Genomic DNA, 54,170 nt, shown 5'->3' on the forward strand with positions numbered 1-54,170 from the left:
GGGGCGTGGACCGCTGCGGGGTGGGAACAGGCGGGGTTCAAGGCCCGACGGGAGGGGATGCGGGCCGGAGGCTGATGTGCGGGCTCACGGACGGTGGAGCGATCGGCTGGCCGTGACGAAAAGGCGCAGTGCAAGGGGACGAGGAGCCGCCTGGGGGCGGGGCGATGTGTGCGGCTGATTGTCAGACCATCCCGTGTGGCGCTCCGTTCGAACCGTCTCGTGTCGCGCTGCCGCTCGAACCGACTCGTGTGCGGCTGACGGCCGCACCATCTCGTGCGCGGCTGCCGCTCGAACCGTCTCGTGCGCGGCTGGTGGCTGGACCACCTCGTGCGCGGCTGTCGCCTCCGTCTTCGGCGTCCGCGAGCCGTGCGAAGCACGGCAGAAGCCTCGCCTGGAGGTGTGTTTCCGTCGGTCGGCCGGTGATTGGATCTTCCTGGGGGTTCTGTCGGGGTCAAGGGCGGGTTTTCCCTTGACCCCGGCAGGTTCGCCAGGTGCCCTTGAACAGGCCGTGAGACGGAAACACCCCAAGCACACAACCCCCAGCCTTCTGCGGGGTGAAGCGCCAGTGGGGCGCCAGCCAGGAGGGAGAGGCACCCCACCGTTTCCGGAGTGAGGCCCGGGGTCTGGGGCAGCGCCCCAGGAACTTACGCAAGGAACCCCAGCAGCCGCACGAGATGGAAGCGAACGACGGGAAGAAGGGCGCGTGCGCAGACGCGATGCGCGCGATGAATGCACGAGCTGGAAGCGCGATGAATGCGCGAGCTGGATGCAGGCCGTGGTGATGTGTGGCGGCGGCGAAGGGGCGGTGTCGAGATAGCGCCGAGCTTGCGGTGCCAAGGCGCCAAGGCGCCAAGGCGCCAAGACGCCAAGGCGCCGAAGACCCAGTGACTCCGAAAGCCCGGGATCCACGAGAGCGGACCGCAAACTTCCTGCAACTCACCGCTATTGACCCCCTCCACCTCACCTCCTACGTTCGGGACAGCCCCCACCACCGTCCCCACAGGAGCCCTCCCATGCGCCCCAAACCGGCGACCGCAGCCGCCCTCTGCCTCCCCCTCCTGGCCCTCACCCTCTTAGCCACCCCCGCCCACGCCACCCACGCCACCCCCACCCCCACCCCCGCCCCCGCCTCCCACGCCACCCCCGTCCCCGCCGCACACGTCCCCCACCCCCACCCCACCCTCCCCGCCAACGACGGCTGGGCCGCCGCCGGCCCCGGCACCACCGGCGGCTCCGCCGCCGCCCCCGCCAACGTCCACGTCGTGTCCACCCGCGCCGAACTCGTCGCCGCCCTCGGCGGCGACAACGCCACCAACAAGTCCAACGCCACCCCGAAGGTCATCCACGTCCGCGGCACCGTCGACGGCTTCGAGTCCCCCGACGGCACCCTCCTCACCTGCGGTGACCTCGCCGACCCCGAGTACTCCCTCGACGCCTACCTCGCCGCCTACGACCCCGCGGTGTGGGGCCGCGTGACGCCATCCGGTCCCCTGGAGCAGGCGCGGGTGCGGTCGGTGGCCAACCAGACCCGCCAGACCCAGATCAACCTCGGCCCCAACACGACGATCGTCGGCCTCGGCGGCGCGGTCCTGACCGGCTTGACGCTCATGGCCGACGGCGCGAGCAACGTCATCATCCGCAACATCACCTTCGACGACGCCCGCGACTGCTTCCCCGCCTGGTCGCCGACCGACGGCACCGACGGCAACTGGAACTCCCAGTACGACGGCATCTCGGTCCGCCGGGCCGAGAACGTCTGGGTCGACCACAACACCTTCACCGACGGCGACAACCCCGACAGCGCCCAGCCGATCCACTTCGGACGGCCCTACCAGGTCCACGACGGCGGCCTCGACATCACGCACACCGCCAGCCTGGTGACGGTCTCCTTCAACCGCTTCACCGATCACGACAAGGGCATGCTCATCGGCTCGTCCAACACCGTGGGGCCCGACGTCGGCAGGCTCAAGGTCACCGTCCACCACAACGTCTTCGACGGCGCCCTCCAGCGACTGCCGCGCGTCCGCTTCGGCCAGGTCGACGTCTACAACAACTTCTACCGCCTCACCGGGGACTACGCCTACGCGATCGGCGTGGGCGTGCAGTCGGCGGTGTACGCCGAGAACAACGCCTTCGTGCTCGCCGACGGCGCCGCGCCCGAGGATCTGCTCTACGACTGGGGCGGCACCGCCATCACCGAGAAGGGAAACCGCGTCGGCGACAGTGTCTGGTCCCTGCGGTCGGTGAGCCTGCTCGACGTCTACAACGCCGCCCACGAGCCCGATCTGGGAGCCGACGCCGGCTGGGTCCCGGCCCTGCGGCGCGGCCCGGTGCTCCCGGCCGCCGTCGTCCCGCTGGTTACCGCGCTGACCGCCGGCGCCGACCGCCTGATGATCTGAGATGCGCGTGCGCCCCGCCGGGAGGGCGGGGCGCACGCCGTCAGCTTCGCACCGGCTCAGCCGCGGCCACCGGGACCGCCGCCCGCTTGCCCGGCATCCCCAGCGCGGCCAGCGTCCCGGCGAACCCGAACGCGGCGACCACGCCCATCGCGGCCGTGAAGCCCGCAGCGAACTCCTCTCGCGACTCGTAGCCCCCGACCGTGGCGAAGACCGCGACGGCCACCGCGACACCGAGCACCCCGCCGAGGATCCGCAGCATCATGAACGCCCCCGACGCCTGCCCGATCTCCTGCGGCCGCACCGCGCCCACGACCGCCTTCTGCGCGGCCGGCATCGCCATCGTCAGACCGACTCCGCCCACGAGCAGCCCGGGCAGCAGCTCCGGATAGCTCGCGCCGGTGTCGGCGGCCAGCGCGATCCAGCCCATCCCGGCGGTCTGCATGATCAGACCGCCGACGACGAAGGCGCGCTCGCCGTAGCGGTCGGCGAGCCGGCCGGCGATCGGCGCGCAGATCATCAGCGTCGCCGTCCACGGCATCAGCCGCAGGCCTGCGCCGAGCGGCCCGGTGCCCTGCACGGTCTGGAAGTACTGGGCCAGGAAGAAGAGCGTGCCGTAGAGCGAGGCGAAGACGCAGAAGTTCGCCGGGTTGGCGGTGGCGAAGGCGCGCACACCGAAGAACCGCATCGGCAGCATCGGCGCGGCGGCCCGCCGCTCCCACAGCACGAAGCCGAGCAGCAGCGCGACACCGGCGGCCAGCGCACCGGTCACCTCGACGCTGTCCCAGCCCGCCGCGTTCCCGCAGACCAGCCCCCACACGACGCCGAAGGACGAACATCCGCCGGCGCCCGAAGCGGTCGCCGAGGGCCGCGCCGGTCAGCAGCAGTACCGCGAAGGTCAGGCTGTAGGCGTTGACGGTCCATTCGAGGGCCTCGACCGAGGCCGCGAGCTCCACCCGGATCGTGCCGAGCGTCGTCGTCACGACCTGGCTGTCGAGGGCCATCATGAAGGACGCCGGCGAGGCGAGTCCCAGGACCCAGGCCTGCCGGGGCGTCATGCGTTCTCTCTCGGTGTTCACGGTTCTCCTTTTGGGCAGGGGGAAGCGCGCGCGGAGCCGTCGGGCGTTCTGCGCATGGCGGATCGCGCCCCTCAGGGCGCCTGATGGGCGGGGCTCAGCCGCGCAGCGAGTGCGGGAGGCCGAAGCGGGTCAGCAGCGAGTTGTCGAGGAAACGCGTGATCGCCGCGATCCGCTCGCCGGACAGCGTCAGGAGGAGGACGCCGTGGGCGTGCAGGATCGGCGTGCGGGGGTCGCGCAGGTAGCAGCCGAAGGCGGGCTGGCCGTTGGCCGAGGTCGGGATGAGGACGTGCCGCGGGCAGTGCCGCAGTGCGACGGTCGCCAGGAAGTGCCGGACGTCCTCGTGTCCCTCGTAGACGAGGGGGAGCGGGGGCATGGTGAGGCGGGCGTCCTCGGTGAGCATGGCCACGACCGCGTCGACGTCGCCGGTCTGGAAGGCGCGGGTGAAGTCGTCGACTATCCGGCGCTCCTGGGGCGAGTCCGGCCGCGGCGGGGCCTCGGCGTTGAGTCTCGGCGCTCCGGCGAGCGCGGCCCGCGCCCTTCGCAGTGCGCTGGTCACCGCGTTCTCGGTGGTGTCGAGCATGGCGGCGACCTCGGCGGCGCGGAAGCCGAGGACGTCGCGCAGCACCAGGACGGCGCGCTGCCTCGGCGGCAGTTCCTGCAGGACGGCCAGGAAGGCCAGCGACACCGACTCGCGGGCCTCGTAGCGGGCCTCGGGTCCTGGGGCGCGGTCGACGATCCCTTCGAGGAGGGCGTCGGGGTAGGGCTGGAGCCAGCTCGGTTCGGCATGGCGGTGCGAGGGCTCGGGCAAGGGGACCTCCGGTCGGTAGGCCGGATGGTTCTGGGGCCGGCGGTTCTGCGACCGCAGCGCGTTGAGGCAGCGGTTCGTCGCGATCCGGTAGAGCCAGGTGCGCACCGACGCGCGTTCCTCGTAGCCGCCGATGCCGCGCCAGGCCGCCAGGAGCGTCTCCTGCAGAAGGTCCTCGGCGTCCTGTACCGAGCCGAGGATGCGGTAGCAGTGCACCTGGAGTTCACGCCGGTACGGCTCGACGAGTGCACGGAAGGCCTCGCCGCTGCCCGCCCGCGCCAGCGCCAGGCTGTCGTCGGGGGAGGGGGTGGCTCGCATGTCGGCTCCTTGCGGTCCGGTGGGCTTGTCGAATGGACCGACACCGCCGGGGCCGGAAAGTGGTCGCCGGAGGAACTTTAGAGCGCGGACGGGCGAGCGCGCCGCACGCTGTTGGCGTGCGACGCGCTCGGGTGCGGTCGTTCCCTGCGAGGGATTGGGGGTGGGGCCCCGTGTCAGGTGCGGTGCCAGCGGGCCTCGGCGACGCAGTAGCCCGCGAAGAGGATCAGGCCGAGGGCGACGACCGCCAGGAGCCAGCGTCCGGCGGGGGCTTCGGTGAGGGCGCGCAGGGCGCCGTCGATGCCCACGGCTTCCTTGGGGTCGTAGTCGATGGCGGCTTTGCCGATGAAGACTCCGGCGACGATCGCGATGACGCCGCGGGCGATGTAGCCGGCCTTGCCGAGGTTGGTCACCGGTCGCACCGCGCGGGGCGAGGTGACGTGCATGTCCTTCATGAACTTCTCGGTCCAGCCTTCGACGATCCACACGACACCGACGACGGCAAGGATGAGGGCGACCGCGAAGACCAGGATCTGCCCGGCGGGCAGTTCGAGAAGTTTCGCGGTCACGTCCTTCGACTGCGAGTCGGTGGAGGCGGCGTCCTTGCCCGCCAGCAGGAGACCGAGGATCGAGATCACCAGCAGGGTGTAGACGACCGAGCGCGCGACGGCCTCGACGCGGTCCTTGGTGTCGGTGCCGACGATGGCGTCGGCGACCTGCCAGATGACCAGCGCGGTGAGGCCGATGGCCATCACCCACAGGAGCACCGATCCGAACGGGGTCTCGGCGACGGTGTGGATGGCGCCGGACTTGTCGGCCTTCTTCGAGCTCGACTGGAAGGCGATGCCGAGCGCGAACACGCCCATGAGGACGTAGATGACTCCGCGGGAGGCGAAGCCGATCTTCGCGAGCTTCGCGATCGCCGGGTGGCGGGCCACGCGATGGGCGGTGCCTGAGGGGTTGGCAGTCATGGGGTTTCTCTCCTTCGGCGGCGAGGGGGCTACGGCCGCACGCCCGTTCGATACCCAGAACCGCCGGAGGGCATGCTGCGGGGCGCGGTGAGACCTGGCCGACAGGGGGAGAGTCCCCGGCGATCCGGTCGAGCCGGACAGTGAGCGGCGAGCGTGAGCCGTCAGTCCCGCCACAGCCATCGCAGCGCGTCCGGCAGGAGCACGCCGCCGTGGTTCGCGCTGTGCCCCCCGTCGCCGAGTACGAGCCGGAAGTCGTACCCGGCCTCGGCGAGCGCGGCTCCCACACGCAGGTTGTCGGCCAGCCAGTTCCGCTTCGGCTCGTTCCAGTTCAGGTCGCGGTGACCGGCCTGGAGAAAGATGCGAAGGGGTTTGCGCGGGACCTCGGCGACGAGGCGCGGATAAGGGTTGCCGTCCGGCATCTGCGCGAAGCTCGACAGGTAGCCGATGACCTTGCGGAACTTGTCGGGCCGCAGCCACGCGACGGTCAAGGAGCCGTTGCCGCCGCTGCTGCCGCCGCACAGCCCCCAGCGTTCGGGGTCGTCGGCGATCGCGTGGCGTTCGGTGACCCGCGGGATGATCTCGGTCAGCAGGAACTCGGCGTAGCGCTCGTCGAAGGCGTCGTACTCCTCGTTGCGGTTCTTCGGGTTCTCCGCGCCCTCGAAGACGCCCGGGTCGACGAACACGCCGACGGTGTAGGGGATGTCGCCGCGGTGGACGAGGTTGTCCAGCACGATCGCGCCGCGGACCTCGCCTTCGGGGTCGAGGTACCACCAGCCGTCCTGGAAGACCATCAGGGAGGCCGGTTTCGAGGGGTCGTATCCGGCGGGCAGGTGGATCCAGAACTTGCGGGACGTGCCCGGATAGATCACGCTGTCGCCCAAGGCGAACTCGGTGGTCTCGCCGGCCGGGACGTCCGGCCGCGCGAAGGAGTCCGGACCGTGTGCGTAGGTGACCTCGGACTGGTCGAGGGGGAGCGGCCGGTACGGGACCTGGGTGTTCACGGACGGAACCTATCGATCTCGGCACAATGATCGCCAAGGTTTTTCATGTCCACTATGGACGCCCACGCGTGAACGCGAACAACCTTCGGCCATCGACCTCGGCCGGTCGCCCAGTTCCTCTCAACCCTTTGGTCAGGTATACGACAAGTCCGATTATCTTCACAGTTTGTAGACATATTCTGACCCGCGTTGGACCGGACGTACGCGGACGAACCGCATGCTGGGTGGGGGTCGGGAACGGTGACCTTGACGACGGGGTCGACGCGCCGAAGGCGTCGCGGGGTGAGCGGATGATGGGGTACGCCAGGCATCGGCAGGCGAGTTCGGGGGAGCTCGTGATGAAGCTGCTCAGTCAGCTCGACGACGAGTCGCCGCAGGCGGGCGAGGAGTGGTGGATCGTCTGCTCGACGTGTCTCGGCCGTTTCGGGCGAGCCTGCTGTAGTCGGCCGGTGGCCGGGGACGTGATCTCACCCGCGGGCTGAGCGGTGCATAATCCGTGGCCAGCGGGGTATACCGAGTTCGACTCCACCTTCGAGGTCAAGCAGCGGCCTCCCGGGGGAGGGACCATCCGGATGGGGCCCGTGCCGAGTCGGCGAACGCTCTGAGAAGCGTTCGCGAACAATCTCAGCGAGGTCGGCGGTCGCCGCGCGGCGGCCGCCGACCCGCGTGACCCGAAATGTACCTATGATCATGGAATGGGACCCTTCGGTGACCTGAAGAGCAGGGGGCGCTGGCGCCTGCTGCTGGGACGCTCGGTTCCCTTCCTCCTGATGGTCGCCATCATCCTCGCCGACACGTCCACACCGGACGCCGAACGCTACGACCGCTTCCTCGTGGCCGCGCCCGCCCTGGCCGCGGCCACCTGGAACGTCGCGGGCACCCTGGCCACCGGCTTCCTCGCCGCCGGGGTCTCCCTCGCGCTCAGCGTGGCCGCGAGCGACCCCGTCGACGAGTCCTTCGCCGCGGGCCTGAGCGCGCTGCTGGCCGTGACCGCCGCGGCCGCCTGGTCCAGTTCGGTCCGCCGCCGGCGCGAGGACGACCTCTCCAACGCCCGCGCGGTCGCCGACGTGGCACAGCGCACGGTCCTGCGGCCGCTGCCGTCGCGCCTGGGCAGCACCGCCTTCCACCTGCTCTACGAGGCATCCGCAGAAGAGGCCCGCATCGGCGGGGACTTCTACAAGGCCCTGCGCACCCCTTTCGGCGTGCGCGTGATCCTCGGCGACGTCCAGGGCAAGGGCCTGGCGGCCGTCGACATCGCTGCCCTGCTCGCCAGCGCCTTCCGCGAGGCCGCCTACACCGCCGGCGACCTCGCCGAACTCGCCGACGCACTCGAACGCAGCATGCAGAACTACACCGAGCGCGCCCCCGAGGACGCCGACCGCTACGCCACCGTGCTCCTCGCGGAGATCCCCGAGGACCGCCCGGTCGTCCGCCTCCTCAGCTGTGGGCACCCCCCACCGCTGCTGCTGTCGGGAGACGACGTCGCCGAGGTCGAGTTCGCGATGCACTCGCCCGCGATCAACTTCGGCTGGCTGGCCAAGGCGCCGCACCACGTCGAGGAACTCCCCTTCGCGCCCGGAGACCGGCTGCTCATGTACACCGACGGCATCACCGAGGCGCGATCGGCACGCGGCGCCTTCTACCCGATGCGCGTTCGCATCGAACGGTGGCGCCGCGAGTCCGGGGACCGCATGCTCGCCCTCCTCCACGACGACCTCATCCACTTCGTCGGCCGCCGCCTCGACGACGACGTCGCGGCCCTCCTGGTCACCCGCCTCCCGGACGACTGACCGGGCCCACTATTCCCGGCGCGGCGGCCACGGCACGAAACCACTGGTCCGCCGCACGTAGGCGGCATAGCCTGGACGCTTCGACAGGTGCTCCTCCAGCAGCGGTTTCCCGGTCTTGCCCGCCAGGAAGTAGGTCATCGCCAAAGGCGCGACCACCGTCGCCGCCCCGAGCCAGCTCGAACACGCGGCCAGCAGGTACAGGCCCCACCAGACGCACGCGTCACCGAAGTAGTTCGGATGGCGGGTATAGCGCCACAGACCGGTGTCGAGGACCTTGCCCTTGTTGGACGGATCGCGGCGGAAGCGCGCGAGCTGCGCGTCGCCGACGGACTCGAACACCATCCCCAGCGACCACACCGCGACGCCCGCCAGCAGCCACGGCGTCGCCGCCGAACGATCGTATGAGGCGACCTGCACCGGCAGCGAGACGAACCAGACCAGCGCGCCCTGCAGCAAATAGACCATCCGCAGCGCGTAGAGATCCTTGTTCCCCGGCGCCTTCGCCAGCAGCCGTTCGTAGCGGGGATCCTCCGGCTCGCCGCGCCCGCGCCGGCCGATGTGGACGGCCAGACGCAGACCCCACACGACCGTCAGCCCGGCCGCCAGCGCCCGGCGCCACGGATCACCGTACCCGTCGGACAATACGAAGGTGACCGCCGCGACGCACGCGAACGCCACACCCCAGGCGACGTCCACGACCCGGTGCTTCCCGCCCGCCACACCCACCGCGAACGTCACCAGCAGGACCGCGAGGGCCACCGCCGCCGACACTCCCAGGTTCACCGCGAGCGCGGAGAGGTCAAACATCGCGCACCTCCCCGAGATCGGCCGTCATCCACCGCCGCGTCGGCGGCACCGACACCGCGCCCACCGCGTCGGGCCGCACCGCCAGGATCTGGTCGACGCCCATTCTCCCCTGCTCGAAGGCCAGCCGCCCGCCGACCAGGTACAGGCGCCACACCCGAGCCGTCTCCTCCCCGGCCAGCGCCGCGAAGTCGCCCCACCGGTCTTCCAGCGTGTTGATCCACACGTCCACCGTCCGCACATAGTGCTCCCGCATCGCCTCCACGTCGCGAACCTCCAGACCCGCCGACTCGATCAGGTCGACCGTCCGCCCGACCGGCCGCATGTGCATGTCCGGCGCGATATAGGTCTCGATGAACGGCCCACCGCCCGGTGCCGTCCCGGCCGCCCGCGACATCTGCTGCACCAGCAGCCGCCCTCCCGGCCGCAACCGCGAGCGCAGGAACTCCGCGAAGGCCGGATAGTTGCGCTCGCCGACGTGCTCGCCCATCTCGATCGTGGCGACGGCGTCGTACTCGCCCTCGGGGGATAGCCGCCAGTCGAGGTGGCGCACGTCGACCAGGCCACCGAGACCGAGTTCGGCGACGCGCCCGCTCACGTGCGCGTGCTGCTGTGCCGACAAGGTGATGGCGGTGACCTTCGCGCGGTACTTCGACGCCGCGTGCAGAGTGAGCGAGCCCCATCCGCAGCCGATGTCGAGCAGCCGCGAACCCGGCCGCAGGCCCAGCTTTCGGCATACGAGGTCCAGCTTGTCCCGCTGGGCCTCCTCCAGCCCGTACCCCGGCCCGTCCTCGGTCCAGTACGCACAGGAGTAGGCCATGCGCGGGTCGAGGAGCAGCCCGTAGAAGCGGTTGGAGAGGTCATAGTGGTGCCCGATGGCGGCACGGTCGCGCTCGGGACTGTTGACCTCGCCCTCCAGGTCCGCCGTCGCCGACGGAGCCTGCGGCTTCGGCCCGACCACGCCCAGGCGCACGGCGAGCCGGACGGCGGCCAGCCAGCCCCGCCCGCGCTGGGCCGCCGGCCGCCTGCCCCCGTTCGCGCCGACGGCCTTCCACACCCGCCGCAGGCCCTCCCCGAGGTCGCCGATCACGTCGAGATCCCCCGAGACGTAGGCGTGGGCCAACGCCAGCTCGGCCGGATACCACATCAGCCACCGCAGGGCCCGGGAGTTGTTGAGGACGACGACCGGCCCGTCCTGCGGGCCCGCGGCACTGCCGTCCCAGGCCTTGACGCCGACCGGCAGATCGATGCCCGCGAAGCGCCGCACGGCCTCGGCCAGCTCCTGTGCGTGGCTCACGGTTTCCTCCTGAGGGTGAACTGGTGGACGTCGAGGTATCCGCTGGTGAAACCCGCCTGCGAGTAGGCGAGGTAGAAGTCCCAGGTGCGGGCGAACAGATCGTCGAAACCGCGACGGGCGAGCCCGCCGGTCGCCTCGGCGAACCGGTGCCGCCACAGATCGAGGGTCCGCGCGTAGTCGGGACCGAAGGCGAGGTCGGAGTCGATCGCCAGCCCCGTGTGCCGTTCGAGGACCCGCTGGATCGCCGGTATCGAGGGGATGAGCCCGCCGGGGAAGATGTACTTGTGCATCCACGTGTAGGTGCGGCGGGTCGCGGCGAGGCGCTCGTCGGCCATCGTGATCGACTGGACGCCCGCGGTGCCGCCCGGCGCCAGGATCCGGTCGATCAGCCGGAAGTAGCCGGGCCAGTAGCGCTCGCCGACGGCCTCGACCATCTCGACGCTGACGATCGCGTCGTAGCGCCGTGAGGCGTCGAGGTCGCGGTAGTCGCGCAGTTCGATCGTCACACGGTCGGTGAGGCCGGCCCGCGCGACGCGCTCCTCCGCGCCGCGCAGCTGCTGCTCGGAGAGCGTGATGGTGTGCACGGTCGCGCCGCGCTCGGCCGCGCGAACGGCGAGCGCCCCCCAGCCGGTACCGATCTCGAGGAGCCGGGTCGAGGGCCCGACGCCGGTGGCGTCGAGGAGCCGGTCCATCTTCCGCAGCTGGGCGGCGGGGAGGTCCTGGCCGCCGTCGAACAGGGCCGAGGAGTAGGTCATGGACTCGTCGAGGAAGGCCCCGAAGAGGTCGTTGGACAGGTCGTAGTGGTGGCCGATGTTGCGGGCGGCGTTGGCGCGGGTGTTGTCCTGGCTTCCGGGCATCGCGGCGACGTAGAAGCGCCGCAGCCATTGCAGCCAGGCGGGAACGATCCCGGCGGCGTTCTCGGCGAGCCGCACCAGCAGCCCGTGGAGGTCGTCGCTGTCCCAGTCCCCGGCCTGGTAGGCCTCGCCGAAGCCGATGAGGCCGCCGGCTCCGACGCGTGCGAGGAAGCTCTCGGGGCGGTGGAGCGTCAGTGTCGGGGAGGGGCGAGGGGCGCCCGCGCGGTGCCCGTCGGGGTATTCGACGCCGAAGCCGAGCCGGTCGGCGGTGCGGCGCAGGAGTGCGGCGGCCACGGTGGCGCGAAACCGTGCGCGCGGTACGGAGCGCAGGTCGGGCCAGCGGTCAAGAGCGGTGGCCGGGTCGGCTGTTCGTGACACGGGTCGCCTTTCGGGAGTGCGGTCTTGGTCGCGGGATGATGGACAGGCCTTTGAGCAGGAGCCGGATGCCGTGCCACCGGATCGCCAGTGACACCGCGAGGGTGCTCAGGGGTCTGCGCGCCGCCTCGCGCAGGAGGGTCGAGGTTCCGGCCGGGATGCGCCGCCCTTTGACGGTGGCGGTCAGAGCGCGCCGGCCGTCGAGTTCGAGGTGGACGGTGAGGTCGAGGAGCCGTCCCGGCGCGGGCAGCCGGAGCGTGTAGCGGCCGTCGACGGGCAGGAACGGCGACACGTAGAAGGTCTTGTCGGCCCGCAGGCGGCCGTCGGTGTCGGGGCGGAGCAGGTAGCGGTGCCGGCCGCCGTAGGTGTTGTGGACCTCGGCGACGACGCAGACGAGCCGCCCGGCCGGATCGTGGCACCAGTAGACGCTCAGTGGGTTGAACACGTACCCGGCGACGCGCGCGTGGGTGAGCAGCAGGATCCGCCCGCCGTCGAGGTCGATGTCCTCGCCCGCCAGGTACTCGTCGACGCCGGATCGCAGGCCCGCGGTGCCCGCCGCGTCGGCGGCGAGCTGGTCGCTCGACCCGAAACCGGCGAGCAGGCGGAGGGGGCGGGGGACCTCGGGGACGGCGTCGAGGTCGAAGAGCCACATGTAGGTGCTGTGGCGCAGGGCGTGGCGTTCGACGTGCGTGCGTACGTGCCTCACCTCGCAGCGGTACAGCGACGCGCTCTTCGCCCAGCCGTTCATGACAGCTCCAGCAGCGCTTCGGCGGCCGCGAGTCCCGAGCGGCAGCCGTCCTCGTGGAAGCCCCAGCCGTGGTAGGCGCCGGCGAAGGCGGTGACACCGGTGTTGAGTCCGGGGAGGCGCCGCTGGGCGGCGACCGAGCGGTGTGTGTAGACCGGGTGCTCGTAGGACATGGACGCAACGACGCTGTCGGGCCTCACGCGCCGGGAGCCGCCGAGGGTGACGACCATCGGCGTCGGGGAATCCAGCCCTTGCAGGCGGTCCAGGTCGTAGCTGACCTGCGCGCCGCCGCTTCTCGCGTCGCAGGAGGGCAGGAGATAGTTCCAGGACCCGCGGACCCGCGGAGGCGGCAGGACGGAGTCGTCGGTGTGGAGGAGGGTGTCGTTGCGGGCGTACTCGAAGGCGCCGAGCACCGCCCGCTCGTTGTCGTCGGCGTCGGGCAGCATGGTCAGGGCCTGGTCGGCGTGGGTCGCGATGACCACGGAGTCGAAGCGCTCGACGCCGTCGGCGTCGTCGTGGACCTCGACTCGACGGCCCGGCGGACGGCACACCGCGCGAACGGGGGTCATCGTGCGCACGGCCGGGATCTGCTTGGCGATGCGCTCGACGTAGGTCCGTGAACCCCCGACCACGGTTCGCCAGCGCGGGGAGCCGCCGATGGAGAGCATCCCGTGGTTGGCGAGGAAGCGGAACAGGTAGGACGCCGGATAGTCGGTCGCCGAACCCGGCCCGCACGACCAGACCGCCGAGACCAGCGGGACGACGAAGTGCCGCGTGAAGTAGCGCGTGTGGCCCCCGGCGCGCACGAAGTCGCCGAGACTCGGCCCCTCCTCGCCGGACGCGAGGAGCGCGCGTGCCCGGCGGTGGAACAGTGGGATCTGGGCCAGCATCGCGAGGTAGCGCGCGCTGACGGCGTTGCGCCGCCGTCCGAACAGGCCCGCCGCGCCCCTCGCCCCGCAGTACTCGAGACCGCATCCACGGCAGGAGACCGACATGCTCATCTCGGTGGGCCGGGTGGCCACCCCGAGCTCGGCGAACATCGCGATGAGGTTCGGGTACGTCGACTCGTTGTGGACGATGAAGCCCGAGTCGACCGCCAGCGTGCGTCCACCGGCGACGACGTCGTGGGTGTGGGCGTGCCCGCCCAGGCGTGAGTCCTGCTCGTAGAGGGTGACCTCGGCATGCTCGCGTAGAGCGTAGGCCGCGGTCAGACCGGCGACGCCGGATCCGATGACGGCGATCCGCCGCGGGGTTTCCTTCGCGGACAACACGTGGCTCCCTTCACAGTTTCCTGGGAGGGATTCGATGCCGCCGTACGCCCGGATGGGTCAGTTGCCACGATTCCTGAACGGATTTTCTCGCCGTCGGCCCCGGCGGCTCAGTACGTCTCGCTAAAGGCCACGCTAGCGGCTGCCGACGGAAACGAAGGCCGCGTCGGGAGAAGAAGTCCGAGAACCCGCGGCATTGCGGACAGAAGCTGACCGCAACCGCCGTTACGGTGAGCAAGTCAGCAAGAAAAGGGGCCCCGGCCCCGCGAACCGAAGGCGGACACCATGGTCACCCACGTTCCCGCAGAGGCACCCGGCGACGAGCGCGGAGCCCTCCTCGGCTTCCTCGACGAGGCCCGCGGCGGCCTGCGCCGCGCCCTGCTCGGGCTCACCGACGAGCAGGCCGCGCAGAAGCCCAGTACCAGCGAACTGTCCCTCTCCGGCCTCGTCAAGCACGTCGCCGAGGTCGAGGAGAGCTGGATCGCCCGCGCCAAGGGGGTGGCGCCCGCCGTCGAGCGCACCGAGGCGAACTGGGACGAGTGCTTCCGTCTCGTCGGTGAGGAGACCGTCGCCTCACAACTCGCCTACTGGGACGAGGTCGCCGGGCGCACCGAGGAGTTCATCCGCTCCGCCGAGACCCTCGACCAGACCTTCCCCCTGCCCGACCAGCCCTGGTTCCCGAAGGAGGACGTCTCCCTGCGCTGGGTGCTGCTGCGCCTGATCAGCGAGGTCGACCGCCACGCCGGGCACGCCGACATCATCCGCGAGTCCCTCGACGGCAAGACGGCCTTCGAGCTCGTCGCCGAGGCGAGCGGCCAGAGCTGGAGCTGAGCGGCGGGCAGCCCCGGGCCGCCCGCCCGGGGCTCGCCGCCGAACCGGCGGTCACACGCGGTCGTAGACCAGGTCGAAGTCCTTGCGCCAGGTCGCGCCGGCGTCCTCGGAGGCCTCCCAGCGGCCGCTGATGCGGTCGGGCTCCACGGTGGCGACGAAACGCTGGTGGAAGTCGGGGTCGGCGCGGCTGAGCACCCAGTTCCCGCCGTCGAAGGTCATCTCGAAGACCCGGGAGACACCGCGGTCGTCGTGGTAGAGCGCGGTGTAGGCGTCCCGCGCGTCAGAGCGGCCCAGAACCATGTCGAGCTCGCCCTGGAGGGTCGTGCGCATGGCGATGAAGGCCTCGCCGATCCATTCGACGGTCGCCGAGCCGGTCACCTCGGTCCCCGCGGGTTCCAGGAACCAGGCGTCGGACAGGGTGATCCGCCACTGCCCGACCAGGCCTTCGAGCTCGGCCATCTTCGCGTTGCGCACCCGCCGCCCCCTTCGCGTCGCCGTGCGGCGGACCGGTGCGGACCGCCCGGCCCTCATGCTGTCAGAGGAGGCCGCGGCGGGCCAGGGTACGCGCCGATCGGGCCCGCGGGTGCGTGCGGTCGATACCCTGTGCCGCTCGATCCCTTAGCCCGCAAAGGATGTCAGCATGAGCGAGTTGGACGACGCGGTTCGCGCGTTCCGGGAGATCGACCTCGACGGCGACGGGTACATCACCGTCGCCGAGATGAAGAAGTACCACGAGGGGATCCTGGCGGGGGAGCAGATCGACCTGATCTTCAAGCTCACCGACGCCGACCACGACCGCCGCATCGACTTCCAGGAGTTCGCACCGGCCATCGCCGGCCGCTGACCCTTGCGCCCGCCCGGGTTTCGCTCCCACCCCGCTCGGGTAGGGGCGCAGTGACAACCCCTACGGAGGTGGGCAGGATGGCGCATTACAGTCGCCTCGCCAAGGTCGTCGTGGACGTTCCACCCGACGCGCATGCCGACGAACTCGACTTCTGGCAGGGTGCGGTCGGCCTGCCGATGACCCGATCGGAGGAGTCGCCGGAGTTCCACGGCGCGAAGCTGCGCGCGGAGCACTTCGGGATCCTGGTGCAGCGTCTCGACTTCGGCGAGCCGCGCGTCCATCTCGACATCCACACCGACGACGTGGAGGCCGAGGTCGAGCGCCTGGTCGCACTCGGCGCCAAGCGCGCCCGGCAGGTCAACGGGCTGTGGATCCTCCTCGACCCGGCGGGGATCCCGTTCTGTGTCATCCCGATGCCGCCGGAGACCTTCGACGAGGGCAACGCCACGCGCTGGGAGTAGCGCGCCGCGGCTCCTTGGAGACGGCGTTTCCCGGGCGCCGCCCACCAGTTCCCCATTCGCGGCGGAAGGCCCCGCGACCTTGCGGTCGCGGGGCCTTCGCGGGTGGCTTCGGGCAGGGTCAGCGGCGTCGTCGTCCACCGCGCATCGCCGAGACGGCGGCGACTCCGATCGCGGCGAGGCCGACCTGGAAGACGATCTCGATCCAGTCGATGCCGTCGGTGTTCTCGACGCCGACCGCCTGTGCGATGGCCGTACCGACCAGTGCGGCGATGATGCCGACCACGATCGTCAGCCAGATGGGGATGTTCTGCTTACCGGGCACGACCAGACGGCCGAGGACTCCGACGACCAGTCCGATGAGTATTGCGGAGATGATTCCCACTGGGGTCATGACGATCCTCCTGTCTCATGCGGATGAGGGGTTTTCCGCACAGTGGGATTGCCCGCTCCGCTCACCGCCGAAACCACTTCCGGCCGCGAACCGCGTGTTATTTCACGCGCGGCAGGATGTCGCGGCGCTAGAAGTGGTTCCTCCGATCGGGGGCGCTGGTGCGGTGCCGTCCGCTCTCACACCTCGTCGAACACCGAGTGGGTCCCGGCGAGAACTCGCCGGGACCCACTCGGTGCGCTCACGGCCCCACTGGGCCGAAACGATTCACATCACATGGTCGGCGGCGGGGTCTGGCTGGGGAAGGCACCGGTCTCGGTGCCGCGGGACTCGATGAAGGCCTTGAAGCGCTCCAGGTCGCCCTCGATGCGCATGCCGACCAGGCCGGTCGCGGCGCCCGCGGTCTCCGCGGCGCCCTCGGGCTCGAAGACCATCTGCAGGATGACGCGGGTCTCCTGGTCGCCGACGCGCTGGAAGTCGACCGCACCGGCCTGCTTCGGCCCGTCCAGGCTCTGCCAGGCGATGCGCTCGTCGGGGCGCTGCTCGACGATCTCGGCGTCGAACTCACGCTCGACACCGGCGATGCTGGTCTTCCAGTGGGTCCGCTCGGGTCCGAGCTGACGCACCTCGTCCACGCCGTCCATGAACTGGGGGAACGACTCGAACTGCGTCCATTGGTCGTAGGCGGTGCGCAGATCGACGTCGACGTTAACCGACTTCTCGTATGTCTTCTGCATCGCTTCCGTTCCGCTGCCGCGTGGGCAGCTATCGCGTTCGTTCGGACACCTGTGACCTACCCGGGGCGGCGCGCGCCAAACACTCCCCGCGACGGCGTCACCGCATGAATCGGCGCCGAGCGGGTAACCCGATCATGACGCCGCCGGTTCCGGCGGCTTCGTTCGTTATCCCCGAAGATCAAGGGAGCAAACCTGATGCACCACGGCCACCCCCGTACTGAACAGGCAAGACGCCGACGAGAAGGCACCGCCACGGCTGCCGGCGAGAGGCGGTGACGGCGATGAAGAAGAACATCTTCGTCCTCGGCATGACCGCCGTCCAGCTCGACGAGCTGCGCACCGTCGACGGCAGCGAGAACTACGAGTTCCACGACCTCCTCGGCTACGAGCGCCTGGTCAAGACCACCGGGGTCGACTTCGGCGAACTGCTCGCCGAGGCCCGCGCCGAACTGGACCGCTTCGACGGCACCGTCGACGCGATCGTGACCCACTGGGACTTCCCGGCGAGCATCATCGGCCCTCTCCTCGCGCGCGAGCACGACCTACCCTCGCCGTCGCTGGAGAGCCTCCTCAAGTGCGAGCACAAGTACTGGAGCCGCCTCGAACAGAAGGTCTCCATCCCCGAGTGCGTCCCGCGCTTCGCCTCCTTCGACCCCTTCGACGACGACCCGCTCGCCGCAGTCGACCTCGACTTCCCCTTCTGGGTCAAGCCGGTCAAGTCGCACTCCTCCGACCTGGGCTTCGAGGTCCGCGACGCCGAGCAGTTCAACGCCGCCGTCGCCGAGATCCGGGCCGGCATCGGCGAGATCGGCGACGCGTTCAACGAGGTGCTCGACATGGTGGACCTGCCGCCCGAGCTGGCCGGGGCCGACGGCAACACCTGCCTCGCCGAACAGTTCGTCACCGGCGTGCAGGCTGCCCCCGAGGGCACCGTGTTCGCCGGGAGCTACTCCGTCCACGGAGTCCTCGACATGCACAAGGACGCCGCCGGGACGAGCTTCGAGCGCCTCGACTACCCCGCCGACAGCGTCCCCGCCGAAGTCCAGCGGCGGATGATCGACGCCACCGAGCGCTTCCTGCGCCACATCGGCTTCGACAACGGTGCCTTCAACGCCGAGTACATGTGGGACGAGGAGGCCGACAAGATCTGGCTGATCGAGGTCAACACCCGCATCTCCCAGTCCCACAGCGAACTCTTCGCCCACGTCGACGGCGTGTCCAACCACACCGTCGCCATCGACATCGCCCTGGGTCGCGAGCCCCGCATGCCGCACCGAAAGGGCGAGTACGCCGTCGCCTCGCAGTGCATGATCTTCCACGACGAGGACGCCCTCGTCACCAAGATCCCCGGCCGGCGCGACAAGGAGAGCATCGCCGAGCGCTATCCCGGGACCCGCCTGACCCTCCAGGTCACCGAGGGAGACCGGCTGTCGGAACTGCCGCACCAGGACAGCTACCGCTACATCATCGGCAAGCTCTACATCGGAGCCCGCGACCGCGCCGAACTCCAGAAGCACTACGACGAGATCGTCGCCGGCCTGCCCTTCGAATTCGCGCCCGTACCGGGCGGGGAGGACGCCTCATGAGGATCGTCACCGACCTGCCGCACCAGGTCCGCGACATCGAGAACACCTTCATCACCATGCGCGACGGCAAACGCCTCGCCGCTCGGATCTGGCTGCCCGTCGACGCCGAGGAGAACCCCGTCCCCGCCGTCCTGGAGCACATCCCCTACCGCAAGCGCGACGGGACGCGGGCGCGCGACGCCGCCAACCATCCCTACATCGCCGGCCACGGCTACGCCTGCGTCCGTGTCGACATGCGCGGCAGCGGCGACTCCGACGGCGTACTCGTCGACGAGTACCGCCCGCAGGAGCACGAGGACGCCGAGGACGTCATCGCCTGGCTGGCCGAGCAGCCGTGGTGCGACGGCGGCGTCGGCATGATGGGCATCTCCTGGGGCGGCTTCAACAGCCTCCAGATCGCCGCCCGCCGGCCGCCCGCCCTCAAGGCGATCATCAGCGCCTCGGCGACCGACGACCTCTACGTCGACAACATGCACTACATGGGCGGCTGCCTGCTCGCCGACAACCTGTCGGAGGCCACGGTGATGTTCGCGGCGAACTCCCAGCCGCCGGACCCCGCCGTCGTCGGCGACCGCTGGCGGGAGATGTGGCGCGAGCGGCTGGAGGACAGCGGCCTGTGGCTGGAGACGTGGCTGTCGCACCAGCGGCGTGACGGCTACTGGAAACCAGCCTCGGTCTGCGAGGACTACGGCGATGTTCGGGTGCCGGTCATGGCCGTCGGCGGGTGGGCCGACGGCTACACCAACGCGATCTTTCGGCTGCTGGAGCACCTCGACGTGCCGCGCAAGGGCCTCATCGGGCCGTGGGGGCACAAGTACCCGCACTTCGGCGTTCCCGGACCGGCGATCGGCTTCCTCCAGGAGGTCGTGCGCTGGTGGGATCACTGGCTCAAGGGGATCGACACCGGGCTCATGGACGAGCCGATGCTGCGCGCCTGGATGCAGGACAGCGTCACGCCCGCGCCGAGTTACGCCGATCGGCCCGGCCGCTGGGTCGCCGAGGAGTCCTGGCCCTCCCCGAGCATCGAGCGGCGCGAGTACCGGCTGCGGCGGCACGGCATCGAGCACGGCGACGTCCGGGCCGAGGCGGGCACCGACGTGACCCTCCAATCGCCGCTGAGCGTCGGCATGTTCGCGGGCAAGTGGGCCTCCTACGCGGCCACCCCGGACCTGCCCTTCGACCAGCGCGAGGAGGACGGCGGCGCCCTGGTCTTCGAGATGGAGCCGCTGCAGGAGCCGATGGAGCTCTTCGGGCTGCCGACGGCGTCCTTCGAGGTCTCGGCCGACAAGCCTGTCGCGCAGCTGGCGGTGCGGCTGTCCGACGTCGCGCCCAACGGGGAGGCGACGCGCTTCACCTACGGGCTGCTGAACCTCACCCACCGCGACGGCAGTGAGAACCCGCAGCCGCTGGAGCCCGGCCGCCGCTACCGCGTCGACGTCCCCCTCAACGGCACCGCGCAGACCATCCCCGCCGGTCACCGGCTCAGGCTTTCGGTGTCGACCTCCTACTGGCCGCTGGCGTGGCCGGCGCCGGAGGGTGCGACAGTGCGGTTCACGGCGGGCGCGAGCACGCTCACCCTGCCGGTGCGCACCCCGCGTGACGAGGACGAGAAGCTGCGCGAGTTCGCCGAACCCGAGATCACCGAGCCGCTGGCCGTCTCCCAACTGGAGGCGGGCGAGCACCACTGGCGGGTCTCCCGCGACCTGGCGACCGGTGTGTCCACGCTCGAAGTCGTCAACGACCAGGGCAGGCAGCGCATCGAGGAGACCGGGACGGTCCTCAGTCGCGACAACCGCGAGTGGTACAGCTTCCGCTGGAACGAGGTCACCTCGGTGCGCGGTGAGACCCGCACCGTCCGCCGCTTCGAACGCGACGACTGGCGGGTCGAGATCGTGACGCGGACCGTGCTGACCTCGACGGCCGAGGAGTTCGTGATCACCGCCCAGCTCGACGCCTACGAACTCGATGCCGACCGGGGGAACCCGCGCGTCCACTCGCAGAACTGGCACCGCTCGATCCCCCGCGACCTGGTATGACGCCGATTGGGTCGCCGTGAGGCCGGGTATAGGGGGACGGTGAGACTGCGACGTGTCGAGCCCTATGGCCCCGGCTTCACCAGGCGCCGTAGCGGTCGCGGGTTCAGCTATGTGGACGACCACGGCAACGTCTGCCGCGACGCCGGGTTCAAGGAGCGCGTCAAGGAACTCGTCATCCCGCCGGCCTGGCACGAGGTGTGGATCTGCGCCGACCCGGCCGGCCACATCCAGGCCGTGGGCTTCGACGACGCCGGCCGGCGCCAGTACCTCTACCACCCGGAGTGGCGCGAGCAGCGCGACCTCGCCAAGCACGACCGGGTCCTGGAGCTCGCCGCGTGTCTGCCGGTCTTCCGCCGGAAGGTGAGCGGCGACCTCCAGGGCCGCGGTGCCACCCGGACGAGGGTCCTGGCCGCCGCGCTGCGCTGCGCGACGCCTACGTCGACCCGCGGGTGGTGGAGGCCTGGGAGAACGGGCGCACGGCCGGCAAGGGCGCCGGGGAGGCCGCGGTCCGGTGCCTGCTGGAGAAGACGCGCTCCTGAGCGAACCCGGACCTCTCCGGCATCGCGCTCACCGGCCACGGTGACCCTCCGCGTCGCGCGGGCGCGCTGGACGGCCGGCGCCGCGGCTATTCCCTGAACTCCACGTACTCGATGATCGCGCCGCCACCGTGCCGCACGGTCAGGTTCCGGCCGGTCGGGACCTCGTTGGGCCCGTCGAGCACCTCTCCACCGGACTCGGCGACCACCGCGAGCACCTTGGCGAGGTCGGTGACGATCGCCGTCGCGTGGGTCGCCCGGAAGGGCGCGAGGGCGGCGGGCGTGCCGGCGACGGCCAGGAAACCCCCGACCTCGGCGAGTTCGAGGTCCAGGTAGTCGAAACGCAGTTCGGCCTCCCGGCCGGCCAGCGCGGCGAGCACCGGCAGAGCCGTGTCGAGGTCGTCGACGTAGAGCCGTCCGTAGACCTCCTTGATCGTCCCCGCCGGAGCTTCGGCGCCGAAGACCTTCTCCCGCAGCGCCTGTCGCCACTCGACGTACTCGACGATCGCCCCGCCGGGCTGGCGGGCGGTGAAGCCGCGGCCGTTGGGGGCGTCGAAGGGCTCTTCCAGCAGCTCGGCGCCGTGCGCTTCGAGGATGCGGCGGGCCGCGTCGAGATCGTCGACGACCGCGGTCGCGTGGGTCGACCGGAAGGGTGCCAGCGCCTCGCCGTCACCGGCGATCAGCAGCAGACCGCCGAGGCCCGCGAGCTCCAGCCCGGCGAAGGACTCCCGCCAGCGCGGTCCCTCGCCGACCAGCGAGGAGAGCACCGGCAGGGCCGCGTCGAGGTCATCGACGTAGACGCGGGCGTAGGTCTTCAGAACGGCCACGCCGTCTCCTTATTTCGACTTTCCCGAAATGATGGAACGAGCGCGATACTATGGCCCACCGCAGGCGAGGAGGAAGCGGTTGAGAGCGCAGTCACAGCCCCGGATCGAGGACGTGGAACTCGCGTCGGTCCTGCACGCCCTCGGCGACAGCGTCCGCATCGACCTGGTCCGCCGGATGGCCGCCGACGGGGAGTGCCCGTGCAGCCCGCCGGACCTCGACGTGCCCCGCTCGACCCTCTCCAACCACTGGCGGATCCTGCGCGAGGCCGGCCTCACCGACACTCGCGCACTCGGGAAGGCACGCTGCATGAGCCTGCGGCGCGGCGAGCTCGACGCACGCTTTCCCGGCGTGCTCGCCGCCGTGATCGCCTGCGCCGAGGCTTAGGGCTCGTCGGGTGGGTTGCGGATGCCGAAGGCCCCGCAGAGATCAACCGGAAACGCCGTGGGAGCTACCCGAGGCGTCCGTAGGCGGCCAGCGTGCGAACCGCTTCGAGGGTCACCACACCGCGCCACTCGGCGAGGGCCTCCTCACCCGGAGGGGTCCAGGTGATGGGCCAGCCGCCGTCGGGTTCCTGGCCGTCGCTCAGATGGTCGAGGTGGGCGTCGATCTGGGCCTCGGTGAAGGCCGTGCGCCACGGCGACTCGGGGGTCGGCGCGATGTGCAGCGGCGTCAGGCCGTAGCCGGGTGCGTCGGCGTCGGCGTGGAACATGTCCTGCGCGACGAGGTGGGCCAGCAGTGCCGGCGCGTGGCGTTCGGCGCGCTCGCGGTCGGGGACGTGTTCGAGGAAGTGGAGCAGTTCCCAGAGGGAGTGGACGCCGTCGGGCGTCGGCTCGGATTCGAGGTAGCGCCAGCAGTACCCGGCGGCGGTCTCGCGCCAGGGGTGCTCGGCCCCGAGCCGGTACAGCAGGCTCACGAGACCCGCGGTGGGGTTGACGTCGGGCCGGTAGGTCCACTCCGACCAGTGCTCGGCGCGCGGGTGCGCCTCGATCACCGGGAAGGCGAGCGGGACGGCGCCGTTGCCGTCGCTGACGCCGGCGAGGTAGTCGCAGGCGCCCTCGACCAGCTCGGGAGCATCGGCGCCGGCGTCCGCCAGAGCGCCGAGGGCGACCTCGGCGTAGATGGGAAGGCTGTCGGGACAGCGCGTGTCGGGTTCGAGGCCGTGCCCGAAGCCGCCGTCGGGGTTGCGATAGACGCGCAGCGCGTCGACGACGGCCGTGGCGGGGCCGTTGTGGAAGCGTGCGGCGAAGAGGTGCCGCTCCAGGGGGCGGGCGTGCGCGTCGATGAAGTGTTCGGCGGCGGCGAGCTGAGCGTCCATGTCGGGCATGTTAGGCGGCGGGTGTGACGGAACGGGCGGCCGTGGTGTCCTTGACGACCGCGCGCACTTCATGATCGCGGCCAGTCCCGTCAGGCGGTGTGCCGCCGTACGAACGCGGCGATCGCCTCGACGGCCCGCCGGCCTTCGGGCAGGAATGATCCGAAGAGGTGCCAGTAGTGGATCATGTCCGGCCACACCCGCAGATCGACGGCGACCCCGGCCTCCTCGGCACGCCGGGCAAGGGCCGTGGAGTCGTCGAGCAGGGTCTCGACCGCGCCGACCATCACCAGCAGTGGTGGCAGGCCGGTAAGGTCTGCGTACAGCGGGGAGGCGAGCGGGTCGCGCGGGTCGTGGCCGGCGAGGTAGGCGTCGCGGATCTGTTCGTACACCGTCATCGTGGCCACCGGTTCGTGGCCGGCGTTGCCCCGGTAGCTGGCGCCGGTGAGGGCCAGGTCGGTCCACACCGACACCGGAATCGCCGCCGCGGGCTGCGGCAGCCCGCGGTCCCGCGCCGCGAGGAGCGCCACGACGGCGAGGCCGCCCCCGGCCGATTCGCCGCCGAGGGAAACCGAAGCGGGATCGTGGCGGGACAGGGCCCATTCGTAGACCGCCACGGCGTCCTCGACGGCCGCCGGAAACGGGTGCTCCGGCGCCAGCCGGAAGTCCGGCACCAGTACGGTCGCCTTCGAGGCCGCGGACAGGTCGGCGGCGAAGGCGCGGCGCCCGTCGGCCGCGCCCAGTTGGTAGCCGCCGCCGTGGAACCAGACGACGACCGGCCCGGTCTCGGCGCCTGGTGCCGTCACCCGCAGCGCGGGCACGCCGCCCGCGTCGACCGGGACGATGTCGGCCGCCCCGACGGGAAAGCTCGCCCACAGGCGCGCGTCGGCCTCGCGGAGTGCCGAGACCGTGGCGGTCTCGGGATCGGGCGCGGAGTCGCGAAACAGCGTGAACGCCTTGTCGAGGGCCTGGGAGCGCGTCATGGCTTCTCCTGTCGGGGCGGCGGGCGTCAGGCCGCGGCGGGCACGCTGCGGACCGAACGGAGGGCGGCCGACCAGGACTCGACCTGGTCGAGCAGCCTGTCCAGCTCTCCGGCGCGGGACTCGACCGGGCTGAAGGCGGGGTAGGCGGTGAAGTCCGTGGTGATGGGGAGGGCGACCTGGGCGGCCACCGTCGCCAGGCGCAGTTCGGCGGCGATGAGGCGCAACTGCTCCACCGCGCGCACACCGCCGGCGCTGCCCAGACTGACGAAGCCCGCGGCCTTGTCGTTCCACTCGGCGTAGAGGTAGTCGAGGGCGTTCTTGAGCGCCGAGGTGGGGCCGTGGTTGTACTCGGGGGTGACGAAGACGAAGCCGTCGAACTCCGCGACGCGCGCCGCCCACGCCTTGGTGTGCTCACCGGCGTATTGGCCGAGGGCGGCGGGCAGTGGCTCGTCGTAGACCGGCAGGGCGAAGTCGGCCAGATCCACCACCTCGTACGAGGCATCCGTTCGTGCCGATGCGATCGAGTGAACCCAGTCGGCGACGTCGCGGCTGACCCGTCCGGGACGGGTGCTGCCGACGATGACGGCGATCTTCAGAGCGCTCATGTCTCTCCAAGGATGAGTTGATGTGTCAACTCGAAGCTAGCCGCCATGAGTTGACGCGTCAACTCGGTGGCTATGATTTAACCGTGGGAAACACACCGGACGGCATGACCGAGGCCGAGCAGCGGATCTGGGCGGACTTCTACGACATGCAGGTCCTCTTCTGGCGGCGCATGGCCCAGCGGCTCCAGCGCGACACGGGGCTGTCCGAACCCGACCTCGCCATCCTGCGAGCCCTGCTCGACGCCCCCGAACGCCGGCTTCGCGGCTACGAGCTCGCCGGGGTGACCCAGTTCGAGAAGAGCCGCCTGCACCACCACATCGGCCGCATGGAGGCGCGGGGGCTCGTGGTGCGCGAGTCGACCCCGACGCAGCCCCGGGCCGCCGTGGTCGCGCTGTCCGAAGCGGGCGAGAAGGCGATCACCGAGGCCCTGCCGAAACGCGAGGAGCACATCCGGCACTGGCTCCTCGACTCGCTCGAACCCGCGCAGGTGGAGGCGCTGGGCGGCATCTCGCGGACGGTCCTGGAGAGGCTCCGGGACGAGGAGGCCGACGAGGACGAACCGGCGGGCGGCGGGTGCTGAGCCTTCCGGCGAACGACGGCCCGCCAGGTCGCGCGGATGTGCTCGCGGAAAGCCCTCATTCCCGCCCGCCTCGCACACCGCACGGTCCGGGCTCTGTCCATAGGGGACGCCGCCCGAGCAGGACCGCGCACCCTTTCATTCACAGGTGAAAGAACCCTCCCCGTGCGTCGCGATCCCGGCAGCTTCGCGCCGGCGGGCCGTCTAGGCTGACGCCCTATGAGCAATGACCCCGAGCAGAACTTCGCCCTCGCCTGGAAGAATCGGCGCGTCTTCGCCGTCCGGGAGAACTGGCCGGAGGGGGCGCTGGAGGCCTGCGAGGCGATCGAGCGCGAGTTTCCCAAGGTGCACCCTGTCTGGCACAAGGGCGGGTGGCCCGGCGTGTGGAGCGAACCCGGCTTCTACGGGACCGTCCGGGGCCTTCCCGGTGCCGGCCGGACGATGTACGCGCCGACCCCCGAGGCCCTTCGTGCCAAGATCGTCGAGCTTCCCGGTCAGGGCAAGGACACCGGCTGAAACGCACCCGCGTCGGGGCACGGGTGATCCCGTGTCCCGACGTGGAGGTCAGGCGCCGCCGTACTCGGCGGCGACGTCGAGCACCCAGGTGATCCCGAAGCGGTCGGTGAGCATTCCGTAGAGCGGTGTCCACCGCGCCGGCTCCAGCGGCACGGAGACCGTCGCGCCTTCCGACAGTCCCGTCCACAGCGCGGCGATCTCCTCGGCGGAGTCGCCGCGCACCGAGACGAAGAACGGGTCCTCGCCGCGACTCCAGGGGCGCGACGACGGCACGTCGTACGCCATCACGCGAAAGCCGTTCTCGGCGGCGACCTGGCCCCACATGACGTGGCCCGACTCGGCGGGCTCGGCGGCGGTGTTGCCCATGTCCCCGTTGGTGAGCACGGTCATCTCCCCGCCGAAGACGGAGCGGTAGAACTCGAGCGCGGCGCGGGCGTCGCCGCGGAAGTTGAGGTGGGTGACTGCGTTGACGGTCAAGACGGTGATCCTTACTCGGGCCGAGGTGTGAACCGGGGCCGGAACGCGGCCCCGGCGGTCAGTCTCGAACCCATGTAGGTCAGTCCAGGTCCTGCATGGACTCCGTCGACGGGAATTGTGAGCGACGCGCCGCGGTGGAGGCAGCCGAAGGCGCAGCAGCTCTGGCAGGGACAGACGTGGCGCACGATCGGCACGCCGGAGGCGAAGCCCGGTGACCCGTTGGCACACCGGGCCGCGACGGGTCGCCCCGCTCCGCCGGTAGCACCGCGGGGGATCGGGCGGCACCTCCCGACGGTATCCGCCCGGTCAGGCGGCCTCGGGCCGCCGTGCGCTGCGGAAGGTGCGGCGGTAGACGTCCGGAGGCACGCCGACGGTGCGGTTGAAGTGCCGCCGCAGGGTGGTCGCGGTGCCCATGCCGGTGGCCACCGCGATCATGTCGACGGTGCCGTCGGTGGTCTCCAGGAGCTCCTGCGCGCGCTGGACGCGCTGGGTCAGCAGCCAGCGCAGGGGAGTGGTGCCGGTGACGTCGGCGAACACCCGCGCGAGGTGCCGTGAGCTCATGTTCGCCCGGCGGGCCAGATCCTCGACGGTCAGCGGCCGGTCGAGGCGTCCCATCGCCCAGGACAGCAGCGCCTCCAGCGGATGGTCGCGGGGTTCCGGCAGGGGAGTGGTGACGAACTGGGCCTGTCCGCCGGCCCGGTGAGGAGGGACGACGAGGCGCCGCGCGACCTGGTTGGCGACCGCCGAACCGTGGTCGAGGCGGACCAGATGCAGGCACAGGTCCATCGCGGCGGCCTTGCCTGCCGAGGTGAGCACGGTGCCGTGGTCGACGTAGAGGACGTCGGCGTCGACCTCTACCCGGGGATAGCGACCGGCCAGCGCGGCCGCGTGCAGCCAGTGCGTGGTGGCGCGGCGCCCGTCCAGCAGACCGGCGGCGGCCAGTACGAACGCACCCGTGCACAGGGAGGCGATCCGAGCGCCCGCGTCATGTGCCGCGCGCACCGCGTCGACCAGCTCAACGGGCGGATCCTCGTCGAGGTCGGCGACCGCCGGAACGATCACAGTGTCGGCCTTCATCAGCAGGTCGAGTCCGGCGTCGGGTTCGAGCCGGAAGCGGCCGCCGACCGGCATCGCGCCCGCTCCGCAGACGGCGAACTCGTACCAGGGATCGGCCAGGTCCGAGCGGTCGACGCCGAACACGTCGCAGGCGGCGGCGAGTTCGAAGTGCGGAACTCCGGGCGTGACGGCCAGGGCGACAAGACTCATGTCCGAAAGTGTACGGGCCATGGCATTACTGCCACTGGTGGTCCGGTGGCGCGGTGAGCACACTGGTCAACGACGTGATCGACGATTTCAGTAAGAGACAGGGGACTCCCATGCGAGCGAGTGAAGCGGCGACGGTAACGGTGTTCGGCGCCTACGGGCACACCGGACGTTTCGTCGTCGCGGAGCTGCTGGACCGGGGCCTCACCCCGATCCTGTCGGGCCGCGATGAGAACAGGCTCGCCGCACTGGCCGGGGAGTTCCCCGGTGTGGAGGTGCGGACCGCCACGGTCGACGACGCGGCCTCGCTCGACCGCGCGCTGGAAGGCGCGACGGCCGTGATCAACGCCGCCGGACCGTTCGCGGCCACGGCCGGCCCGGTCGTCGAGGCCGCGCTGCGCGCGGGCATCCCCTACGTCGACGTGGCCGCCGAGGTGGAGGCAGTCGCCGACACCTTCGCGCACTTCGGCGACCGCGCCCGCGAAGCCGGCGTCACCGTGGTCCCGGCGATGGCCTTCTACGGCGGACTGGGCGACCTCCTCGCCACCGCCGCACTGGGCGCCGAACCGGCCGCCGAGGAGGTGACCATCGCCTACGCCCTCAGCAGCTGGCATCCCACCGCCGGGACGCAGAAGTCGACCGTGGTGTCCCGGGGCCGCCGCGAAGGCCGGCGGCTCGTCTACGCCGACGGCGCTCTCCGGCTGCGCACCGACGACGCGCCCACAGGCCGCTGGACCTTCCCCGATCCGATCGGGGACAAGGCCGTGATCGGCGAGTTCACCACCGCGGACAGCGTGACCGTCCCGCACCACCTGTCCGCGCCCGTGGTCAACACCTACATGACCGTCGAGGCCGTCAAGGACGTCGTGGCCGCCGACGCGATCGCGCCCGAGCCGGTCGACGAGCGGGGACGCTCGGCGCAGACCTTCCTCGTCGACGTCACCGTCACCGCCGGCGGCACCCGCCGCCGTGCTGTGGCGAGCGGGCAGGACATCTACGCGGTGACGGCGCCGCTGGCCGTCGAGGCCCTCGTCCGGATCCTCGACGGACGTGTCAAGGCGACCGGTCTCGGTTCGGCCGGTGAGATGTTCGACGCGCACGACTTCCTCACGTCGCTGGCCCCGCATGTGAGCTACGAGCTCAGTGCCGGGGAGATCCTCACCGCGTCATGACCGGACGGCCAGTGACACGGCCTCGGTGCGGCAACGCTGCGCCGAGACCGTGTCGCCGATGCCCTCGTGGGCGTTCGCGAGGGCTTTGAGGGCGTCGGCCTGCTTGACGATCCAGGGCAGGGACCGGAAGAGGTCGAGCGCCGCCTCCGCCTCACCGCGGGCGCCGGCGTACGCACCGCGTCCATTGTGGATGATCGCCCGCACCAGGGCGACCTGCCCCGCGGTCTCCCGGGGCCGATGCGTCGCCTTCGCCACCACTGAGGCCAGCAGCCCCTCGGCCTCGTCGTACTCGCCCAGCAGCGCTTCCAGCTCGGCGAGGCGCTGAAGGGTGTCGGCCTCGACCACCGAGCGTCCGTCGCGCTCGCCGAGCGCCAGTTCCTCTCGGCGGAGGGCGCGCGCCTCCTCCAGACGTCCCGCCCGGTGAAGCGTCTCGGCGCGCCAACCGTGGCACCAGCCCTGCAGATAGTGGTCCTCGGTGTCCCGCGCGATCGACAGCGCCGCGTCGATCGCGGCCAGCGCCTCGCCGAAACGGCCCAGTCCGGTGAGGACGTGGGAGCGCAGCAGACCGAGCCGGGCCCGTTCGTGGTCGATCGCGGCCGCTTCGATCCCGCCCGCCCTGTCCAGGTACCCCAGCGCCTTGTCGTGGGCGCCGATCATGGTGCAGACCTGGACGAGGGAGTTGACCGAGATGAGGTGGGAACGGTCGTTGCCGGTGGCGGCGGCGAGATCCACCGCCTCGGTCAGGTGCCGCTCGGCGGCCGGCAGGTCGCCCTCGTTGGCCAGATAGACCCCGAGATTCCCCAGCGCCGCCGCCTGCTCGCGCGGCCCGAGCCCCTTGGCGAGCACGACGGCCTCGCGGCCCAGTACTAGCGCGTCGCCGAGCCGGCCCTGCTGACGGTGGAGGTTGGCCAGCTGGGTGGTCATCCGGAATTCGCCCTCGGTGTCCCCGGCGTGCGCGGCAAGGCGCAGGGCGCGGGCTGCCGCGCGGGCGATCTGGTCGAGGAAACGCCCTTCGTTGACCGTGCTTCGCAGGGCCATGACCAGCCGCCACATCCTCGGGTGCGTGCGCAGGGCCTCGGTGGCGGTGAGGCGGTTGGCGGTCTCGGTGTCGTCGGCGCCGTAAGCCTGCCCGTGGTGCCAGTCGATGAAGGCGTCGACGATGGCTTCACGGTCGGCGGGCGCGAGGGCGGTGCGCGATCGGTCGGCGGCGTAGAGGCGCACCAGGTCGTGCATCCGGTAGCGGCCCGGCGTGTGCCTTTCGATCAGATGCGCGGCGACGAGTCGGCGCAGCGCCGTGGCCGTGTCCTCTTCGGACTGCCCGCTTACCGCGCCGACGAGATCGGCCGGGAAGTCCTCGCCGGGAAGGGCGCCGAGGCGGTCGAAGAGGTCGCGGGCGGCGGGTTCGAGGACCCGATGGGACAGGTCGAGGTTCGCGGCGACGGCGGCTTCGGAATCCCCGTCGAGGGCGAGGGCGCGCAGCCGGTCGGCCGCGCCGAGTTCTTCGGCGTAGTCGGCGATCGTCCCGAGCGGGTCGACCGCGAGAACCGCGGTGGCGATGCGCAGGGCCAGCGGCAGGTGGCCGCAGAGGTCGGCGAGCCGCGCGGCGGCCGCCCTTTCAGCGTCGACGCGTTCGTCGCCGAGGATCTCGGCGAGCAGGGCGACGGCCTCCTCACCGCTCAGCAGCGGCACGGGTACGGGCCGGGCGTCGTTGAGGGCGACCAGTCCGGTGAGACTGTCGCGGCTGGTGACGAGCGTGGTGCAGCCGGCGCCGGGCAGCAGTGGCCGCACGTGGTCGGTGTCGCGGGCGTTGTCGAGGACGACGAGCATGCCGCTGTCGGCCGTCAGCGAGCGGTACCGTTCGGCCGCGTCGTCCACATCGGACGGTATGTCCTCGCCGGTCTCGCCGAGCGCGACGAGCAGGCGGGTGAGCGCGTCGTGTGCGGTGAGCGTGTCGCCGCGGTCGAAGCCGCGCAGGTTCAGGTAGAGCCGCCCCCCGGGGAAGTCGTCGCGCCGGGCCTGTCCCCAGTGGACGGCCAGGGCGGTCTTGCCCGCGCCGCCGGGTCCGGTGATCGCCGCCAAAGGGGAGCCGTGCGTCTCGGCGAGGGAGTCGAGCGCGGCCAGTTCCCCGCCGCGGCCGGTGAAGCTGGCGATCTCGCCGGGCAGTGTGGCAGGGACCTTCGGACGGCTTGTGGGCATGTCGAGCCCGGCGTCCTGGTCGAGGATTCTCAGGTGCAGGTCGCGCAGCGGCTGGGACGGGTCGGCCCCCAGGTCGTCGCGCAGGCGCAGGCGGATGGCCTCGAAGCGGCTGAGAGCGTCGGCCGGACGTCCGCTGCGGTAGTAGGCGAGCATCAGCAGGCCGGCGATGGGCTCGCAGACCGGCTCGGCCTCGGAGAGGGCGGCCAGCTCACCGAGGACCGTCGCGTGGTTTCCCTCGGCGAGTTCGGCCTCGTAGCGGCCGGTGAGCAGGTTGAGGCGCTCGCCGGCGAAGGTCGCGCGGAACTCCTCGGCCCAGCTCCCGCCGATCCCGGCGAGGGCGACGCCGTCGGCGAGTTCGCACGCGCGACGGCGGCGCTCCAGGAGCGGGGCCCGCGACTCGGCGAGCGCGGCCGCCTCGGCGCGCACGACGTGCACGTCCACCTCTTCCGGCGCGATGTCGAGGACGTACCCGTGGGCGCCGGCGCGGCGGATCGCGGCACGCGTGGGGCGCAAGGTCGCGCGCAGCCTCGCGACGTAGGAGTAGAGGGCGCCGACGACCGAGTCGGGCGGATCGCCGTCCCACACGCGTTCGATGAGCTCGGCCTGCGAGACGGGCACTCCCGGCCGTGCGGCGAGGGCGGCCAGCACGCACGCCTGCTTCGAGGCGCGGACGGGGGCGGTCGTGTCGCCGATGGTGACTCGGACGGGGCCGATGAGGCGGATCAGCACGTCGGGCTCCTGGGAGGGGTTGGCGTGTGGATCGACGCCGATCCGGCGGCCGTCGCGGCACGGTGGGCTGCCGGTCAAGGTCGCCTCAAGGTTCGCACAGGTTTCATCGGAGAGACTGTCCCGTCGGCCTCCTCCGGCGGCCCCGGTGGGGAGGGCCGCCGGAGGTGGGCGCATGCCGTGCCGGCCGGTACTCTTCGGCTCCTTGCGCGGGCGCACGGCCCGCGGACCGAGGAACACGGAGGCAGCGTGACCGTTCCCGGGCGTTACCAGGAGGCGTCAACGATCCGGCGTGTGCTCCGGACGGCGAAGACGATCGCGATCGTCGGCTTGTCCGGCGACCGGAGCAGGCCGAGCCACGCGATCGGCGGCTACCTACAGCGGCAGGGTTACCGCGTGATCCCGGTGAACCCCCGCGAGACGGAGGTTCTCGGCGAGACCGCCTGTCCGAGCCTGCGCGACGTGCCCGTACCCGTCGACGTCGTCAACGTCTTCCGCGCTCCCGACGCGGTCCCCGACATCGCGCGCGACGCCGTGGCGATCGGCGCCGCCGCCATGTGGTGCCAGCTCGGCGTGGTCAGTGAGGAGGGAGCGCGGATCGCCGAGGAGGGCGGCCTCACCGTCGTCGTGGACCGCTGCATCATGGTGGAGCACGCCGGGCTGGGCGTGGAGGTCGGTTCCTGACGCGGCGGTCGTGCTCCGCGATCGTCAGCGCGAGGGGAAACCCAGCCGCGCCAGCGCTTCCCGCAGGCGGTGGCGTCCCGCCATCGACTCCGGCCCCTTGAGCCGGGCGAGGACGCGGTCGCTCCAGCCGCCCGACAGTCCGAACCTCGCGTTGTAGGCGGCCAGGACCTTGTCGTAGCCGGGGATGTGGGCGTCGGCGGCGGGGCCGTCGTAGCGCTCCCGGTGCAGCACGGCCTCACGTGGCAGCCGTGGTTTCACGTCGGCGCGTTCGAGCGGATCGGGCTCCCCGACGGCGAGCCCGAAAGCGGCGACCGTGTGCGGCGGCAGCCCCAGTTCGGCCGCGACCTCCTCGGGATGAATGCGGATCGCGCCGACGAAGACCGTGCCCAGGCCCAGCGAGGCCGCCGCCGTGACCGTGTTCTGCGCGGCGAGCGCGGTGTCGATGAAGGCGATCAGGGTGGTCTCCAGGTAGTCGGCGGCGGCCACCTCCGTTCCGCCGCGCTCGGCGAGGCGGCGGGCGCGGCCGAGATCGGCGAGCCAGACCAGGAACAGCGGCGCCCGCGCGACGAACTCCTGCCCGGCCGCCAGCGCGGCCAGGCGCGCCTTGCGGGTGGGGTCGCGCACGGCGACCACGCTCCACGGCTGGAGGTTGGACGAGGTCGGTGCCGATTGGGCCGCGGTGATCAGCGCGGCCAGTTCGCCGTCGGTGACCTCGCGCGGCCCGAAGCTGCGCACCGAGCGGTGCGCGAGCTGTAGGCGCAGGACCTCGCCGGTGACGTCGAGCGCGGCGGTGGGATCGCCGTAGCGGGCGGCGGCGGTGCTCATGTGGGGATCTCCTCGGTCGCGGGCCTGCGCGGCCGCTCGTCTCAGGCTTTCAGTCCGGTGCCGTGCACGCCGTGCTCGTCGATGAGCCGCAGCTCCTCCTCGGTCAGGGCGGGAGCGTCGAGCGCCTTGACATTGTGGTCGAGTTGCCAGGTCGAGCTCGCGCCGACGAGGGCGGTGGCGACCTCCGGCCCGCGCAGCACCCACTGGAGCGCGAGCTGCGCGAGGGACTGGCCGCGTTCGCGGGCGATCCGGTCGAGTGCCGCCGCGCGTCGCCGGTAGGTGTCGTCGATGACGTCGGGCGACAGGAACGCGCTGTTCTGTGCGCGGGCTCCGGCGGGGATGTCGGCGAGGTACTTGTCGGTGAGCAGCCCCTGCGCCAGCGGCGAGTAGACGACCAGGCCGAAGCCGTCCTCGGCGGCGACCTTGAGCAGGCCGTCGCGCTCCGGGCTGCGGTCGAAGATGGAGTAGCGCGGCTGGTGAACCAGCAGCGGCACCCCTGCCCGGCGCAGCAGTTCGGCGGCCTCGTGCGCGCGGTCGGCGGGGTAGTTGGAGATGCCGACGTAGAGCGCCTTGCCCTGCTCGACGGCGCTGACCAGCGCGCCGACGGTCTCCTCCAGCGGTGTCGTCAGGTCGGGGCTGTGGCTGTAGAAGATGTCGACGCGGTCGGTGCCCAGGTCGCGCAGGCTGTGGTCGAGCGAGGTGAGCAGCGACTTGCGCGAGCCGCCTTTGAGGTAGGGGCTCGGTCCGATCGGGTTCCCGGCCTTCGTCGAGAGGATCAGCTCGTCGCGGTAGGGCGCGAGGTCCCTGGCGAGCACGGTGCCGAAGAACTTCTGCGCGGCCCGGTGCGGGGGACCGTAGCGGTCGGCGTTGTCGAAGTGGGTGATGCCCAGGTCGAAGGCGTGCAGCACGATCTCGCGCTGGGTCTCGGGGGAGCGGTCGGTGCCGAAGTTCTGCCACAGTCCGAAGGAGAGCGCCGGCAGGTCGAGGCCGGAGTCGCCGGCGCGACGGTAGGCGAGGGAGTCGTAGCGGTCCTCGGCGGCGGCGTAGGTCTTGTCGAAAAGCCCGTGGGCCATGGTGCGGGCGCCTCTCGGTGGTGGTCGCGGAGAAGGGGGGCGTGCATAATGTCTACTACCCCGATAGGATAACTCGGAATTCAAGGAGAGCCGCCGATGAGTGCCGAATTCCTCTGGTACATCCCCAACCAGGTCCACCCGGGTCACCGCGGCGACGACGCCGTCGAGGACCACAACAGCCTGGCGACCCTCGCCGGCCACGCCGAGGCCCTCGAACGGCACGGTTGGGGCGGCGCGCTGATCGGCACCGGCTGGGGCAGACCCGACACCTTCACCGTCGCCACCGCCCTGGCCGCGCGGACGACGACCTTCCAGCCGCTGATCGCGATCCGGCCCGGCTACTGGCGCCCGGCCAACTTCGCCTCCGCCGCCGCCACCCTCGACCACCTCTCCGGCGGGCGCGTGCTCGTCAACATCGTGTCCGGCAAGGACAACCTGGCCGCATACGGTGACAGCGAAGGCGACCAGGCGCACCGCTACGCCCGCACCAAGGAGTTCATCCGGCTCGTGCGCAGACTCTGGACCGAGGAGAACGTCACCTTCCACGGCGAGCACTTCCAGGTCACCGACGCCACCGTCACACCGCGGCCTGTCGTGCGCGGCGAACGCCGCCATCCCCGCCTCTACTTCGGCGGCGCCTCCGAGGCCGCCGAGCGGGTCGCCGCCACCGAGGCCGACGTCCAGCTCTTCTGGGGCGAGCCCCTCGACGGAGTGCGCGAACGCGTCGAGAGACTCACCGAACTCGGCGAGAAGCTCGGCCGCGAGCACGCGCCCCTCGAATTCGGGCTGCGCATCACCACCCTGGTCCGCGACACCACCGAGCAGGCATGGGCCGACGCCGAGGCGAAGGTCGCGAAGATGGCCGGGGGCGAGGGCCGTTTCGCCGCCGACCCCAACCGCTTCACCGCCGTCGGTCAGCAGCGGCTGTTCGACCTGGCCGCGCGTGGAGACGTCCTCGACGACAACCTATACACCGCGCCCGGCCGGTTCGGTGGCGGCGGCGCGGGCACGACCTGGCTGGTCGGCTCGGCCGAGGACGTCGCCAAGTCGCTGCGGCGGTACCAGGAGCTGGGCGTCACCCACTTCGTGCTCTCCGACACCCCGTACCTGTCGGAGATCGAGAGGCAGGGGGAGCGGCTGCTGCCGCTCCTGCGCGACTGAGGCTCCCCGGCCGAGCTCGCCGACTTCGCTCTCCGGGCGCCGCGGCGGTGTTAGCGTCCGGTGGACGCCGGCGGATCACCGTCCGGCGCGGCGAGGGGGCTGAGCGTGATGAAGGTGTTCCAGATCGGTGCCGCCGGTGGCGTCGGCCGCAGGCTGTCCCGCCTGCTGGCCGACCGGGGCGACCAGGTGACCGGCATGCACCGCGGTGCCTCGCAGGCCGATGTCGTGCGCGATGCCGGCGGGGCACCTGTGATCGGCGACCTCGTCGAGGACTCGGTCGACGAGCTCGCCGCCAAGATGGCGGGCCACGACGCGGTGGTGTTCTCGGCCGGAGCCCACGGCGCGGGCCGGGAGCAGACCACGCTCATCGACGGTGAGGGCCTGGAGAAGGCCGCCGATGCCGCCGCTCGCGCCGGAGTGCCGAGGTTCGCGCTGGTCTCGGTGTTCCCCGACGCCGCGCGCGGAGGCGAGGCCGGCGGGGACTTCGAGCACTACATGAAGGTCAAGAAGACCGCCGACGTGTACCTCTCCCACACCGGCCTCGACTGGCTCATCGTCCGTCCCGGCACGCTCGTCGACGATCCCGGCGACGGACGCGTCACCGCAGGGCTCGCGATCGAGTACGGGGACATCCCCCGCGACGACGTCGCCGCCTTCATCGACGCCGCACTGCACGAGCCGGCCCTGAGCCGTGTGATCGTGGAGATCACCGCCGGCGAGACGCCCGTCGCACGCGCCGTCGCCGCACTCGCGCGGTCCTAAGCCCGGCCGCCCTCGCGCCCTAGTAGGTAAGCGACGGCGTCGACGACGATGTCGGCGCCCACCTTCTCCGGATCCAGCAGGTGCTGGATCAGCAGGCCGTCCTCCAGGGCGTGCACGATGAGCGCGAGCATGTCCGGGTCGGCGGCCTCGGCGCTGGCGCGAACTCCCTGTTGTCGAGCCCGCGCGCGAAACGCTCGCGCTCGGCCGGCGCCGGACGGCTGCCGGGTTCGCGCAGCGGGAACAGGATCGGTTCGAGCCGCAGCGCCATCCACTCGCTCAGATGCTCCGCGCGCCGCTGATTCCACTCGCGCAGTTTCTCGGCGGTTCCGTCAGCTGTCGACGGGCCCATCGCCCGCAATGTCGGCGATCTCGCGCTGGCCTTCGGGGTCCAGCTGATCGGGCCCCGCTTCCGTGAGGATCTCCGCCTGGCGGCAGCCGCGTGCCTGGAGGAGCGCTTCGGGGTGTTCACGCCGCTGGAGCGACCGCCGGCATAGGTTGTTCGACCGATGAACGAAAGGTGACGCAATAGACCGCACCATGAGAGAACGGATCGCGAAGAAGGCCCGATATGCGGTCGCATATGCGCGGCTCTGCCACGCTTGCCGGACGTTCCGGGAAAGGCCCTCCTCCGGCGAAGGGATTCTTCATGCGCGCGCTCAACAAAATGACCGACCGAGTACTCGACAAGCTGCTCGGAAAGACCACGGCGGCCGCCGCCTGCTACGAGCAGATCCGTGAGTGCAACAACGCCCCCTGTGGCAATGGCGGTCTCCGCCGCTGCTGCCGGAGCTGCACGCTCACCGGCGTGAACTGTCAGAACAAGTCCTGCGGTGCCTACTCCTGCGGTCTTTGCTCCCTGCCTTAAGGAGTAATCCGCCCGACTTCGAACACGGTGGCAACGCTTCGGCGTTGCCACCGTGTTCGCATTCACGGTTCGGCCGGGGTGCAATGCGCGCGATTTCGGCGAACAAAGAAGAGCGGTCGTCCTATTCGGACATGCGAGGATTTCGGTCCACCTCCTGGAGATGTCACCCGTCGGCGTTCGCGCTAGTAAGCCCATCGGTAATCCGAGGAGTGACCACTCCCTATTGGGCCCGGCCCGAGCCGCCCGGGCCGAACGCGGCGACGAGTTCACCGCGCAGGACTGACGGCGTTCCACTCGTGCGCCAGCACCGACCAGACCTCCTTGTCGTACCGCTTCCCCTCGAAGGGCCAGCTCTCGCGGATCACGCCCTCGGATCGCATGCCGAGCCGTTCGGCGACCGCGGCGCTGCGGGCGTTGTCGGCCCGGCATAGCCACTCGACGCGGTGCAACCCGCGCGCGCGGAAGGCCCAGTCGGCGAGGATGCGGCACCCGTCGGTGATCAGGCCCCTGCCCTCGGCCGACGGCTCCAGCCAGCAGCCCAGTTCGCAGCTGCCGCCGGGCGCGTTGAAGGACGCGAACATCACGCCCCCGACGAGCACGCCGTCGAGCCAGATCCCGTAGAGCCGGGCACCGTCGGCGGCCTGCTTCTCGGCGTAGCGCCGCAGGGTCGCCTCGGCTCCCGCCAGGTCCTCGGTGACGAACGCCGATCCGACCCAGGGGCGGATGTGGTCGCGGGCGCGGTCCATGTGGGCGGCGAACTCCTCGGCCCGCCAGGGTTCAAGGGGGCGCAACTCGGCCGTGTCTCTCAGCGGAATGCTGAACATCTCTCTCCACCTCATTCACACAACGATCGTTGCGGGAATGTACCGTGTCGCCATGGCCCGCACCAAGGGAGATCACCTGGCCCGCCGACGCGAGGTCGCCGAGGCCGTCTGGCGCGTCCTCGCCGACAAGGGCTTCGGCGGCCTGTCCATGCGCGCCGTCGCCACCGAACTCGGCGCCACCACCGGCCTGCTCACCCACTACTTCCCCGCCAAGCGCGACCTCGTCGCCTACGCCCTCGAACTGCTCGAACAACGCACCGACGACAACCGCCCCCACCCCGCCGAGCGCGGCCTCGCCGGTCTGCGCACCGCCCTGCTCAACATCCTTCCGCTGACACCGCGGGCCGCCGCCTCCAACCGCACCTGGATGTCCTCATGGGACGCCGCGCTGGCCGACCCGGGCCTCAGTGGCGACCATGCCCGCCGCTATGCCGCCGGCCGCGACCGCCTCCACGAGTTCGTCGCCGAAGCCCAGGCCCTCGGCGAACTTCCCGACGGCGATCCGGCGCGCATGGCGACGGGCGCGCAGGCCTTCGTGCTCGGACTGGTCGTCCAGTCCGTCCTCGACCCGGAGTCCTTCCCGCCGGCGCGGCAGCGCGAACTCGTCGACGACTACCTGCGCGCGCTCGCCGGGAGCGGCGCCGGCCAGGGCTGAAGGGACGAGCGCCTACAGGCCCAGGCCCGTCCGCACGGTCTTGGCGTCCCGCCGCGCTCGCGGGGCGCGCCACAGCAACGCCGAGCGGTCGGCGAAGTCGGCGCGCAGGAACTCCCGGTGGCCGTCGGCGGTCAGCAGCCCGAACGGGCGGATCGCCACGATGTGCCGGACGTCGGCTTCGAACCAGGCCGTGAACGGCTGGTGCGTCCGCGCGACCGCGAGCCGCCGTGAGCTCAGCAGCATGGTCACGGTGCCGCGCCCGGCGGTGAGCAGGTCGGCGAGCCGGACGGCGAGACGCTCGGGACCGTCGGCGTGCGCCCAGCCCCACAACGTCGGGTCGTGGGTCCATTCGTCGTCGTGGAAGCGGCCCTGGGAGACGACGAGTGTGGGGAGGGGCAGGGGCTTGGCGGGATCCCCGGGCTCGGGCGCCCGGCCGCGCGGGCGGTGCGGCGCGGTGATCTCGCCGCCGATGGTCGAGCCGATGTGACCGTCGGGCTTCGCCCTGGCGAGGAGCCGCTCACCCGCCTGGCACCAGGCCAGCTGCGGATCGAGTTCGATGCGCGGGGCGGTCATCACCGGTCCTGTTCGTCGAGGAGGAGCAGCCGGCCGGTCTGCCGGGTGCGGAAGAGCCGTCCGCCGCCCGGGCCGGCGTAGAACTCCAGCAGGGATCCGTCGGGCAGCGCGACCTTCTCGTAGAGCGGTTTCGGGTCGGTGAACCGCGGCCGGTCGCGGACCGCGGTGCCGATCACGGTGAACCCTCCGGTGTGGATCTCGAACACACTGCGCTGTCGCCGCACGGGGACGGGCTCGTCGTCGGCGTACCAGGGTCCGCCGGTGATGAAGCCGCGGACGTTGTCGGCCTTCTCGCGCAGCTTTCCCAGCAGCCCGCGCGACTGGGGGACCGTCGCGGGCGCCGGGTCGGGGACGGGCGCGACGTAGGCGAGCCGGTGGGAGGTGAGCACCCACAGGCCGGGCTCGGCGGCGGCCGTGTAGGCCATCCGCGCCGCTTCGCAGTGTGCGCTCGGTCCGGTGGCGATCACCGCGGGAGCCTGCGGCGGCCCCGAGCCGGAGAAGTTGTCACTGGCGACGAAGTCGACAACGTTGATCGCGGTATCGAGTGCGCTGCGCTTCTTACCGACGGCCCCGTCCGGTCTGAGGCCGGGAACGTCGAAGCGCGGTTCGGCGCCCTCGCAGCACCACAGGACGGTCTCGTCGGGACGGCACCAGGTCTCGCGCAGCGCGAGTATGCCGCCGAGCCGGCGTTTCTCGGTCATGGTCCGCTTTCGGTGGTCGGCGAGGCGGGCGTCCGCCCGCCTGAACACCCTGACACGAGCCGGAAGGGGAAAACCTTGACCGGAACTTGAGCGGGCCTCAGCCCAGGAGCCACCGTGTTCGGCGCCTTACCGATCCGGCCGCGACCGCCACCACGGTCAGGCCCGCCAGCACGATGACGGCGATCATGAGCGATCCCTCGGTCGCCGCGGCGATCCATCCCAGGGCCCACACGACCGCGAGCGCGAACCCGAGGACGCCCCGCCCGAAGGCGAGCCCGAGCGCGATCAGGGCCGCCGTCACGATCAGCGCCGCCCACGCGAGGCCGTCGCCGGGGACGGTGTCGCGTAGGTCGGCGATGGTCGTCAGTGCGCCCACGACGCTCGCGACGGCGACCCATCCGGTGTAGATGGACACGGTTCCGTAGAGGAGAAGGCGGTCGAGCCGCGACTCGGCCGGGCCGGTCGAGGCCAGCGCGCGCCAGGCCATCACCAGGACCAGCAGCAGGACCACGATGACCACTTCGGACAGTGCGATCCACGAGCGGCTGAACACGATGATCCAGGCGGCGTTGAGCACTCCGGCCGCCGCCAGCCACCAGCCGGTGCGGCGGTGCGCGGCCCGCGAGCGCCGGCCGGGCAGCAGCTGCCAGCCGGCCAGGGCGAGAACGGCCAGGTAGATCACGTTCCAGATCATGAAGGCGCCGCCACCGGGCAGCAGAGGCTGCGGGTGGGCGTTGGCGACCTCGCCGACCGAGGTGCCGAGTGCGCCGCTTCCGCCGAGCCCGCCGAAGACGGCTTGCAGAAGGGCTGCGGCAGCCACCGCGAGCGCGCGGGCGAGGTCGGCTGTGCCGGTGCTGCGCGTTGCCATCGGAGCCTCCAGTGAGTCGTGGACCGGGGATACCCCTCCCGGACGAGATTATTCGGTCATCGAAGTATTTTCGGTGGGACGCGCGCGAGTCCCGACCCGACTCGGCCGACGGCGACGCGGGCCCTTCCCGTTATCCTCGGTGGCACCCGCGACCGAGGAGCCCGCCCACGATGCTCATCAGCCTCATCGGCCCGGTCCAGATCGCCGCCGGAGCCCTGCCGGCCCCGGTCGCCGCGCCCAAGCGTGCCTGTGTGCTCGCCGTCCTCGCCGAGCGCCCGGGCACGCCGGTGTCCAAAGAGGAGCTCATCGACCGCGTCTGGGACGGTGACCCGCCCGAGTCGGTGATGAACGTCCTCTACAGCCACATCACCCGCCTGCGCGCCGCCCTGCGCCACACCTCGGCCGCGCGGATCGATCGCGCCGTGGCCGGCGGCTATGTCCTCGACACCGCCGCCGAGCAGGTCGACGTCCACGACCTGCGCCGCCTCACCGCCGAGGCCGCCGCCCTGCACGAGTCCGGGAAGACCGGCGAGGCCCTCGAAGTGTGGCGGCACACCGCGCGCCTGGCCGACAAGGAAGCCCTCGTCGGCATCGGCGGACGCTGGGCCGAACGGTTCCGGACCGGCTTTCGCGGCGAACGCCTCAACATCCTCGCCGAGCGCTACCGCCTCGAACTGGACGCCGGCCACCACGCCGCCGTCGTCGACGAACTGAGCGCGCTCGTGGCCGCCGAACCGCTCGCCGAGCCGCTCGCGGCCCGGTCCATGCTCGCGCTGTACCGCTGCGGACGCCCGGCCGAAGCGCTGGCGGTGTTCGAGACCGTCCGGGTGGGGCTGCGAGACCAACTCGGCAGCGACCCCTCACCCGAGCTGCGGGGCCTGCACCGGCGCATCCTCGCGCAGGACCCCGCCCTGGTGTCCCGCGTGAACGCGGCCACGACCGTCCCCGCCGCCGGAACGGCCCGCACGGCGCCGGCGCAGCTTCCCACCGACACGCCCGGCTTCCTCGGTCGTGAAGGCGAACTAGCCGCCGTCGCGAAGGCCGCCCACAGTGGACTCGTCGTCATCGACGGGATGGCCGGCGTCGGCAAGACCGCCCTCGCCGTGCACGCCGCCCGCGGGCTCGCCGCCCGGTTCCCCGACGGCCGGCTGTACCTCGACCTGCGCGGGTACGCCGAAGGCGTGCCGCCCATGCCGCCGGAACATGCGCTGGAGCGGCTGCTCCGCTCGATCGGCGCCGAGGTTCCCGACGAACCCGACGAGCGCGCGACCGCCTGGCGAACGGCGCTCGCCGGCCGCCGCGTCCTGCTGCTCCTCGACAACGCCCGCGACGCCGCCCAGGTGCGGCCGCTGCTGCCGGCGACGAGCGGATCCCTCACCTTGGTGACGAGCAGGCGCCGCCTCGTCGACCTCGTCGACGCCCGCCCGATCTCGCTGGCGAGCCTGCCGGCCGAGGACGCCGCCCGGCTGTTCGCCGCCGAGGCGGGCACCGACCCCGACGCCGAGACGGCCCGGGGCATCGCCGCCGCCTGCGGCTCGCTGCCGCTCGCGCTGCGCGTCGCCGCCTCCCGGCTGCGCAACCGGCCGACGTGGACCCCGCAGGATCTACTGCGCCGGCTCACCTCCGGCGCCGACCTGGTGCGCGGCGGGGTCTTCGGCGCCTTCGACCTCTCCTACGGGGAACTCGACGAGTCCCATCGCCGCCTCTTCCGCCTGCTGAGCGTCTTCCCCGGACCCGAGTTCGACCGGCACGTCGCCGCCGCCGTCACCGGCCTCACGCCCGAGGATGCCGAGGAGGGCCTGGAACACCTCCTCGACTCGCACCTGCTCCTCGACGGCACGACGGCCGGCGGCTACCGCGTCCACGACCTCATGCGCCAGTACGCGGCCCGAGCCGTGGGGGAGGGCGCCGAGCGCGACGTCGCGCTGCTCGCCCTCACCGAGACCTACATCGCCGTCGCGCATGCCGCCATCCGCCTGCTCGCTCCCGAGACCCGCCTGCTCGGCCTCGTCACGCCGGAGAGCCCGCCGCACCCGCTCCCCGCGGACCTCGCCGCTGCGGAGAAATGGTTCGGCGAGCAGCTGCCCACCATCCGGCAGCTCATCGACGACAACCTCGCCGCCGGCCACAACGCCCACGGCATCGAACTGTGCACGATCGTGCTGACCTACCTCAACATCTACGGCGGCCTCCCCGAGCGCCGCCGTCTCGCCGAGCTCGGTCTGGAGGCCGCGCGCGTCCTCGACTCCCCGGCCGCCGAAGGGCGGCTGGTCAACCAGCTCGGCATCACCCTGCGCGACCTCGCCGTCTATGACGAGGCCATGGCCTGTTTCACCCGCGCCGCCCACCTACGTTCCGAGGCCGGCGACCCGCGCGGTGAGTTCGTCCACCTCTACGACGGCGGCCTCGTCCGCAACAAGCAGGGGCGTCACGTCGAGGCCGCAGAGATGCTCCTCAAGGCCGCGGCCATCGCGCGAAGGCAAAGTGACCCGCGAGCCGAGGCGCAGATCCGCGACCACGCCGTCGGCACCCTCGCCCGCCTCGGCCGGCTCACCGAGGCCCGCGCCGAACTCGCGCGGCTCGAAGAACTCGTGTCCTCCACCCGTGACCCCCGCGCGATGCAGGAACTGGATGGAAAACGCGACGCGCTCGCCTACGTGTCGGGGGACCACGCCACGGCCATCGCCGGGATGAGCGAGTCCACCGCCTACCTCCGCGAGCACGGCCACCCGTTCGGCCTGATCTCGACCTTGTCGTTCCTGACCGACGCGCTCCTGGCCGCCGGACGCTTCGAGGAGGCCGCCGCGCACGCCATGGAACAGCTCGACCTCCTCGACGCCCACCACCGCCCGCAGCAGGAGGCGACGGCCTTGCGACAGATCGGTGCGGCGCAAGCCGGCCTCGGCGAGCACGACGAGGCGGTGGGCAACCTCCAGTCCGCGATCGGCCTCTCCGAACGCATCGGCACAGGGTGGATCGCGGCGACCGCCGAGCACGCGCTCGGCGACCTGCTGACCCGCCTCGGCGACGCCGAGGGGCCGAAGCGGCTGCGGAGCGCGCTGGCGTTCTTCGCGTCCGGCGGATACCCCGAGGCGGCGGTCATCGAGGCACGTCTGTCCGGACTTTCCTAGACCTTGCGGCGGACCCCGTCGGCCGCCGAGCGCGACACCGCGTCGAGCACCCGGTGGGCCCGCTCGGCTTCGCCGAAACCGGCGACGCGGTGCCCGCCGTCGCGCAGGTCGGCGGCCAGATCGCGGTAGAGGGCGGCCACGTTGCGGACCTGCTCGGGGAGCGTGTCGTCGGCGGGCACCGGCACCGGCGCCCACGGCTCGCCGGGCGCGCGGGCCTCGAAGAGGGACAGTTCGCCGATCTGGATCTGCGCGGCGAGCATGTCCGGGCGCGGGGTCGTGGTCAGCAGCAGTTCGCGCTCGGTGCCCGAGATCTCCAGCCGGGCGTGCGGATCGGTGCGCTTGGCGTCCTGGAGGTAGGCCGACAGCGAGGCTCCCGAGGCCAAGGACCCGTGCAGCATCAGGTGGTCGGGCGCGCTGGCCGTGATGGTCTCCCCGGTCTCGGCGACGGTCAGGCGCGGGTGCTGGACGGCGGTGGCCGCGGCGACCTCGGTGATCTCGCCGGCCAGGAACTCCAGCAGGTCGAGAGTGTGTCCGCCGGCGACCTCGACGAGTCCGGCGCCGGTGGCGCGGTCGGCGGTGTAGGCGTTGTGCGCGGTGGTCGTCGCGCCGGTTCCCTTGCTGCGCGTGACGTGTGCGGTGACGGAGGTGAGGCGGCCGAGGCGGCCGGCGGCGATCAGCTCGCGAGCCCGCAGCGCGGCGGGGGAGTGGCGGGCCTGGAGGCCGATGGCGTGCCGGATGCCGGCGCGCTCGGCCTCGGCGCGCAGGGCGGCGGCCTCGGCGAGGCCGAGCGCCAGCGGCCACTCCGACAGCACGTGCTTCCCGGCGGCGATCGCGGCGCGGACGAGCCGGGCGTGCGCGGGGACCTTCACCGTGATGACGACCAGGTCGACGTCCGGGTGGGCGGCGAGTTCACCGGCGTCGGTGAAGGCGTGGGCGGCACCGTGGAGCCTAGCGGCCTCGCGGGCGGACTCCGGCCGGCTGGTGCCGACGGCGGTGAGTTCGTAGTCGTCGAGGGCCTGGAGTGCGGGAATGTGGGAGCGTCCGGCCCAGCCCTGCCCGGCGCTCGCCCCGATGACACCGACCTTGATCATGTCGCCTCCATAAGTGGACGTATGGCGTCCGTTTCCCTGCGAGGCTAACTAAGCGGACGTGAGGCGTCCACTTGTTGCTAGGGTGGTGTGGTGAGCAGCACCGCCATCGACCTCCTCCTCGCCGACGAAGCCGCCCGTCCCCGCGCCGACGCGCGGCGCAACGTCGAACGCCTCGTCACCGCCGCCCGCGAGGCCCTCGACGAGATCGGCCTCGACGCGACCGCGCACGAGATCGCCCGCCGGGCCGGGGTCGGCATCGGCACCCTCTACCGGCGGGTCGGGACTCGCGAGGCGCTGCTGCGGGCGGTCCTGCTGGAACTCGCCGGCGGCATGCTCGCCGTCGCCGACCGTGCCCTGGAGGCCGAGGACTCCTGGCAGGGGCTCGTCGACTTCGCCACCGTCTACGTCCGCCTGCGCGCCGCCAGCTGCGGGCTCAACGAGGCCCTCGGTGATTCCGACGCCCGCCTCGACCTCGGTGACGTGAGCGCCGTCCTCCGGGAGCGGCTGGAGCACCTCGTCGGACGCGCGCAGCGGTCGGGCGCGGTGCGCACCGACCTCACTTGGCAGGACATCGCCTGGCTGCTCGCCGGGGTCGTGCCGGCCGACCACACCATCGGCCTCGAACCGGGAAGCGAGCAGTGGCGCATCAGCCTTCGGGTCGTGCTCGACGGACTGCGGGCCTGACGGCCGCCCCGGCAATCGTCAGAGGGCGGCCGCGACCCGCGCCACGCCCGGCCCTTCCAGCGCGGCGAGCCCGGCCGGACGGCCGGTGGCCACGAGGAGCAGGTCGCCGACCGGTCCGCGCAGCTCATGCGGGCCATCGCCGTGGGCGTAGGCGCAGTCGGTGGCGATGATGCGAGTGCCGCGCAGCCGCTTCCCGGCGCCGTAGAAGACGCTCCCGACGACCTGCCCGAGGGCCACCGCGGCCTGCTCGACGGGCATCTGGCGAGAACGGCCCAGGGGCCGCGCGACGTCCTGCCCGTGGACCAGGAAGTCGACGAGCGGGTCGAGGCGCCCCGCGCCTGGTGCGCGGCGCGCCGAGCCGGCCGTCTCACGGATCTGGGCGATGATCTCGGCCGGCTCGAACATGGCCGCCCGCTCCCAGGCGAGTTCGCGTTCCATGCGGTCCCAGTCGCCGCGTGCGCGGATCGTGCCCTTGATGGTCATGAACAGCGTCTGGCGGGTCGACATGGTCGTGTGCGCGGCCACGTGGCGGACCGTCCAGCCCGCGCAGAGGGAGTCGGCGTCCCACTCGTGCTCGTCGAGGGTTTCGAGGAAGTCGGCGAAGGAGAGCCGTTCGGCCTTCACCCAGGCGAGAATCTCCTCAGGTCGCATGGTGGGGCCCTTCGTGTCGGATCGTGCGTCGCGGAGAGTCATGTCGGTGTCCCTTCGAGCGTCGGGTTCACCTTCACTACGAACGGGCAGCGGCGAGAAGGACAGGGGCGGGGAAGTTTTTTGGGCGGGCCGGGGTGTAGGGGCGCGCGGTCATTCGCCGAGACGGCCTACCGCGCCCGGCACGCAGACGCTCGTGGGACTGGGCTGGGCGGATTCCGCCCAGCCCCCGACTCACGACCCCCCGCCGGCCTCCCGAACGTGCAGGTGCTCGCCCTCGCCGAGCTCGCCGGCCCCCGCGACGAGCTCGCGGAAAGGGAACCCGTTCTTCTCCGCGACCCGGCACGACGCCTCGTTCCCGACGTCGTGGCGCAGTTCGAGGCGCCGAAGCCCGTCGTCACCGTAGGTCGTGAAGGCCCACTCGGTGATGGCGGAGAGCGCCCGCGACGCGATGCCCCTGCCCCGCGCCGCCGCGGTGGTCCAGTACCCGACCTCGGCGCTCCCGCCCGTCCGGTCGGGGCGCTTGAGGACCACGTGCCCCAGGGGGACGTCCGACCCGTCGTCCTCGCACACCGCGAAGCTCATCCGGTCGCCCGCGGCCCAGCCCCGCTCCTGCACGCCGAGCCATTCGAGCCCGCCCGCCGTGCCGTCGACGGTGAACCGCGTCCACTGCCGCTGCTGCGGATCGGTGTACGCGGCGACGACCACGTCGAGGTCATCGGGGCGCCAGCGGCGCAACAACAGCCCAGCGCGGGCGTCGGTGGGGGCGACACGGATCTCGGCGGTCATGGACGGTCCTCCTCGGGAGTGGATCATCGACCATAGTCCACGGCCGGAGAGCGGCCCTCCGCGAAGGACCGGGGCCCGTCCGGCCCCGGTCCGCCGCCTCAGATGCAGGGCGTGCAGTACTGACTGCAGTCGGCGTAGCGGGTGCAGTAGTGCAGCAGCCCGCCCGGGCATGGTGTCGTCCAGTGCTTCACGGTGCATGCCGCCTTCGACGCGGCCTTCGGTGCGATCCGGGCGAGCATGCGATCGGCGAAACGGTTCAGCATGGCGTCCTCCACTGCTAGCGGGAGCCCGTTCGGGCCGACAGCAGCCTCGCGCCACTGCGTTGCGCGACGGTTGACGGACGGTTGCCACCGATGATCCCCGCCGGTAGTTTCGGGCCGTGCGCTTCGGCATCCTCGGCCCCTGTTCGCTCGAGCTCGCCGACCGGCGTGTGCGCGTCACCCGAAGGCGCGAACGCTGCCTTTTAGGCGTCCTCCTCCTCGCCCGCAACCGCCCGGTCCTCGCCCAGCGACTGCTCGGCCTGCTCTGGGACGACGAGCCTCCCGGCGGCGCGCTGCGCAGCCTGCACAGCCACATGGCCCGGCTGCGGCGCGTCCTGGCGCCCGCCGACGGTGTGTCGCTGCGCGCCGACGGGCCCGCCTACGTCCTGACCGTCCCGCCCGATTCGGTCGACGCCGAACGGTTCCGCGTCACCGTCGCCGAGGCCGCCGGTGCCGACACGGCGGAGCGGGCGCGGCTGCTGCGCTCGGCGCTGGAACTGTGGCGCGGCCCCCTGCTCGCCGGAGACGCCTCGCCGGCCCTGCGGTCCCGGCTGGGCGCCGAACTGATCGAGCTGCGCTCCCGCGCCCGGCTCGACTGGCTGTCGGCCGAGGTCTCCCTGGGCCGCGTCGCCGAGGCGCTGCCCGAACTCGCCCGACTCACCGGCGACCGCCCGGCCGCCGAGGACCTGGCCGCCCTCCACATGCGGGTCCTCGCCGGCGAAGGGCGCCGCGCCGAGGCCCTGGAAGTGTACGAGCGCTGCCGCGCGGCCCTCGCCGAGGAGTTCGGCCTCGACCCCGGCTCAACGCTGAGGGAACTCCACCGCTCGATCCTGCGGGGCAACCGGCCCCCGGCACCCCGGCCCGCACCGGATGCCTCGCCCCCCGTCCCGCGCCAGCTGCCACCGTCTCCCACCGGGTTCACCGGCCGCACCGCCGAACTCGCCGCCCTCGACGAGCTGACCGACCCCGGCCGCCTCGCCGCCGGACCGGCACTGGCGATCCTGTCGGGCGCCGGCGGAGCGGGCAAGACCGCGCTCGCGCTGCACTGGGCGCACCGCGCGGCCCACTCCTTCCCCGACGGCACCCTCCACCTCGAACTCCGCGGACACTCCGGCCGACGGCCCGTCCGCCCGCAAACCGCGCTCGCCCGCCTGCTGCGCGCGCTGGGCGTCCCACCCGAGCGCGTTCCCGGCGACACCGACGAGGCGGCCGCCCTCTACCGCAGCACCATCGCCGGCCGTCGCGTCCTCCTGCTGCTCGACGACGCCGCCTCCGCCGAGCAGGTACGCCCCCTCCTGCCCGCCCACCCCGGCAGCCTCACCCTCGTGACCGGCAGATCCCCGCTCACCGGCCTGACCGTCCGCGAAGGCGGCGAACACCTCGGCGTCGGCATGCTCGCCGAGGACGAGGCACGAGCCCTGCTCGCCGACATGATCGGCGCCGCGCGCCTGACCGCCGAACCCCAAGCCGCCACGGCCCTCGTCACCGCCTGCGCAGGGCTTCCCCTGGCACTGCGCATCACCGCCGCCCACCTCGCGCGCCACCCCGGCCGCGCGCTCGCCGAGCAGGCGCGCGCACTGACCGGCCCCGACCGCTGGGCACAACTCACCGTCGAGGGCGACGGCTCCGTCCGGGCGGCCTTCGAACGATCCCACCGGGCCCTCACCGCGGCCGACCGGAAACTCTTCGCGCTCCTGGCCCTACCGCCCGCGCCGGGCTTCACGACCGACGCCGTCGCCGTCCTCGGCGGGGAAACCCGCGCACGAACCCTCGCCGCTCTCGAAACCCTCGCCGACGCCCACCTCGTCCACCGGACGGGCCCCGACCGCTGGGGCCTCCACGACCTGCTGCGCGACTTCGCCGCCGAACTCGCCGGCGAGGACACCGCCCACTTCGGGCGCCTCTTCGACTGGTACCTGAGGACCGCCCACGCGGCCATGGAACTCGTCGACCCCGACCCGGCCCGCGCGCCCGTCGGCGAGCGGCCAGAGCACCCCCGGGACCGTCAGCCGGACCCCGCGCCTCCCTTCACCGACCGCGCCACGGCACTGGCGTGGCTGGAGACCGAACGCGAGGGCCTGCTCGAACTGACCCGCCGGGGCGCCGAGCGAGGCCACGAACCCACCTGGCGCCTGCCGCGCCTGCTGTGGCGCTTCCACCTCCTGCGCGGACACCTCTCCGACTGGGTCGAAGGCCACGAGGCGGTCCTCCCGCTGGCCGCCGCCTCACGCGACCGCACCGCCGAGCAGGCGATCGGCGTCAGCCTCGGCAACGCCTACGGCATGACCGGCCGACCCGCCGACGCCGAAGCCTGCCACCGGCGGGTCCTCGACATCGCCGGAAGCGAAGGCGACCGGCGGCTCGCGGCCCTCGCCGCGGCCGACCTCAGCCACGGCCACCGCCGCGCCGGACGGCTCACCGAGGCGCGTTCCCTGCTGGAGCCCGCGATCGAGGCGCTGCGCGCCTGCGGAGACCGGCTCAACGAAGCCGGGAATCTCACCGACCTCGGCCGCCTCGACGGCCTGCTCGGGCGGCACCGCGACGCGATCGCCCACCAGCTCCGGGCCCTCGAACTCGGCCGATCGATCCCCGCCCCGATCATCGAGGCGCTCGCCAACGCGGGTCTCGGCCGCGCCCACACCGACCTCGGCGAGCACTCTGTCGCGATCGGCCATCTCCGCACGGCCCTCGGCCTCTACCGCCGGCTGGGCGACTTGACGGGGGAGGCCACGACCTCGGGTCTGCTCGGCCTCGTCCACGCCCGGGCGGGCCGGCAGGCCGAGGCCCTCGACCACCGCGACCGGGCCCTCGCGATCGGCCGCCGCCACGGACCGGCGTCGCTGTCGGCGGCGGTCTGCAACGACGCCGGCGAGACCAGCGCCCTTCTCGGCGAGGCGACCACCGCGCTCGCGCTGCACACCGAGGCACTCGGCAACGCCGGAGACGTGCCGTGGCAGCGGGCTCGCGCGCATCACGGCATGGCCGACGCCCTCGCGAGCCTTGGCCGCGAGGCGGAGGCCGCCGCCCATGTCCGCGCGGCGGCCGAGCTCCGGCGGGCCATGGACGGCGGCTGATTCTCCCTTGTGGATCTGGCCGGGCGGGCCGCCACCGTGGCGGCCCGCCCGCGGTGCTCAGCAGAACCCGTTGATGGTCCCGTTCACGCCCGTCCACAGGAAGGCGTCAGAGATCCACCCGCCGTCGGAGAGCCTGTTCCACACGTTCGTGGTGCCGTAGCGTCCGGTGTGCGAGGTGCCGTACGACGAGCACGAGACCGACACCGTCGCACCGTCGGTGACCGATCCGACCACGCCGTATCCGGTACCGGGGCCGGACCGCTTGTTGAGCGATCCGCCTCCGTTGGCGTCGACGATGCCCTGGGTGAGACCGAGGGCGCCGTAGTTGTACAGCGCTCCGCCGACGTAGACCCGCGCGCTGCCGTGCAGGGCCGAGCCCTGGTAGGCGGCGCCGCCGTTCTCCATCGACCACTTGCCGAGGTTGTGCCCGGCCATGCCGACGTAGGCGCTGTTCTGGCGCAGTCCGAAGTGGACGTGCGCGCCGGTCGCCGAGCCGCCGCAGGTGACGTCGGTGCCGATGTTGCCGAGGAATGCGCCCTCACCGACCGCGAGGCCGTTGGCGTTGATGTTGTTGAACAGGTGGTAGTAGTCGGTGGAGTAGCCGCGGTCGTGGATGACGCGGACCCAGCCCTTGCACATCGTGTAGGCGGTGCCGCCGCGGGCGGCCAGTACGCGGCCGTCCCCGCCGGCGAGGTCGATCGAACTCCACGGTGCCCCGCTGCCCCAGCCGTGCGGGCCGCCGGTCATCCGCCAGCTCTGCCCGACCGCGTAGGGAAGCCGCATGCCGGTGCGGAAGTCGCCGCCGGCGTTGAGGCCGGTCGGTTCGGCGGTGAACGCGGTGCGCTCCCGCGCCGAGAGCAGTTCGGCCTCGGCGGCCATGTCGGTGAACTCCGCCGTGCCGTCCAGCGCCACCCGCCAGGTGCCACCGGACTTCTCGGCGAGGAAGAGCCACCCCTCGGGGTGCTCGTCGGTGTGCGTGGTGCTCGTGAGCACGGCCGTGCCGAAGGCGCGGGAGTCGCCGTCCTGGCGCGTGATCTCGACATGGGTGCCGGCGTGGGAATCGGTCGAGCGGCCCTGGAGAGCCTCGTCGACGGCCGCCCGCAGTGACTGCGCGGCGAGAGGGGAGGCGTGGGCCGCTGCCGGCGCGCCCACGAGTAAAGCCGTGGCCAGGGCCAGGGCTACCGAGATTCGCTGTTTCATGCGCCCATGATCGGGGATCGGGCCGACGCCTCGCCAGATGTGCGTTGTCCGTGGACAATCCTGCTATGCCGAGGAGAGGAGGCCGCGTCGATGGGCCGGAGGGAACGCGAACTGAGTCCGAACGCCGGACTGGCCGGGCGCCTGGCCGCCGAACTGCGCGCGTTGCGCGCCGCCGCCGGTGGCCCGAGCTACCGCGAGATGGCGGCCCGGGTGTACTTCTCGCGCTCGGCGCTGGCCGAGGCCGCCGCCGGTCGCACCTTACCGTCGCTGCCGGTCCTGCTCGCCTTCGTCCAGGCGTGCGGCGGGGAGCCCGAGCCGTGGGCTGAGCGCTGGCACGTGCTGCGCCGTCTCATCGCGGAGGAGGACGCCGAGGTGCCACCGGCCTCGGCCTGGCCCGCCGAGGAACCGGTCGACGGTGCCGACCCCGACCGCGCCGGCTGCGGCGCCGACGCGATCACCGCCCACGCGCGCAAACTCGCGCTCACCGCCCGTCCGGTGATCATGGGCAAGGTCGAGCTGCGCTACTCGCCGCGCTGCGGCACGGCCTGGTCGCGTTTCGAGGGCTTCTCCTCGCTCGACCACGCGGCCAGGCGTCAGGACGTCGACGTCGAGGTGCAGATGTGCCGGGAGTCGGACGGCACGGTCTTGTCCTTCCGCGCGCGCTATGTGTTCGACGTGCACTGGAGCGACGTGTTGCGCACCGGCTCGGGTCCGGTCTTCGCCCGGGCCAGCCTCTACTTCGACGGGGAACTTGTCGGCGCCGGAGAGAGCGACCGCCTGATGCTCCCGTGAGGGCGGTCGGGAAAGCGCGTTCACGACCGTCCCCAGTGGACTGCGCCTGTGGCACACTGGCCTCCCCTCATGAATGGAGATCGACAATGCGAAGGTGGTTCCGGCGACACGCGAAGGTCGCCGTCGTCCTCGCCGCGGTGCTTCCCGTGACCGGCGCGGGGGTCGTGGCCTGGGCGGGCGAGACCTCGCCCCCCGTTGTCGCGGCGGGAACCTCGGTCGTCGCGCTGATCGGTGACAGCCCCTACAGCACGACGCAGCAGGGGCAGTACCCCGCGCTGGTCTCGGCGATCAACGGCGCCTCGGGTGTCGTGCGGGTCTTCCACGTCGGCGACACCAAGGCGAGCGGCGCGTGCAGCGACGCCTACTTCACGGGTGTCCGCGACTCGTTCAACACCTTCTCCGACCCGGTGTTCTTCACTCCGGGCGACAACGACTGGGCCGACTGCCACCGCAGCGACAACGGCCAGTTCGTCCCCACCGAACGGCTCGACGCGATCCGGCGGATCTTCTACCCGACGCCCGGCAAGACGCTCGGCCAGACCCCGCTCGACGTCAGCTACCAGCAGGGCTACGTGGAGAACACCCGCACGCGGATCCAGGGCGTCATCGTGGCGACTTTCCACATGATCGGCAGCGCCAACGGCCTCAACCCCTGGACCGGTCTGCCCGGCGGGGACCAGCCGGCGGCGCGGCAGGCGGAGTACAACGGCCGCATGACCGCCAATCTCACCTGGATCGACGAGGCCTTCCTGCGGGCTAAGAACGAGAACGCCCCCGGCGTTCTCCTGGTGACCCAGGCCGAGCCGACCACGGCGAGCGGCTTCCTGGAGATCCGCAACAAGATCAAGGCGAAGGCCGCCGAGTTCGGCAAGCCCGTCTTGATCGTGCACGGCGACGAGCACAAGTTCGAGTACGACGCCACCTACGCCGGGCTGGCCAACCTCAGCCGGCTGGAGGTGTGCGGAAACCAGGTGCCCGAGTGGGTCTCGCTGACCATCGACACCGCCGACCCGGGCGTGTTCAGCTGGCAGCGGCACAGCCCGCAGACGGGGATCTGCCCCGGCGCGACCACCGGCTGACGAGCCGGCGGCGGTGCCCTCGCCATCTCGGCGGGGGCACCGCCCGCTTACGGCACCAGCGACGGGGAAGCCGCGTCGCGCAGCAGCAGGCTCGGGGCGCCACCGCCGTCGGCGGGCACGGTCCACACATTCCCGTCGCGGCCGTAGGCGATGGTGCCGTCGCCGAGCCACACCGCCTGGTCGTCGATCCCGGCGGTCTCGGCGAGCGCGACGTCGGTCATGGTCGCCAGGTCGAGAACGTGCAGGCGCCAGGCCGGGTCCAGATCGGGGCTGGGTCGCTTGTAGACGATCCGGGTCCCGTCCGGAGACAGCGAGGGGCATTCGACGTCGTCGGCGATGACGGTGGCGGAGCGCCCTGAGACGCTGCCGCGCACCAGGTGCACGCTTCCCTTGGTCTTGACCGTGGCGTAGAAGGTGTCGTCGTCGGGGGCGAAGCTGAGGCCCCAGTAGTTGACGTCGGCGGCCTCGTATGCGCGCCCGTCCCAGGTCAGCGCGAGGTCCTCGATGTTCTCCCAGGCCTCGCCCGTGGCGGTGTCGATGACGCCGGTGCGGGTGGAGAACTCGGTGGCGGCGGCGTAGGAGTCGCCGGTGGCGAAGCTGGTCCAGGCAGCCTTGCGGCCCGATGGCGAGATCCGGGCCCGGCTGGGGATGCCGCC

General features: G+C 71.9%; 55 protein-coding genes and 1 pseudogene (1 of these 56 cut by a window edge). 23 read left to right on the forward strand and 33 right to left on the reverse strand.

Translation table 11 applies throughout. The features are described from left to right. Window positions 1–1,013 precede the first annotated feature (1,013 nt). Window positions 1,014–2,399: a polysaccharide lyase family 1 protein gene (locus AB0I28_RS12990; protein ID WP_357492711.1), complete on the forward strand. Its 1,386-nt coding sequence runs from the start codon at window positions 1,014–1,016 to the stop codon at window positions 2,397–2,399. 40 nt (window positions 2,400–2,439) lie between these two features. On the opposite strand, the gene AB0I28_RS12995 is transcribed toward AB0I28_RS12990, so the two are convergent. The 5 genes and pseudogenes from AB0I28_RS12995 to AB0I28_RS13015 form a co-directional block, all read right to left on the reverse strand. Continuing rightward, window positions 2,440–3,216: an MFS transporter gene (locus tag AB0I28_RS12995; RefSeq protein ID WP_357492713.1), complete on the reverse strand. Its 777-nt coding sequence runs from the start codon at window positions 3,214–3,216 to the stop codon at window positions 2,440–2,442. 67 nt (window positions 3,217–3,283) lie between these two features. Then, window positions 3,284–3,454 (reverse strand): annotated as a pseudogene (locus AB0I28_RS13000) (MFS transporter); the annotation flags it as partial. 115 nt (window positions 3,455–3,569) lie between these two features. Beyond that, window positions 3,570–4,598, reverse strand: a complete 1,029-nt coding sequence (locus AB0I28_RS13005; RefSeq protein ID WP_357492715.1) for a sigma-70 family RNA polymerase sigma factor — start codon at window positions 4,596–4,598, stop codon at window positions 3,570–3,572. A 173-nt stretch (window positions 4,599–4,771) separates the two neighbouring features. Then, window positions 4,772–5,566 (reverse strand): DUF1206 domain-containing protein, encoded by a 795-nt coding sequence (locus AB0I28_RS13010; RefSeq protein WP_357492717.1) that lies wholly within the window; start codon window positions 5,564–5,566, stop codon window positions 4,772–4,774. A gap of 161 nt (window positions 5,567–5,727) precedes the next feature. Beyond that, on the reverse strand, window positions 5,728–6,567 hold the full coding sequence (locus AB0I28_RS13015; RefSeq protein WP_357492719.1) for an alpha/beta hydrolase-fold protein: 840 nt from the start codon (window positions 6,565–6,567) through the stop codon (window positions 5,728–5,730). Window positions 6,568–6,905: 338 nt separating this feature from the next. Between AB0I28_RS13015 and AB0I28_RS13020 the strand changes: the two genes are divergently transcribed. Both AB0I28_RS13020 and AB0I28_RS13025 read left to right on the forward strand, forming a co-directional pair. Further along, window positions 6,906–7,049 (forward strand): hypothetical protein, encoded by a 144-nt coding sequence (locus AB0I28_RS13020; RefSeq protein ID WP_357492721.1) that lies wholly within the window; start codon window positions 6,906–6,908, stop codon window positions 7,047–7,049. 213 nt (window positions 7,050–7,262) lie between these two features. After that, on the forward strand, window positions 7,263–8,357 hold the full coding sequence (locus AB0I28_RS13025; RefSeq protein WP_357492723.1) for a PP2C family protein-serine/threonine phosphatase: 1,095 nt from the start codon (window positions 7,263–7,265) through the stop codon (window positions 8,355–8,357). Window positions 8,358–8,366: 9 nt separating this feature from the next. Here the strand turns inward: AB0I28_RS13025 and AB0I28_RS13030 are convergent, their stop codons facing one another. From AB0I28_RS13030 to AB0I28_RS13050, 5 genes are read right to left on the reverse strand one after another with little or no spacing between them, the layout of a single operon-like run. Continuing rightward, window positions 8,367–9,164: a DUF1295 domain-containing protein gene (locus AB0I28_RS13030; RefSeq protein ID WP_357492725.1), complete on the reverse strand. Its 798-nt coding sequence runs from the start codon at window positions 9,162–9,164 to the stop codon at window positions 8,367–8,369. Then, entirely contained in the window at window positions 9,157–10,458 is a 1,302-nt protein-coding gene (locus AB0I28_RS13035; RefSeq protein WP_357492727.1) for a cyclopropane-fatty-acyl-phospholipid synthase family protein, read from the reverse strand. Before AB0I28_RS13035 ends, AB0I28_RS13030 begins: the two co-directional genes overlap by 8 nt. Beyond that, on the reverse strand, window positions 10,455–11,690 hold the full coding sequence (locus AB0I28_RS13040) for a cyclopropane-fatty-acyl-phospholipid synthase family protein (RefSeq protein ID WP_357492729.1): 1,236 nt from the start codon (window positions 11,688–11,690) through the stop codon (window positions 10,455–10,457). The genes AB0I28_RS13035 and AB0I28_RS13040 overlap by 4 nt, the downstream gene beginning before the upstream one ends. After that, a complete protein-coding gene (locus AB0I28_RS13045; RefSeq protein WP_357492731.1) occupies window positions 11,656–12,435 on the reverse strand; it encodes a DUF1365 domain-containing protein in 780 nt (259 codons plus the stop codon). The genes AB0I28_RS13040 and AB0I28_RS13045 overlap by 35 nt, the downstream gene beginning before the upstream one ends. Then, window positions 12,432–13,700: an FAD-dependent oxidoreductase gene (locus AB0I28_RS13050; protein ID WP_357492733.1), complete on the reverse strand. Its 1,269-nt coding sequence runs from the start codon at window positions 13,698–13,700 to the stop codon at window positions 12,432–12,434. Before AB0I28_RS13050 ends, AB0I28_RS13045 begins: the two co-directional genes overlap by 4 nt. Window positions 13,701–13,985: 285 nt before the next feature. On the opposite strand from AB0I28_RS13050, the gene AB0I28_RS13055 reads away from it, so the two are divergent. Beyond that, window positions 13,986–14,531, forward strand: coding sequence for a DinB family protein (locus AB0I28_RS13055; protein ID WP_357492735.1), 546 nt, complete (start codon window positions 13,986–13,988; stop codon window positions 14,529–14,531). Between the two features lie 51 nt (window positions 14,532–14,582). Here the strand turns inward: AB0I28_RS13055 and AB0I28_RS13060 are convergent, their stop codons facing one another. Next, on the reverse strand, window positions 14,583–15,005 hold the full coding sequence (locus AB0I28_RS13060) for a hypothetical protein (protein ID WP_357492737.1): 423 nt from the start codon (window positions 15,003–15,005) through the stop codon (window positions 14,583–14,585). A gap of 166 nt (window positions 15,006–15,171) precedes the next feature. On the opposite strand from AB0I28_RS13060, the gene AB0I28_RS13065 reads away from it, so the two are divergent. Further along, the gene (locus tag AB0I28_RS13065; RefSeq protein ID WP_357492739.1) at window positions 15,172–15,375 is read left to right on the forward strand and encodes an EF-hand domain-containing protein; all 204 of its coding nucleotides are present in this window, start codon (window positions 15,172–15,174) and stop codon (window positions 15,373–15,375) included. 77 nt (window positions 15,376–15,452) lie between these two features. After that, on the forward strand, window positions 15,453–15,836 hold the full coding sequence (locus AB0I28_RS13070) for a VOC family protein (protein WP_357492741.1): 384 nt from the start codon (window positions 15,453–15,455) through the stop codon (window positions 15,834–15,836). A gap of 118 nt (window positions 15,837–15,954) precedes the next feature. On the opposite strand, the gene AB0I28_RS13075 is transcribed toward AB0I28_RS13070, so the two are convergent. Next, the gene (locus AB0I28_RS13075) at window positions 15,955–16,227 is read right to left on the reverse strand and encodes a GlsB/YeaQ/YmgE family stress response membrane protein (RefSeq protein ID WP_357492743.1); all 273 of its coding nucleotides are present in this window, start codon (window positions 16,225–16,227) and stop codon (window positions 15,955–15,957) included. A 269-nt stretch (window positions 16,228–16,496) separates the two neighbouring features. After that, window positions 16,497–16,961, reverse strand: a complete 465-nt coding sequence (locus AB0I28_RS13080; protein ID WP_357492745.1) for an SRPBCC family protein — start codon at window positions 16,959–16,961, stop codon at window positions 16,497–16,499. Window positions 16,962–17,242: 281 nt separating this feature from the next. On the opposite strand from AB0I28_RS13080, the gene AB0I28_RS13085 reads away from it, so the two are divergent. The 3 genes from AB0I28_RS13085 to AB0I28_RS13095 are packed head-to-tail and all read left to right on the forward strand — an operon-like array spanning window position 17,243 to window position 21,219. After that, the gene (locus tag AB0I28_RS13085) at window positions 17,243–18,547 is read left to right on the forward strand and encodes an ATP-grasp domain-containing protein (RefSeq protein WP_357492747.1); all 1,305 of its coding nucleotides are present in this window, start codon (window positions 17,243–17,245) and stop codon (window positions 18,545–18,547) included. Continuing rightward, window positions 18,544–20,583 carry a CocE/NonD family hydrolase gene (locus AB0I28_RS13090; RefSeq protein WP_357492749.1) on the forward strand — a complete coding sequence of 680 codons (2,040 nt, stop codon included), beginning with the start codon at window positions 18,544–18,546 and terminating at the stop codon, window positions 20,581–20,583. The genes AB0I28_RS13085 and AB0I28_RS13090 overlap by 4 nt, the downstream gene beginning before the upstream one ends. Before the next feature lie 39 nt (window positions 20,584–20,622). Further along, window positions 20,623–21,219, forward strand: a complete 597-nt coding sequence (locus AB0I28_RS13095; protein WP_357492751.1) for a hypothetical protein — start codon at window positions 20,623–20,625, stop codon at window positions 21,217–21,219. On the opposite strand, the gene AB0I28_RS13100 is transcribed toward AB0I28_RS13095, so the two are convergent. Next, the gene (locus AB0I28_RS13100) at window positions 21,209–21,946 is read right to left on the reverse strand and encodes a hypothetical protein (protein ID WP_357492753.1); all 738 of its coding nucleotides are present in this window, start codon (window positions 21,944–21,946) and stop codon (window positions 21,209–21,211) included. The two genes, AB0I28_RS13095 and AB0I28_RS13100, sit on opposite strands and share 11 nt — an antisense overlap. A 79-nt stretch (window positions 21,947–22,025) precedes the next feature. Here AB0I28_RS13100 and AB0I28_RS13105 point away from each other — a divergent pair, with 79 nt between their 5' ends. Next, window positions 22,026–22,331 (forward strand): transcriptional regulator, encoded by a 306-nt coding sequence (locus AB0I28_RS13105; RefSeq protein WP_357492755.1) that lies wholly within the window; start codon window positions 22,026–22,028, stop codon window positions 22,329–22,331. Window positions 22,332–22,395: 64 nt separating this feature from the next. Here the strand turns inward: AB0I28_RS13105 and AB0I28_RS13110 are convergent, their stop codons facing one another. The 3 genes from AB0I28_RS13110 to AB0I28_RS13120 form a co-directional block, all read right to left on the reverse strand. Further along, entirely contained in the window at window positions 22,396–23,262 is an 867-nt protein-coding gene (locus AB0I28_RS13110) for a hypothetical protein (protein WP_357492757.1), read from the reverse strand. 89 nt (window positions 23,263–23,351) lie between these two features. Continuing rightward, a complete protein-coding gene (locus AB0I28_RS13115; RefSeq protein ID WP_357492759.1) occupies window positions 23,352–24,242 on the reverse strand; it encodes an alpha/beta hydrolase in 891 nt (296 codons plus the stop codon). A 26-nt stretch (window positions 24,243–24,268) separates the two neighbouring features. Continuing rightward, window positions 24,269–24,847, reverse strand: a complete 579-nt coding sequence (locus AB0I28_RS13120) for an NAD(P)H-dependent oxidoreductase (RefSeq protein WP_357492761.1) — start codon at window positions 24,845–24,847, stop codon at window positions 24,269–24,271. A gap of 83 nt (window positions 24,848–24,930) precedes the next feature. Between AB0I28_RS13120 and AB0I28_RS13125 the strand changes: the two genes are divergently transcribed. Both AB0I28_RS13125 and AB0I28_RS13130 read left to right on the forward strand, forming a co-directional pair. Next, a complete protein-coding gene (locus tag AB0I28_RS13125) occupies window positions 24,931–25,428 on the forward strand; it encodes a MarR family winged helix-turn-helix transcriptional regulator (protein ID WP_357492763.1) in 498 nt (165 codons plus the stop codon). A 216-nt stretch (window positions 25,429–25,644) separates the two neighbouring features. After that, a complete protein-coding gene (locus tag AB0I28_RS13130; RefSeq protein ID WP_357492765.1) occupies window positions 25,645–25,941 on the forward strand; it encodes a hypothetical protein in 297 nt (98 codons plus the stop codon). Window positions 25,942–25,989: 48 nt separating this feature from the next. Here AB0I28_RS13130 and AB0I28_RS13135 read toward each other — a convergent pair whose 3' ends face one another. After that, window positions 25,990–26,418, reverse strand: a complete 429-nt coding sequence (locus AB0I28_RS13135) for a VOC family protein (protein ID WP_357492767.1) — start codon at window positions 26,416–26,418, stop codon at window positions 25,990–25,992. Between the two features lie 306 nt (window positions 26,419–26,724). Beyond that, entirely contained in the window at window positions 26,725–27,684 is a 960-nt protein-coding gene (locus AB0I28_RS13140; RefSeq protein WP_357492769.1) for a helix-turn-helix domain-containing protein, read from the reverse strand. Between the two features lie 110 nt (window positions 27,685–27,794). Here AB0I28_RS13140 and AB0I28_RS13145 point away from each other — a divergent pair, with 110 nt between their 5' ends. Beyond that, window positions 27,795–28,853: a saccharopine dehydrogenase NADP-binding domain-containing protein gene (locus tag AB0I28_RS13145; RefSeq protein ID WP_357492771.1), complete on the forward strand. Its 1,059-nt coding sequence runs from the start codon at window positions 27,795–27,797 to the stop codon at window positions 28,851–28,853. On the opposite strand, the gene AB0I28_RS13150 is transcribed toward AB0I28_RS13145, so the two are convergent. Further along, complete coding sequence (locus AB0I28_RS13150) at window positions 28,848–31,856, reverse strand: BTAD domain-containing putative transcriptional regulator (protein WP_357492773.1); 3,009 nt, start codon at window positions 31,854–31,856, stop codon at window positions 28,848–28,850. The two genes, AB0I28_RS13145 and AB0I28_RS13150, sit on opposite strands and share 6 nt — an antisense overlap. Window positions 31,857–32,024: 168 nt before the next feature. Between AB0I28_RS13150 and AB0I28_RS13155 the strand changes: the two genes are divergently transcribed. Further along, complete coding sequence (locus AB0I28_RS13155; protein WP_357492775.1) at window positions 32,025–32,459, forward strand: CoA-binding protein; 435 nt, start codon at window positions 32,025–32,027, stop codon at window positions 32,457–32,459. Between the two features lie 24 nt (window positions 32,460–32,483). On the opposite strand, the gene AB0I28_RS13160 is transcribed toward AB0I28_RS13155, so the two are convergent. Further along, window positions 32,484–33,284, reverse strand: a complete 801-nt coding sequence (locus AB0I28_RS13160) for an NADPH-dependent oxidoreductase (RefSeq protein WP_357492777.1) — start codon at window positions 33,282–33,284, stop codon at window positions 32,484–32,486. A gap of 41 nt (window positions 33,285–33,325) precedes the next feature. Beyond that, window positions 33,326–34,357 (reverse strand): aldo/keto reductase, encoded by a 1,032-nt coding sequence (locus AB0I28_RS13165; RefSeq protein WP_357492778.1) that lies wholly within the window; start codon window positions 34,355–34,357, stop codon window positions 33,326–33,328. A gap of 96 nt (window positions 34,358–34,453) precedes the next feature. Here AB0I28_RS13165 and AB0I28_RS13170 point away from each other — a divergent pair, with 96 nt between their 5' ends. Further along, the gene (locus AB0I28_RS13170) at window positions 34,454–35,518 is read left to right on the forward strand and encodes an LLM class flavin-dependent oxidoreductase (protein WP_357492781.1); all 1,065 of its coding nucleotides are present in this window, start codon (window positions 34,454–34,456) and stop codon (window positions 35,516–35,518) included. 108 nt (window positions 35,519–35,626) lie between these two features. Continuing rightward, window positions 35,627–36,280 carry an NAD(P)-binding oxidoreductase gene (locus tag AB0I28_RS13175; RefSeq protein ID WP_357493263.1) on the forward strand — a complete coding sequence of 218 codons (654 nt, stop codon included), beginning with the start codon at window positions 35,627–35,629 and terminating at the stop codon, window positions 36,278–36,280. Here the strand turns inward: AB0I28_RS13175 and AB0I28_RS13180 are convergent. Then, window positions 36,277–36,411 carry a hypothetical protein gene (locus AB0I28_RS13180; protein WP_357492783.1) on the reverse strand — a complete coding sequence of 45 codons (135 nt, stop codon included), beginning with the start codon at window positions 36,409–36,411 and terminating at the stop codon, window positions 36,277–36,279. The genes AB0I28_RS13175 and AB0I28_RS13180 overlap by 4 nt on opposite strands. Window positions 36,412–36,926: 515 nt before the next feature. Between AB0I28_RS13180 and AB0I28_RS13185 the strand changes: the two genes are divergently transcribed. Continuing rightward, a complete protein-coding gene (locus tag AB0I28_RS13185; protein WP_357492785.1) occupies window positions 36,927–37,145 on the forward strand; it encodes a hypothetical protein in 219 nt (72 codons plus the stop codon). Window positions 37,146–37,411: 266 nt separating this feature from the next. Here AB0I28_RS13185 and AB0I28_RS13190 read toward each other — a convergent pair whose 3' ends face one another. Continuing rightward, on the reverse strand, window positions 37,412–37,969 hold the full coding sequence (locus tag AB0I28_RS13190) for a GNAT family protein (RefSeq protein WP_357492787.1): 558 nt from the start codon (window positions 37,967–37,969) through the stop codon (window positions 37,412–37,414). Between the two features lie 52 nt (window positions 37,970–38,021). Between AB0I28_RS13190 and AB0I28_RS13195 the strand changes: the two genes are divergently transcribed. After that, window positions 38,022–38,624, forward strand: a complete 603-nt coding sequence (locus AB0I28_RS13195) for a TetR/AcrR family transcriptional regulator (RefSeq protein WP_357492789.1) — start codon at window positions 38,022–38,024, stop codon at window positions 38,622–38,624. Window positions 38,625–38,636: 12 nt separating this feature from the next. On the opposite strand, the gene AB0I28_RS13200 is transcribed toward AB0I28_RS13195, so the two are convergent. The 3 genes from AB0I28_RS13200 to AB0I28_RS13210 form a co-directional block, all read right to left on the reverse strand. After that, window positions 38,637–39,197, reverse strand: a complete 561-nt coding sequence (locus AB0I28_RS13200; RefSeq protein ID WP_357492791.1) for a hypothetical protein — start codon at window positions 39,195–39,197, stop codon at window positions 38,637–38,639. Continuing rightward, on the reverse strand, window positions 39,197–39,898 hold the full coding sequence (locus AB0I28_RS13205; protein ID WP_357492793.1) for a hypothetical protein: 702 nt from the start codon (window positions 39,896–39,898) through the stop codon (window positions 39,197–39,199). The genes AB0I28_RS13200 and AB0I28_RS13205 overlap by 1 nt, the downstream gene beginning before the upstream one ends. Window positions 39,899–39,995: 97 nt before the next feature. Beyond that, window positions 39,996–40,766 (reverse strand): hypothetical protein, encoded by a 771-nt coding sequence (locus tag AB0I28_RS13210; RefSeq protein WP_357492795.1) that lies wholly within the window; start codon window positions 40,764–40,766, stop codon window positions 39,996–39,998. 170 nt (window positions 40,767–40,936) lie between these two features. On the opposite strand from AB0I28_RS13210, the gene AB0I28_RS13215 reads away from it, so the two are divergent. Next, on the forward strand, window positions 40,937–43,897 hold the full coding sequence (locus AB0I28_RS13215; protein ID WP_357492797.1) for a BTAD domain-containing putative transcriptional regulator: 2,961 nt from the start codon (window positions 40,937–40,939) through the stop codon (window positions 43,895–43,897). Here the strand turns inward: AB0I28_RS13215 and AB0I28_RS13220 are convergent. Continuing rightward, complete coding sequence (locus AB0I28_RS13220; RefSeq protein ID WP_357492799.1) at window positions 43,894–44,988, reverse strand: Gfo/Idh/MocA family oxidoreductase; 1,095 nt, start codon at window positions 44,986–44,988, stop codon at window positions 43,894–43,896. The genes AB0I28_RS13215 and AB0I28_RS13220 overlap by 4 nt on opposite strands. Before the next feature lie 90 nt (window positions 44,989–45,078). Here AB0I28_RS13220 and AB0I28_RS13225 point away from each other — a divergent pair, with 90 nt between their 5' ends. Beyond that, the gene (locus tag AB0I28_RS13225; protein WP_357492802.1) at window positions 45,079–45,672 is read left to right on the forward strand and encodes a helix-turn-helix domain-containing protein; all 594 of its coding nucleotides are present in this window, start codon (window positions 45,079–45,081) and stop codon (window positions 45,670–45,672) included. 18 nt (window positions 45,673–45,690) lie between these two features. Here the strand turns inward: AB0I28_RS13225 and AB0I28_RS13230 are convergent, their stop codons facing one another. The 3 genes from AB0I28_RS13230 to AB0I28_RS13240 form a co-directional block, all read right to left on the reverse strand. Next, window positions 45,691–46,323, reverse strand: coding sequence for a maleylpyruvate isomerase family mycothiol-dependent enzyme (locus AB0I28_RS13230; protein ID WP_357492804.1), 633 nt, complete (start codon window positions 46,321–46,323; stop codon window positions 45,691–45,693). A 231-nt stretch (window positions 46,324–46,554) separates the two neighbouring features. Next, window positions 46,555–47,109 (reverse strand): GNAT family N-acetyltransferase, encoded by a 555-nt coding sequence (locus AB0I28_RS13235; protein ID WP_357492806.1) that lies wholly within the window; start codon window positions 47,107–47,109, stop codon window positions 46,555–46,557. Window positions 47,110–47,207: 98 nt separating this feature from the next. Further along, entirely contained in the window at window positions 47,208–47,372 is a 165-nt protein-coding gene (locus tag AB0I28_RS13240) for a hypothetical protein (RefSeq protein ID WP_357492808.1), read from the reverse strand. Between the two features lie 116 nt (window positions 47,373–47,488). Between AB0I28_RS13240 and AB0I28_RS13245 the strand changes: the two genes are divergently transcribed. Further along, on the forward strand, window positions 47,489–50,443 hold the full coding sequence (locus AB0I28_RS13245) for a BTAD domain-containing putative transcriptional regulator (RefSeq protein WP_357492810.1): 2,955 nt from the start codon (window positions 47,489–47,491) through the stop codon (window positions 50,441–50,443). 57 nt (window positions 50,444–50,500) lie between these two features. Here the strand turns inward: AB0I28_RS13245 and AB0I28_RS13250 are convergent, their stop codons facing one another. Then, on the reverse strand, window positions 50,501–51,643 hold the full coding sequence (locus AB0I28_RS13250; protein WP_357492812.1) for a peptidoglycan DD-metalloendopeptidase family protein: 1,143 nt from the start codon (window positions 51,641–51,643) through the stop codon (window positions 50,501–50,503). 90 nt (window positions 51,644–51,733) lie between these two features. On the opposite strand from AB0I28_RS13250, the gene AB0I28_RS13255 reads away from it, so the two are divergent. Both AB0I28_RS13255 and AB0I28_RS13260 read left to right on the forward strand, forming a co-directional pair. Continuing rightward, window positions 51,734–52,435, forward strand: a complete 702-nt coding sequence (locus AB0I28_RS13255; protein ID WP_357492814.1) for a DUF2690 domain-containing protein — start codon at window positions 51,734–51,736, stop codon at window positions 52,433–52,435. Window positions 52,436–52,521: 86 nt separating this feature from the next. Further along, a complete protein-coding gene (locus tag AB0I28_RS13260) occupies window positions 52,522–53,514 on the forward strand; it encodes a hypothetical protein (RefSeq protein WP_357492816.1) in 993 nt (330 codons plus the stop codon). Between the two features lie 47 nt (window positions 53,515–53,561). Here AB0I28_RS13260 and AB0I28_RS13265 read toward each other — a convergent pair whose 3' ends face one another. After that, window positions 53,562–54,170, reverse strand: the 3' portion of a protein-coding gene (locus tag AB0I28_RS13265; protein ID WP_357492818.1) for a hypothetical protein. 48 nt of this gene lie beyond the right edge of the window; the window shows 609 of its 657 coding nt (coding positions 49–657); its start codon lies beyond the right edge, outside the window; it ends in the stop codon at window positions 53,562–53,564.

Source organism: Phytomonospora sp. NPDC050363 (assembly GCF_040655735.1).
In the GTDB taxonomy this organism is placed as follows: Bacteria; Actinomycetota; Actinomycetes; order Mycobacteriales; family Micromonosporaceae; genus Phytomonospora.

Excerpts from the sequence above, each read along its gene's own strand:
- AB0I28_RS12990 (WP_357492711.1), top strand. The coding sequence starts at position 1,014 with ATGCGCCCCAAACCGGCGACCGCAGCCGCCCTCTGCCTCCCCCTCCTG.
- AB0I28_RS13005 (WP_357492715.1), bottom strand. The coding sequence starts at position 4,598 with ATGCGAGCCACCCCCTCCCCCGACGACAGCCTGGCGCTGGCGCGGGCG.
- AB0I28_RS13010 (WP_357492717.1), bottom strand. The coding sequence starts at position 5,566 with ATGACTGCCAACCCCTCAGGCACCGCCCATCGCGTGGCCCGCCACCCG.
- AB0I28_RS13020 (WP_357492721.1), top strand. The coding sequence starts at position 6,906 with ATGAAGCTGCTCAGTCAGCTCGACGACGAGTCGCCGCAGGCGGGCGAG.
- AB0I28_RS13025 (WP_357492723.1), top strand. The coding sequence starts at position 7,263 with ATGGGACCCTTCGGTGACCTGAAGAGCAGGGGGCGCTGGCGCCTGCTG.
- AB0I28_RS13030 (WP_357492725.1), bottom strand. The coding sequence starts at position 9,164 with ATGTTTGACCTCTCCGCGCTCGCGGTGAACCTGGGAGTGTCGGCGGCG.
- AB0I28_RS13045 (WP_357492731.1), bottom strand. The coding sequence starts at position 12,435 with ATGAACGGCTGGGCGAAGAGCGCGTCGCTGTACCGCTGCGAGGTGAGG.
- AB0I28_RS13055 (WP_357492735.1), top strand. The coding sequence starts at position 13,986 with ATGGTCACCCACGTTCCCGCAGAGGCACCCGGCGACGAGCGCGGAGCC.
- AB0I28_RS13065 (WP_357492739.1), top strand. The coding sequence starts at position 15,172 with ATGAGCGAGTTGGACGACGCGGTTCGCGCGTTCCGGGAGATCGACCTC.
- AB0I28_RS13070 (WP_357492741.1), top strand. The coding sequence starts at position 15,453 with ATGGCGCATTACAGTCGCCTCGCCAAGGTCGTCGTGGACGTTCCACCC.
- AB0I28_RS13075 (WP_357492743.1), bottom strand. The coding sequence starts at position 16,227 with ATGACCCCAGTGGGAATCATCTCCGCAATACTCATCGGACTGGTCGTC.
- AB0I28_RS13080 (WP_357492745.1), bottom strand. The coding sequence starts at position 16,961 with ATGCAGAAGACATACGAGAAGTCGGTTAACGTCGACGTCGATCTGCGC.
- AB0I28_RS13085 (WP_357492747.1), top strand. The coding sequence starts at position 17,243 with ATGAAGAAGAACATCTTCGTCCTCGGCATGACCGCCGTCCAGCTCGAC.
- AB0I28_RS13090 (WP_357492749.1), top strand. The coding sequence starts at position 18,544 with ATGAGGATCGTCACCGACCTGCCGCACCAGGTCCGCGACATCGAGAAC.
- AB0I28_RS13110 (WP_357492757.1), bottom strand. The coding sequence starts at position 23,262 with ATGGACGCTCAGCTCGCCGCCGCCGAACACTTCATCGACGCGCACGCC.
- AB0I28_RS13115 (WP_357492759.1), bottom strand. The coding sequence starts at position 24,242 with ATGACGCGCTCCCAGGCCCTCGACAAGGCGTTCACGCTGTTTCGCGAC.
- AB0I28_RS13120 (WP_357492761.1), bottom strand. The coding sequence starts at position 24,847 with ATGAGCGCTCTGAAGATCGCCGTCATCGTCGGCAGCACCCGTCCCGGA.
- AB0I28_RS13130 (WP_357492765.1), top strand. The coding sequence starts at position 25,645 with ATGAGCAATGACCCCGAGCAGAACTTCGCCCTCGCCTGGAAGAATCGG.
- AB0I28_RS13140 (WP_357492769.1), bottom strand. The coding sequence starts at position 27,684 with ATGAGTCTTGTCGCCCTGGCCGTCACGCCCGGAGTTCCGCACTTCGAA.
- AB0I28_RS13145 (WP_357492771.1), top strand. The coding sequence starts at position 27,795 with ATGCGAGCGAGTGAAGCGGCGACGGTAACGGTGTTCGGCGCCTACGGG.
- AB0I28_RS13160 (WP_357492777.1), bottom strand. The coding sequence starts at position 33,284 with ATGAGCACCGCCGCCGCCCGCTACGGCGATCCCACCGCCGCGCTCGAC.
- AB0I28_RS13165 (WP_357492778.1), bottom strand. The coding sequence starts at position 34,357 with ATGGCCCACGGGCTTTTCGACAAGACCTACGCCGCCGCCGAGGACCGC.
- AB0I28_RS13170 (WP_357492781.1), top strand. The coding sequence starts at position 34,454 with ATGAGTGCCGAATTCCTCTGGTACATCCCCAACCAGGTCCACCCGGGT.
- AB0I28_RS13175 (WP_357493263.1), top strand. The coding sequence starts at position 35,627 with ATGAAGGTGTTCCAGATCGGTGCCGCCGGTGGCGTCGGCCGCAGGCTG.
- AB0I28_RS13180 (WP_357492783.1), bottom strand. The coding sequence starts at position 36,411 with ATGCTCGCGCTCATCGTGCACGCCCTGGAGGACGGCCTGCTGATCCAG.
- AB0I28_RS13185 (WP_357492785.1), top strand. The coding sequence starts at position 36,927 with ATGCGCGCGCTCAACAAAATGACCGACCGAGTACTCGACAAGCTGCTC.
- AB0I28_RS13190 (WP_357492787.1), bottom strand. The coding sequence starts at position 37,969 with ATGTTCAGCATTCCGCTGAGAGACACGGCCGAGTTGCGCCCCCTTGAA.
- AB0I28_RS13195 (WP_357492789.1), top strand. The coding sequence starts at position 38,022 with ATGGCCCGCACCAAGGGAGATCACCTGGCCCGCCGACGCGAGGTCGCC.
- AB0I28_RS13200 (WP_357492791.1), bottom strand. The coding sequence starts at position 39,197 with ATGACCGCCCCGCGCATCGAACTCGATCCGCAGCTGGCCTGGTGCCAG.
- AB0I28_RS13205 (WP_357492793.1), bottom strand. The coding sequence starts at position 39,898 with ATGACCGAGAAACGCCGGCTCGGCGGCATACTCGCGCTGCGCGAGACC.
- AB0I28_RS13210 (WP_357492795.1), bottom strand. The coding sequence starts at position 40,766 with ATGGCAACGCGCAGCACCGGCACAGCCGACCTCGCCCGCGCGCTCGCG.
- AB0I28_RS13215 (WP_357492797.1), top strand. The coding sequence starts at position 40,937 with ATGCTCATCAGCCTCATCGGCCCGGTCCAGATCGCCGCCGGAGCCCTG.
- AB0I28_RS13220 (WP_357492799.1), bottom strand. The coding sequence starts at position 44,988 with ATGATCAAGGTCGGTGTCATCGGGGCGAGCGCCGGGCAGGGCTGGGCC.
- AB0I28_RS13230 (WP_357492804.1), bottom strand. The coding sequence starts at position 46,323 with ATGCGACCTGAGGAGATTCTCGCCTGGGTGAAGGCCGAACGGCTCTCC.
- AB0I28_RS13235 (WP_357492806.1), bottom strand. The coding sequence starts at position 47,109 with ATGACCGCCGAGATCCGTGTCGCCCCCACCGACGCCCGCGCTGGGCTG.
- AB0I28_RS13240 (WP_357492808.1), bottom strand. The coding sequence starts at position 47,372 with ATGCTGAACCGTTTCGCCGATCGCATGCTCGCCCGGATCGCACCGAAG.
- AB0I28_RS13250 (WP_357492812.1), bottom strand. The coding sequence starts at position 51,643 with ATGAAACAGCGAATCTCGGTAGCCCTGGCCCTGGCCACGGCTTTACTC.
- AB0I28_RS13255 (WP_357492814.1), top strand. The coding sequence starts at position 51,734 with ATGGGCCGGAGGGAACGCGAACTGAGTCCGAACGCCGGACTGGCCGGG.
- AB0I28_RS13260 (WP_357492816.1), top strand. The coding sequence starts at position 52,522 with ATGCGAAGGTGGTTCCGGCGACACGCGAAGGTCGCCGTCGTCCTCGCC.